Origin of the sequence: Methanothermobacter tenebrarum (genome assembly GCF_023167465.1) — an archaeon.
Lineage (GTDB): Archaea > Methanobacteriota > Methanobacteria > Methanobacteriales > DSM-23052 > Methanothermobacter_A > Methanothermobacter_A tenebrarum.
Map to the genome: position 1 here is coordinate 629,369 of NZ_AP025698.1, position 57,671 is coordinate 687,039.

The window sequence follows — 57,671 nt, forward strand, 5'->3', positions numbered from 1 at the left end:
AAATAAAATGGAAAACCAAGCCCTTGAAAGTTATGAAAACGCCAGGAAACTTTATAATAAATGCAAGAATCCTAGAGGCGATGCCCAAACAATCCTCAATATCGGGAAAATCTATGAAAAGAAGGGAGAACATGGAAAAGCCCAAAGAATGTATAAAAAAGCCGCTGAGAAGTTCAAAAAATTCAATGACACTAAAAACCAAGCCACAAGCCTCTACCATCATGCCAGACTATTAGAAAAAAAAGGCAAATTTGAAGACGCCCTAAAATCATACAAGGAATACCATAGACTCGGCACAATAATGGATGATAAAACAATGCTATTAGCATCCTATGCTAGTATAAAGCGTATAGAAGAATATTTAGCATCCACTAGTCCGGTCAATCATTGGCTCCTACTTTCGGCATACATTATTGGTTTATTCTTTGCGGAAATTTCAACATCATATCTGAATGTGCCCACCGGTCTTGGGATCCATGCCATTATATTGTTCATATTATTTTTACATTCTTCATTAGCCCCCAATGAAAAACTTAAAAGGCTCCTAAACTCCATGATGATACTACCACTACTCAGGATTATAGGACTATCAATGCCAATAGTAAAGATCCCCCAGCTCTATTGGTTCATAATAATAGCAATACCACTCTTCGCAGCCTCATACACACTAATGAAAATCCAAGGACTGGGGATAAAAGATGTTGGCCTAACTCTAAAAAGGCCTATTTCACAATTCTTAATAGCCTTGACAGGAATCCCACTAGGTTATATCGAATTTAAGATACTACACCCAAATGCTCTAATACCCGAAGCAAGCTTACAATATCTTCTATTGGGTTCTATGGTGTTAATAGGCACAGGATTTGCGGAGGAGATATTCTTCAGGGGGTTACTCCAGAGGAATTCGGAGGATCTCCTCGGGGCATTCCCGGGCCTATTATACACGGCTATACTTTTTAGTATATTCCATATCGGGTGGAAGTCAGTCCATGACCTTATATTCGTATTTTTAGTCGCTATTTTCTATGGTTACAGTTACCATAAAACAAGGAGCATAATTGGTGTAACATTGTCCCACGGATTATCCAATTCAATACTATTCCTCTTCATGCCATTCCTCTAATAATCCTTTGATATAATCTATAAGTTCTTCGCGTATACTTTCATCCCATAGGGCGAATTCAATTGAACTTTTAAGCCAGTCGACCTTGTTACCAATATCATAGGTTTTACCATCGAATAGGTAGCCGTAGATTCTATCAAGGCGTCTCATTGCATCTGTCAATTGGATTTCACCACCAACACCAGGGGGGGTATCCTTTATATGATCAAATATTTCACTTTCAAGAAGGTATCTTCCTATTATAGCAAGATTGGATGGGGCCTCATCTGCTGGGGGTTTCTCAACCAGATCCTCTACAAGATAGAGGTTTCTAGTTATGGGTTTGGGGTTGATCACACCATACCTTTCAACTTTTTCCATCGGAACTTCTTCCACTGCAATAACTGATGAACCATACTCATTATAGATGTCTATGAGTTTTCTGATACATGGAATCTTTGATGATGTTATTGTATCACCGAGGAGTACTGTGAAGGCATCCTCACCATCAATGTGCTTCTTGGCGCAGTAGATAGCATCCCCAAGGCCCCTCTGTTCCTTCTGCCTCACATAATAGATATCCGCGAGTTCAGAGATTGCCTCAACCTCCTTGAGGAAATCTCTTTTACCATTCTTTTTTAGGAAATATTCGAGTTCGAATGATCTGTCAAAATGATCTTCAATTGATCTTTTACCCTTACCTGTTACAATGAGTATATCATCTATGCCAGAGGCAACAGCCTCCTCAACCACATATTGGATGGTTGGCTTGTCATATACAGGTAGCATCTCCTTTGGCTGAGCTTTAGTAACGGGTAAGAACCGGGTTCCAAGACCAGCTGCTGGTATCACCGCCTTCATGAAAAGATCCTCCTCCAGGAAAAGAATGTTACTTTCTCATTTGGTTTGATCTAAATATCCGCGTAGAGGTTGGTTATCGTCCCATCCACTTTTGTGACTTTTTCTATTATGACGACGGAATGAGTCCAATGTCGCCTGCGTTATTCTCTAGGGTGAGTACTGTGGGTTGCGCAACCCTTTGTGTTGGTGATTTCCATAAAATAACAGCAACCGCTATTATGATAAGGGATACTATGATCATAATCCATGCTTTTTTTTGTCCATGTTTTTCACCCTAGAGTATTGTGATCACCTTATAGGCTACTATGGTCGCGAATACGATTAACAATGGTATTATGACAATATTAGATTCAGAGACAAATGACCTTATCCTGTGGTTTGTGGTTTCCTCTGAGCCTAAAATTTCCTTTAATGCTAAAAACAATATGAGTGTGCTCACTGCTATTATACTACATGTCTGTACTGTGGTTGTTGTTATGGTCGTTGTTGTCGTCGCAGTTACTGTAGATATCATAATATCCCCCAGTTTTTCTTTTTGAAACAATATAGTATATATTTTTCTATTTTATTTTGAGTTTTTTTATAAATTCAGCCTTCTTGATCCCTTTAATTTTTAGGGTTTTGTTCCGGCTTTTAATACCATTTATAATTTTAACATCCCTGGATAGTATCCTGGAAAATTCTTTTATAAGTTCCTTGTTGGCCCTTCCTTTCGATGGTGGAGACTTTAATTTAACCTCTAATCGTCTTCTCCATGGATTATACCCGCCAATTTCAAACTTTAAAGACCCCGGGGAGACTTCTATATCAACTAGGAGATCTTCACCATCCTCTTTTATCCCATTCATTTCTCATCACTGGACTCACACATCATTATTAGTTTGCAATCCAAAAAATTTATATGACAACTCATTGTATATTAAAAATAACATTGCCCCCACATGATATGCAGGGGTGGTCGAGTGGTCAAAGGCGCTAGGTTGAGGGCCTAGTGGGGGAGTCCCTTCGCGGGTTCGAATCCCGTCCCCTGCATTATAATAGAAAAATTATCCATCTTCTGGGAATAATCCCATCTATGATTCTTTTATTATTTCTCCCTTGAAAATAGGATAAGAGACCATATAATAGAGGGGATATGAGAGGGTGGGAGAGTCCAAGGACGCTTCTTTATCCATGATTATCTGATATCATTCACATTCCATTGCCTTTATAAGTTTAGAGATGATCTTGTTAGACAATATAGGATCGTTTAGAGCTCAAATTTTTAAAATAATCTCCAATAATTTAAAGCAACATCCTAGATGAATGAAAACTTTTAATAACGTTTTTTACTTTTTAAGAAGCTCTAAAATCATCTTTTTCCCAAAATTGGACCAAAATATTTATATATGAGGTCCATGTCACAATGTTATATCATCCCAGCACCCCCATATGAGTGCTGGGATGTAGAGGCGGTAAAATTTCGATCAAAGGGTTAATCTACATTCTAATGGCATGCCTCCTTATACTAAATGTAGGAGCATGTCATGCACAAGATAACATAACAGCCAATAATACCCAAACAGATTATCAATCCGAAAACTTATATGCTGCAGCCGGGGATGCCCAGACACCCGTTACAACAGGAAATGTGATAACCGCGGCTAAAACCGTCAAAGATTATGCAGAGAAAAATAATGCAATTCCATCAACCGTCCAGGTTGGAAGTCAAAATGTGACAAAGGAACAATTCACATACCTTATGGCACAGGCCATACTAAACATCAACAGAGATGGTAAAACAACAACCACAATAAGCCCAGTAACAGTCTCACAAGCGCCTAACTCAACAGGAAAAGCAACAGGCACCCTAAAAAAATCAAATTACATCACATTAGCATCTTCAGTGGCTAATTTCATAAAAACAAACGGCAGATTACCCAATTATGCAACTACCGTTATTGGGAAGATAAACCCAGAGAGCATAGCCTATACTATGAGCAGAATACTCGCATTCTATAATGACAACAAGAGATTACCCAATTATGTTACAGTGAAAAATATCCAACCAACAAACTCAGGAAGTTCATCAACAACCCAAGGAGACACATCAAATTCCGGACTCACCCAGTATCTTGTCGCCACGGCAAACTGCCAGGTAAACGATCCCAGTATCCAAGCATTAGCATCCCAATTAACCAAAGGCCTTGCAAGTACATGGGATAAGGCGAAGGCCATCTTTAACTGGGTCAGGGATAACATAGACTATAACTTCTACTATAATACAAGGTATGGTGCTGTCGGAACCCTAAAATATCGGACTGCCAACTGTTGTGACCATGCACATCTTGTCGTGGCACTTGCCAGGGCGGCCGGTTTACCGGCACGTTATGTGCATGGGATCTGCACATTCTCCAGCGGAACCTACGGGCATGTCTGGGCCGAATTATACGTCGACGGTAAATGGTATAGTGCAGATGCAACAAGCAGCAGAAACAGTCTAGGTGTAATAAACAGTTGGAACACAGCAACAGCAACAATATTAGGAACATATGCAAGCCTACCATTCTAGGCACGCCCCTTATACTTTTTTATTTTATCTTTTTTACAAAAGAGAGGATGACTAGATACTCTTCTATTATGCTATTCCGTGGAGGACAACATCAACTACGATAGAAGAAGCATCAAATTCACGAAACTGTTTGTGGGGAGATGTAAATTAGCATAAGATGTAGTGGAACCAGCATGTGAAAATTGAGACTTTTGCCTTCTCCACGGGAAACTCTTCACGAAGTCCCCTCCAAGGGGGTGGGATAATCCACTATTATCTCAACCTTGAGTTTAGAACCCTGTTTTAGATCATCTATCAGTTCTTTTTTAAGGTCACAGGCGGCCTTATCAGCTTTTATCATAAGGGTTCTGTCGCATATATAATCGCTTTTACGACACACAATATCCCTTGGATGATCCAGGGTCAGACTTGGATGACCCCTACCTGTTATTTCATCCTTTGCATTCTCTGTTTCTAATACAACTTTGATCATGGCATTTTCTTTTGCAATAGCCTTTTTAAGTTTCCTTGGAAAATCCTTCATGGAAACTGATGAGTCAACACCTATAATACAATCAGCTGTTTTCCCAATTTCCTCGTCCATGGTAATCTCAAATGTAGACTTATGCTTGGAAGTCACATTAGGATGGCCCCTAGCATAAAATGTATATTTCATGATATCATCCCCAAAAATAGGTTTTTAACTTTATCGACGGGGAAACCCCCATCTGGGGGATGAAAACCCAAAAACCTTATATACATAAGATAATATATACAAAGGTGCTCAGTTATAAAATCTTCACTTGTCTTGTTCCACAAGGCCTGGGAGAGCTAGCAAGACAATCTGTGAAGATAAATGTGGACACTCAAGACGGGAGCTGGGGACAGACCCCTCTGAGCCCGTGGAGATGAGAAAACTCATTGAAGGGGAAACCCCCAATGGGGATAGTATACATCCTGTAACATATTAGAGTGGTATGAGAGGAACCTATTGCTTGATTATTAGGATAGGGAAAACTTTATCTTTGAATGTTGGGGCCCTTGGTAGGGTTAAAATAGAACGTGGATATTATGTATATGTTGGTTCTGCTTTTAATTCATTAAAGGCGAGGATTAAGAGACATCTTTCAGGTGATAAGAGGATCCATTGGCATGTCGATTATCTTCTAGCCCATGAAGATGCGATGATAGAGGATGTGATATTCACAGCAGATAAAAGGCAGCTTGAATGCCTGATATCCAATGGATTAGAAAATCAGGGGTCCATATGGGGTTTTGGATGTTCTGATTGTAAGTGCAGATCCCATCTACATTATTATAAGGATCTTGGGGTTGCGAAGAATGCGATTTTAAATGTTATGGGAGAATTAGGCGTCAAGGTCATGTTCCTCGAGGATCTAAAACTCTAAAAACTCCCATTTTTGAGTTCTTTGAAGAATTCTTCGAATTCGTCCATGGCGAGTGGCTCTGGTACTGTGAAATCCTTGTTTTCATAGATTCTCCCAGCAAGCTCGTGATAGACCATGGCCTGTTTCGAATTTGGGAATTTTTCTATAACAGTCATTGCCTCGATTTCGCTTTTAGGTACAAGTTCACTCCTTGGTATGACCCCTATAACCTTCGATCCTATCCTTTCTGCGAAAGATCCCACGATCTTGGCCTCATCCCTGATACCCTTACAGTTGCAGATTATCCCCCCGAGTCTGCTTTTGAGTTTCTTTATACCTTTAGCTATATTATTAGCTGCATAGAGTGACATGTATTCTCCTGATGTTACAATGTAAACTTCATCTGCGAATTCTTCCCTTAATGGTACTGCGAAGCCCCCGCATACAACATCGCCGAGCACGTCATATATGATTATGTCAAAGGATTCCTCAAAGACGCCAAGTCTTTCAAGGAGGTTCATGGCAACTATAACCCCACGGCCGGCGCAGCCAACCCCTGGCTCGGGGCCGCCGCTCTCGACACATGATATATTATTATAGCCCCTGTACACTACCTCCTCAGGGTGGGGTTCTTTGTTTTCCCTTAGGATGGATAGTACTGTGGGTATCCTTGAACCGTATAGTGTCCTTGTGGTGTCGGCTTTGGGGTCGCAGCCTATAACGAGCACGTTATATTCTTGGGAGTAGGAGGCTGCTATGTTGGCGACGATGGTTGATTTCCCAATACCGCCTTTTCCATAGATTGCTATTTTTTTTGTCAATTGGGGGACCTCACAGGTTCTTATGTTTTTACCAGCGCTCCTATGATATCGCCCCTTGTGATGATGCCTATGAGGTTGCCTTCATCGTCTACTACTGGCAGTCTCTTTATTTTATGTTTGTCCATGAGTTCGGCGGCGTCTGATACTGATTGTTCTGGTTTTATCGTGATGGGTTTTCGTGTCATTATCTCATCAACTAGTGTTAGTGCAGCCTTTTTTATTCCCTTCACTATTTCATCATATTCATGTTTCATTCTGATGGGTAATTCTATTAGATCCAGGGGGGATGGTAGTATTAGGTTTAATTTGGGGGAGTGGACTTCGAGGAGTCTTATGATGTCCCCTTCACTTAATATGCCAACTAGTCTATTGTTTTTGTCTAGGACTGGGGCGCCGCTTATCCTGTTCTCCCTTAATATTCTAGCGGCTTCTTCTATCCTCATGTCATTTTTGATTGTTATAACATTTTTTTGCATCGCATCTTCTACTTTTATCAAATTTATCACCCATTATTCCCTTTTTCCATTATCTTATATACGAGGTCTCCGGGTCTTACCCTATCTGTTACTTTGACCCCCACCCTACACTTCTCGGCCTTTTTAACGTTTTTTCCATTTATCTGTAATGATTTCACCTTCTCTGTTATTGAGCCTGTGGTTTTCCCCTGGATTATTATATCATCTCCTATTTTGAGTTTGTCCCAGAGTCTGATTTCAGCCGCTCCCGCTTTCCTGTAATAGTTTAAGACTTGGCCTATGTCCTTTTTAATATACTTGGCCCGGTTTTGTGGGGGTCCCTGTTTTGGATTGTTAAAATAAAATCCTTCATCAAATCCTCTGTTGAATACTTTTTCAAGTTCTCTGATCCATTTCCTTTTAAATTCCCATGAACCGTTGAGGTGAGAGTCTATGGCTTCCCTGTAAACACGTGTTACTGTCGCAACATAGTCTGCTGGTCTTGCTCTTCCCTCGATTTTGAGGGCATGTATCCCAGCATCAATAAGGGATGGTATATGTTCTATCATGCAAAGGTCTCTTGGACTTAGAATATAACTTTGGATGTTCCCTTGACCAGCCTCTAATATTAGTGTCTCACCATCTTCTGATATCAGTTTCCAAGCTTTTCTGCATGGTTGGAGGCATTCCCCATGATTTGCGCTTTTACCATAAAGGTGATAGCTTAGGAGGCAGCGCCCCGATATTGCCATGCAAAGGGCTCCGTGGACGAAGACCTCAACCTCTAAGGGAGACTTTCTCACGATTTCTTTTATATCATCAAGTGAAAGCTCTCTTGATAATATAACCCTTTCAGCCCCCATCTTCTTGAGCACATCTAAACTTCTAGTATTGGATATGTTGGCTTGAACGCTTACATGGACGTTGAGTCCATTATCAACGGCTAGGTCGATGGCTCCAAGATCTGATACTATTAGAGCGTCCACTTCAAAACTGTGTAGTGATGGTAGCTTCGATTCTAGCTCCTTAAGATCCTTGTCCTTGAGGATGGTGTTCGTACAAACATATACTCTTTTATTGTTGTCATGGATCATCCTCGTGGCCTCTTTTATATCCTCTAGACTGAAATTAGAGACATTAGCACGTAGGTTACATCCTTCCATGCCAATATAGACTGCATCGGCACCATTTTTAAGGGCTGCAGAAATTGAGGGGAAATCTCTAGCAGGTGCTAAAAGTTCAACCATAGCCTCACCAGCAAGGAATCATATTCCATGTTTTAATGGTAGTGGGGTGGGATATTCCCCATCAAGGCATCCTGTGCAAAGATTCTCTTTGCTGATGCCAATAGCCTCTACTAGGGATTCTATGCTCAGATAACCTAATGAGTCGACGCCTAGTATGTCTCTTATCTCTTCGATTGTTTTGTTAGATGCTAGAAGTTCCTTTTTTGTGGCCATTGCAATACCATAGTAGCATGGTGATGTTATCGGAGGACACCCTATCCTAAGGTGTATTTCCCTTGCTCCAGCCCCTTTTAGGACGTCTATAAGGGCCTTTGATGTTGTGCCCCTAACTATACTATCATCTATGAGCACTATCCGCTTGTTTTCAAGTTCCGATTTTATGGGGTTCATTTTGAGTTTAACCGCGGTTTCTCTTTCTTCCTGGGTTGGCATGATGAAAGTGCGGCCCACATAACGGTTCTTTATAAGGCCTTCACCATAGGGTATGCCTGATTCTCGTGAATATCCTATCGCAGCTGTTATGGCAGAGTCTGGTACTGGCATTACAACGTCCACATCTGCTGGGTGTTCCCTGTAGAGTGCTCTTCCTATCTTTAGTCTTACCTCGTAGACGTTTCTGCCATCGATGATACTGTCTGGTCGTGCGAAGTATACGTATTCGAACATGCAATGGGCCCTTCTCATCTTCTCGGAGCCTTTGATGATATGCGACTCTTCATTGTTTAGGTGGATTATCTCCCCTGGTTGAACGTCCCTTTGGTATTCGGCGCCTATAACATCGAATGCCACGCTCTCGGATGCCACCATCCTAGTCCCGTCCTTTTCTGCTAATGCTAATGGTTTTATCCCCAGGGGGTCCCTAACAGCATATAATCCATGGTTGAAGAGTATTACAAGGGAATATGATCCTATGAGATGCTTCGAAGTCCTTTCAATGGCCTTCATCATATTGTTGTCCTTTTGGTATTCCCTCCTGATCAAATGACTGATAACCTCAGAATCTGTGGTTGATCTGAAGGTGTACCCTTCCCTTTGTAATTTTCTTCGAAGCTCCCATGAGTTTACTATGTCACCATTATGGGCTATGGCAATATCCAGGCCGTCTATTCTACTGTGAAATGGTTGTGAATTCTCTATCCTGGACTGTCCTGTGGTTGAATATCTTACATGGCCGATTCCAATGTTACCCTTGAGTTTTTTCAATTTTTTGCCATTGAAGACCTCATATAGTAGTCCCATCCCCTTGTGTGTGTAGAATTTTTTTCCGTTAGAGGTTGAGATTCCTGCAGATTCTTGTCCGCGGTGTTGGAGGGCGTAGAGTCCATAATAGATGTGGGGGGCTATATCCTTGTTTTTGTCAAGGGAGTATATGCCCACGATACCACACTTGTCCTTCACCTTAGATTCTCCCCCCACCCCTTTTTTACTCTTCTTCTGTTCTGCTCATTAAAAACAGAATCGTCCTTATGGTCCTCAGGCAGGTTCTCGCATCCTCCTTTGAAGGTGCTGCAATATAACCTTGTCCTATGATGAGATTCTCAGTCTTAAGAGTATCTGCCACTTGTACTATCCTCTTTTCATCTTCAAGTTCTTCATCAAAAAGTTCTTTCCATAATTCATGGAGGGGAAACATTTCAAGGAAACTCTTACTTTTAAGTTCCTTGTATTTTTCCTTAATTTCATGGTGTTCTTCTTGGAGGTTGGTGAACTTCTCCTCTAATTCTTCTAATTTGGAGTTTAATTCCTCCTTTTCTCCTTTGATCTTCTCCAATTCATTTGATAATCTATTATTCTCATCTTTTAGTGTGCTGTTTTCATTGACTAGTTCATCTATCTCGGACTTGAATTGGAGCACCCTTTCTTCAAGTTTTCTCAATTTTCTTATGTTTGCGATTGAGGATAAACCGGCCCTTATAATAGCATTTTTTATCTCTTCCATCATGAGTCGGGGGTCAATGTATTCCACATCATGGCTATAGGGTAATTTCACCCTTTCAACGTGCCCCACACTCTCTTTGAGGTTCCTCTGGAACTTCTCTGCAAGTTCTCTGCCAGTTGCGTCAGCATCCGTGGCTATGAGGACTATATCAGCGCCTTCAACAGCCCTTTTAGCTATTTCTAGGCTGGTGGTTGGTATTATGGAAGAGATTGTGATATGATACTCAGAACCCAAGGAAACATCCTGAAGAGCCTTCGAAACACTCTCCACATCAGATGCCCCCTCAACGATTATACGAACATCAATGGGGCCGCGATTATTTAACATTTATTTCAACCTTCGACCATTAACTTTCTTATTCTGCCAACTATAACGTCTTATCCTCTTGGATCTTCCGAAGCCGCAAGCGGCACACACCCTCTTACGTATGTGATAAGCGTTCCTTCCACAACGTCTACATCTTATATGCAGACTCTTATTCCTTTTACCGAATGATGGAGTGCCTTTCATCGTCTAATCCTCCTAAAATAAGCTTTATAACTATTATTCTATGAATACTATGGGGATATATATACTATGTTATCTCCTCTAATTAATACTGTTCCGAGTCTCCTGGTAACTTCACCATTCTCCAGTTCCTCGGCATCATTCAACACAAGGTTCATATGGAGGTCGAAACTCTTCAGAACACCCCTGAATTCCCTGTCACCTTTCAGTTTAATGAGGACTGGAGAATTCAATGAATTACCCAGCGCATCAAGTGGTCTTTGTATATTACCTTTTTGCGGATTCACAATTATCACCCTAATACTTCAATTTAACTAAGAGCATATTTAACCTTATCGGCGGAGAAGTCACTCCATACCCCCCAAAGTGTGGGATGAAAATCCCACATTTATATATGTACAACAGATGAAAAAGTGGCTACCCACAAGATTAAACAGGTAACCCCACCACGTGCAAGTAGGGAAACATCCAAATCCCTTTTTAACTGCGAATAAAAACTATGAGTCTCACAAAATTTTAACCTAAACTCACCTTCTCCGGAGCCTCTGGATATAAAGTCGCGCCCAAATGTATGCGATCATACTACCAACTATATCACCCGCAACTATACCCCACCAAGCCCCGGCCTGTCCAAAATTCAAACAAATAGCCAGCAAGTATGTGAATATGACTATGAAGAGCAATTGTCTTATCACAGTTAATATGAGTGAGGTTATGCCTTTCCCCACCCCCTGGAACACGGAATTTGACATGAGCCCTGGTGGCATGAAAATATAGAATAGGCACATCACCCTAAGAAACTCTGTTATAACCGGGGCTAGATGACTTGTCCGAGGGGAATAGGTGAATATCCTAGAAATATACGGTGCAAAGATGAAAGTCAAGACACTCATGATTGTCGCTATAAGTATGCCTAACTTTATGGAATAACTGTGGGCTATTGATAGATTCTCGTACTCCCTGGCACCATATGCGACACCAGCAACCGTTATGGTGCCAGTGCCGATTGATATAATAGGTACTAAGCCTATCATAACTATCCTCCACCCAGCAGAATAAACTGCCACCGCATCCGTCCCAGCCACAGTGACAAGTATTATATTCAAGATTGCAACACCACCAGAGATCACTAAAAATTCTACACTGGCAGGTAATGCAACCCCTAGGATCGATTTCGCAACCCTAAAATCTGCCCTGTAATATTCTAATGACAGTCTTGTGAATGTGTCCCTCTTTTGGAAGAACCAATATAGTATGACAGCTGATACAATAAACTGTGATGCTAAGGTTGCCCAAGCCGCCCCAGCAATCCCTAATCCTAATAAGTAGATGAGTATCGGATCCAATATCATGTTAATTATGGATGAGATTATCATGGCATACATTGTACGTTTAGTGTCCCCTTCACCCCTTAAGATCCCATAAGCAGACCCATTAAATAACATGAAAAGTGTACCAGCAAAAACTATACGAGCATATACAACAGCAAGACCAATAGCATCCTTAGCCCCTAAGATTAAAAGCAGATCCCCTAAGAAAAATTCTAACATTACTGTTATAATAGCTGAAATGATTATGGTCAGTATTATCACATGTATTGCGCTGTTGTTCATCTTTCTTGTGTCCCCAGCCCCTATACACCTTGAAATAGTGGAGGCCGCGCCAGCCCCGAGACCATTTGATAAGCCGACCAGTATCATATAGAGTGGTGTGACGAAACCTATAGCCGCGAGGGCTTCACCTCCAAGACCGGAGACCCAGATAGCATCCACTAGGTTATAAGTTGACATTAGAAGCATTGCTATGATAAGATGTCCCGAAAGCTTCCAAATGGCCTTCTTAGGATCCCCTGTGATGATCGCAACACCCGTTGTTTCATTCTTACTTTCTTCCGGTTCTTCTTTTTTCATGAAACACCACTGATTTAATATTATACAAGAAGGAGAGGAAACCATTAGGCTTTCTATTTGGGAAATACACCCCTCAGATCACGCTCTTTATAAGATGTTCCACTCCTAAAATTTTTTATGGGGGGGACAATCTCCAATATTGTAACCAGGATATTTCTAAGATCCTCCTGGCCTTGAATGGGAATTTGGAGGGCGGCCAGCATTAAAAGAATTTAAAGGATATGATGAGATAATATATCAAAAATATAAGCCCCCATGATATATAAAGTTACTTTTATAAGAATTTAGAAGCGAAAAACCGCTAGAATGTGTGGGTTGATATTCTATTTTCCGGTTTAACCCCCTACTAATATTATTTACCAATTCTTTGTTGCCCTGACAAATTCTATGTCATCTTCACACTCATCAATTAATCCCGACTAAATAACCTTTTTATCCTCTCTGGATAGCCCCCCAAAATTAGGTGCTCATCTTTGAATGTAGGTTTAACGTTTTCCCATCCTCGTAGGATGAATGCCTATCCTTATATTGTAATATTTTGCTCTGTGATCGCCACCATTAGGTTTTTTTGATCTGTTTTAGGAAATTCTGATTAATGGGATCTTTGTAATGGTAAGTTCATCAGCTTGGAAGGTTAAACTAACATTGAACGATCCGAGATTAATGGGATGTTTGTACTGGTAAGTTGCATTGCGTGATAATCGGTGTAGCTGACTTCATAGGCACTGCCTTCTTCTTCCCACACTTCCTTTAATAGTAATCCCGTTGTCTTGTCATAATATCTTCTGACTGGATTTTAACGCCTCCCTCTTCTATGATGGTAGTGGTTTCCCAACAGTTGACAATTTTATCCATAACATTTATGGGTGCAGAGCCCACTATGGTCTCTGCTCCAGTTTCACCCTCTGATCCTCTGACTGGTATTGAGTCCCCTCCCCGTAACCTCTAGGTAAGAATATCATGGATGAGTATGTTCCATTATTGTCTTCGAGGGTTTCAGGGTCAAATACCATGGATTGGCTGGGAATAGGCTCCTGATATACTGATTCAGTCAGCCATACTGTTTCACCACTCATATTTATGATTTCTTCTATTTGCCCATTTGTTGCATTCCTATAGGTAACATTAACAGCCTGGTGGTAGGATTTGTTGTTAACTTGGCCACTTATTTCATAGTTTGCATATGAATTAGGGTTGGGTATTATATTTACTGGTCCCACGCGGCTGGTTTCCGGCTCTGAAAAAGGATCCCACAAGCTACTATACTCTAAAATCTCAGGTTTGTCTTCAACGTCAAAGACTAACAGGAAGCTTCTACTTTCCCCCGGGGGTATTCTAACACTCTCAGGAACATCTGTATCCTGGCCATAAAAGTTTGAATAACTCATATATTCACCGTCACCGAGTAAATTGAAATCAAGTGCAGAGACGGTTACAGGACCATCACCCTTATTTTCTACCGTGACATTCATTATAATAAACCTACCATGATTTGGAGAATTATCAATGATACTATCCACAATATATGCTGAATTCACCGTCACAGCCACATCCGCGTTAATCAAGAGACAGCCAATAGCATAAATCGCTAAAACAACAATCAAAAAATACCCAAAAGATGCTAAAACCATCTTCCAAAGCGTGCCAGACCTAAAACCTGGTATTCTAATCCTACGCGTAGTTCCACTCTCTATCCTCGGCTTTAAAGGAGATCCGCAACGCTTACAAAACTTTGCGTATGGGTGGATGTTTATCAATAAATAATTTCGGGTTCACATTGAGGAGCTTCTCCACCGATAAAGGATAACCGTCTATCACCCATTTGGGGGAGAATGTATAATATTTTTTTTTGAATTACGAACTACCATCGCCCTTACGCACATGGCCCTGGGAGGAGCTTGGTGGAATTCCACCCCACCTTTTATACTCACCAATAGAGTTCAGCCCGCCAACATCCCCGTGGATTCTGAACCCCCCTCAATGGGCACAAATATCAAGGTTGACACTCTCCACGGTTAAAACCGGGAGATTCTGGGTTTGTCGCTGATGCTAATCCTGCCCAGTTTTTGGGCACGTGTCAAGGCGGCCCCTCCCCTGGACATGTAGCCCAGGGGTTCGTTAGGCATTTAATCCAGTACTTCCTAGGATGTCGAGAGCCTCTCTCATTCACGATAGGAATTTCTACAATTTTTTTATCGGTACAAAGGATTAAGTTTTTTTTCATCTCGTGCATGAGCTTTCTTGTCAATTCTTTTGTAACTATCCCCCTATACTTCACACATATGCAGTTTTTGCAAGCAATAGAAAGTATAAAAAAATATGCTTTTCAGTTACAATATCAATTAGGAGGGTGTATTTGGTGGGAGGTTAAGGTCATGAAGAAGGTGCTTTTTGTCTGTAGGAACAATTCTGGAAGATCTCAGATGGCTGAAGCCCTCCTCAAGAACATTTATGGTGAATATTATGAAGTTTATAGTGGAGGGGTGGAACCAAAGCCCATAAACCCCTCCATAGTGAAGGTTATGGAAGAGATCGGCATTAGCATGAAAGGTCATAGATCAAAGAGTATTAAAGAGTTTCAAGGAAAAAAATTTGATATAATAATAACTCTTTGTGAAGATACATGTCCAATATTACCAGAGGCTGGAAAGTACATCCATGTTAAATTCCCAGACCCTAAAAATGCAGATATTGAAACATTACGCAAAATTAGGGATACTATCAGTAAATGAATCAAAAAGGAACTAAAACCTTGACTAATAAACCTCTAAGATTATTTTAGCGGTATTCTACCATCATAGAACCCTTGGAGGATCCGGGCATAGGGTTGACCAATTTCTATCGAAATTTTAAGATCATTCACATTATAATCTCGCGGAGGGTCTGCGAGGACTATCTGGCCCAGAACTTTATTATCGTATTTCACGGCCACTGATAAAAATCTTCGGATAATTTTATGGTCCTTTGGTATTCCATGGGCTATGGGATGATTTGTAGGATCGTTAGTGAAGAACGATTTTCCAGTGTCCATAGAATAGCCTAGCAAACCCCCATATTTTCCATTTTTTTGGACTTTAAACCTCGCCTCCCCCATACTATTATAATATGCGCATTGACTTGTAACCTGTGAAAACTTTATAGCAACACTATCACCATTTTCCGGGTCTATATATGTCACATAACAGTATCTGCTACCTGTTAATCTTCTCAATTCCTCAAATATTATGTTAGCGGCCTCTTTAACCGTGGATGCTTTTTTTGATCTTTTCAGCTACAATTTTCACCCTGTCCATGGCAGATCCCAGATATTTAAAGTTTTTCGAATCCGACATATGAGAGTACTTTTTCTGTGTCTTCGCCTAGTATATCTCTTGAACGTCTTTGACATTCTCTGATGACTGATTTTAGGTTTTCTTCACCTTTCCAGTACTTTTCAAGGTAATTGTAGCCGAGGTCCTGTGCTATCTTTTCTATTATGAGTGAGCAGAGGAATATGTCATCAATGTAACCGTGTGGTCCATAAATTTCCTCGGGTAGAATGTCATAGGGGGCCACTAAATATCCTAGGGTGGCGCATATCATAAGACGCGTTTTGGCCCCGATCTTATCATCATTTAATAGGTCTGAAAGTAGTTGGAAGATGTCTGGGGCATAATCTACTATCATCTCATAATCTCCCCTGTACTTGTCCAGGTTTTCCCTTAGAAGGTCATAGAATCCTTTAAACTTCATATTTTATCCTCCATGGATCCCGCATATACCCTGGAATATGCAGAATCTGCAAAAGTAAGTTTCCTTTGCCTCGAATTTTCCCATCCTTATAGAATCCACCATGTCCTCGATCTCATACTTTATCTTATATTCTGGGTCTGGTTCAAAACTTGTCCTTTTATTATCTGCTATGGTATATGCGGTTAATTTGTCAAATTTGTATTTGTCTGAGAGGGCATACTCATAGGTTCGAAGTTGGAAATCTACACCCATATATTCAATGCCACTTTTTTCCCTTGCCTTGAAGTCTATAAGTTCTATCTCACCATCCCTGTTTTTTATTATGAGATCTATCCTGCCCTTTATTATTATATCATCTTTGGGGATGGAGAACGGCTCCTCAACAGCTATAACCTCCACTATATAATCCCTGTTTTTCCTGTAATAATCTTCTAGTTGTCTTTCCACTCCTTCGATCTTTTCAGTGCCGCAGGTTTTAACGATCTCCTTAATATCTACCTCTTTTTCTTCTTTCATCTTCCTGTGCAACATCTCTAGGCAATTGTGGAGTATCTTACCATAAAGTTGCATTTGAGTCTCGGGGTAGACGAAACCATAATGGTAGATCATCATATACCTGAATGGACACTCCTTGTAGGTGTAAAGGGATGAGAAGTCAACGGTCATGATCTCATCCTCTCTGAGGCTTCTTTCAACGCACTTTTCAACCCTCCTGCAACCCCATTCAAGTTCACATTCCCTTACAAGCTCTTTTATGAATGGTGAATGGCCAACTTTCCTACTGCGAATCCTTGGGGTCGTTGATATTATTAGGATGTCCTGGGCCCGCGTCATGGCAACATAGAAGAGGCGGCGTTCCTCATCACCATCCCCGTTCTTGGAAAGTTTAAGATTCTCTGGGATCGGGATGAATATCCTCTGATTCCCCTTTCGGTATGGGAATCTCTCATTTGCCACGGAACAGATGATTACAACGGGGAACTCAAGGCCCTTGGCCTGGTGTATTGTCATTATCTTCACAGAGCCTGGAATGTCAAGGGTTTCACTATCATATTGCATATGCCTTGGTAGAAGATAAAAATACCACATGAAGTCCTGGACACTGGGCTTGGTGTGTGTCCTTTCATACTTATCAATTATTGAGCTGAGCTTTGCAAGGTTAAGGAGTTTCACCTTACTCTTATAACTATCATCTTCTATTAGACGCCCCAGGTAACCGGTGATATCAAGTATCCTATAGAACATATCAAGGATCTTCATGGGCTCATGCTTTAACTCATTTCTGAGTTTGTTCAAGGCACAGAGCTTCTCTATGTCGGCAGGGTCTGTTATCCCAACTTTTTTGAACGATTGCTCGTCTAGGAGTGATGATATTTTAAACGTTTTATCGAGTTTGTCAAGGGCCCTCTTTGTTTTTTTGCTGAGGCCTAGGAATTCTCCTTTGAACATTGAAATGTTCCACCAATCCCACCGTTTAAAATTATGGCGTGGGGGACTAAGATAGCCTAGGAAGTATAGTATGCTTTTTATTTCATCCCTCTCGAGGAATGAGCCGTCTCCGCGTACTATATATGGTATGTTTTCCCTTTCAAGTTCGGCTAGGATTTTGCCTGCATGATATTTCACACTCTTAAAAAGTAGTGCGATGTAACCATAATCTGGGATTATACCATCCCTTTTAAGATTTTTTATGAGTTTAACAATCCTCCTGGCTTCGTCTTTAGTATCCTTGCTTTCTATGATGATAACGTCATAGCCGCCTTTTCTTTTGGGTTTTATCCTTTTTTTGTGGTGGCGGTTTTTCTTCATGAACTCGTCTGCTATTTTTATGATACCGGCCCTTGACCTGAAGTTTTCATCGAGGATTATTTTATGGGCGTTAAACTTGTCCTCAAAGGATCTGATATTTTCCACGGTCGACCCCCTGAAAGCGTAGATGCTCTGGTCTTCGTCACCGACTACGCAAATGTTCCTAGAGGCTAGGAGTTCAAATAATCTTTCCTGTATTGGGTTAGTGTCCTGGTATTCGTCAACTAAGATATACTTAAATCTACTTTTTAGATCTTCTCTGATATTCTCATTGGATTCCAGGAGTTTAACTGCGAGCCTTTGAAGGTTTGGAAAATCCACCTTCCCTTCTCTTTTTAGCAAATTCAAGTATTCCTTGTAGCAGTCGCAGAGGCCATGATACCTTTTATTCCTCGGATGTTCCCTTTTTAGGGTTTCTTTGAGTTCATCTGGGTCTACAAGGTTTTCACTGCACTCATTAAAGAAGCTTATAACCTCTGGGACTTCTTTCATTTTAATGTATCTGTTCAGCCCTATCCTGTAGAAGTGGGATCTTATGAAGATGAGCTGGCTGTCCTCGTCTAGGATGTCAAAGTTGGCGCCTAGATCGTGATATTCGCCATATTCGCGCAGGATTCTATTGCAGAATGAATGAATTGTGGAGGTTTGCATCCTTTCAACATCTAAGCCTATACATTTTGTCAGACGATTTTTAAGTTCCTGGGCGGCCTTTTCAGTGAAGGTTATAAGGAGTATGTTCTCTGGATCCGCTTTTTCCCTTTTTATCAAATATGCTACCTTTTCGATGAGTACTCGGGTTTTACCAGTTCCAGGCCCCGCTATTATAAGTAAAGGCCCTCTATTATACTTCACAGCCTCCTCTTGGGTTTTTGTACATTCTTCCCGGCTATCACATAATGACCTGATCATCCTAAGGTTTGGGGATCTTTCATGAGAATATTAGGATGAAGAATAATGATTCTATTGTGAAGTGTAGGGCCCTGTGATAAAGCCACCCATGTTCTAGGCCCGTGATTTGATGATAAACATCCACCAGTAAATGTATGAGGGCTGCTAGTATGCCTATCTCAAATGATAAGAAGACCACCGAAAGTACTATGAAATGGAATAGGGCCTCGAGGCCTTCATGTATGAGCCATAATCTTACGTTGGAGTGGACAATCTCCCTTATAATACCAGCTAATATTATATAGAAGTCCATGAAGGTTGTCCATAGTATCCTTGTGTGTAGTTCGTCGCTTATCGCGAGGAATACCGCTATATAAAACCATACAAGTTCCATTAACATCCACCAATATTATGGCTAAAGGATGTTAACTGGCCCATAGAATCATGGCCGCCATTAACATCCACCAATATTATGGCTAGCTTCTATTATTAGTAAGTGATATATTATTTGGATACCAATTGTCTAATAAAACTTTTCAATAATACCCGGGCTTCAAAGGGGGATATTGCATGGACAGTGAAATCCCAAAGGATTATGATCATAGGAAGGAAACCGAATGGCAGAGTAAGTGGGAAGAACAAGGATTATACAAGTTCGAGGGTGATGAGACAAGGCCACAGTATATAATTGACACACCACCACCCTACCCAACCGGTTCAATACACATGGGACACGTCCTAAATTGGGTTTACATGGACATAATCGCCCGTTTCAAGAGGATGAGGGGATATGATGTTTTATTCCCACAAGGTTGGGATTGTCACGGGCTCCCAACAGAAGTGAAGGTGGAGGAAACCTACAATATAAAGAAGAGCGACATAACAAGGGAAGAGTTCAGGGAACTCTGCATAGAACTCACAACAGAAAACATAAAAAAGATGAAAGAGCAGATGAAAAGATTAGGCTTCAGCCAGGACTGGAGCACAGAATTCGTTACAATGACACCAGAGTATATGAAAAAAACGCAACTCTCATTCCTCAGAATGTATAAGGATGGTCTGATCTACAGGGGTGTGCACCCAGTCAACTGGTGTCCCCGCTGCGAAACAGCCATAGCATTCGCAGAAGTAGAATACATAGAAAACGAAACAAACCTTAATTATTTAAAATTCCCACTAGAGGATTCAGGCCACCTTGAAATCGCCACAACAAGACCTGAACTCTTAGCAGCCTGCGTAGCGGTCGCAGTACACCCTGAAGACGAAAGATACAGGGGACTGAAGGGCAAAACTGTCCGCGTCCCCATATTCAACCACAAAGTCAAGATTATAGAGGACAAGGACGTGGACCCAGAATTCGGGACAGGAGCAGTCATGATATGTACCTTCGGTGACAAAACAGACGTGACATGGGTCAACCGCCACAAACTGGACATAATAGAGGCCATAGACGAAAAAGGACAAATGACAGAAGCAGCAGGCAAATACAAGGGCCTCACCATAAAAGAGTGCAAAGAGAAGATAATAGAAGACCTAGAAGCTGAAGGGCACCTAATAAAAAAAGAAAGGATAAAACAGAACCTCGGCGTCTGCTGGAGGTGTAAAACACCCATCGAAATCCTCATAAAAAAACAATGGTTCGTGGCCGTGAAAAAACTCATAGACGATGTAATAGAAGCCGCGGAAGAAATGAAATGGATCCCCGAGCATATGAAAATGAGACTATTAAACTGGACAGGATCCATGGACTGGGACTGGTGCATATCAAGACAGAGGGTCTTCGCAACACCCATACCAGTATGGTACTGCGAAAACTGTGGCAAGGTTCACTTGCCAACAGAGGAAATGCTACCAGTAGACCCCACCCAGACCAGCCCAGACTTCCAATGCGAATGCGGCAGCAGAGAATTCACCGGCGAAGAAGACGTCCTAGACACATGGATGGACAGTTCAATATCCCCCCTAGCCCTTGCAGGCTGGCCCGACCCAGAATACAAAAAATTATTCCCATCCAACCTAAGACCACAAGGACATGACATAATACGCACATGGGCATTCTACACCATACTAAGGTGTAAAGCCCTCACAGGCCAAAAACCATTCGAGGAGATAATAATAAATGGCATGGTCTTTGGCGAGGATGGGCATAAAATGAGCAAATCAAGGGGCAACGTGATAACACCCGAAGAGGTCCTAAAAGATTATGGTGCTGATGCACTCAGACTATGGGCATCCAACAGCGTCCCAGGATCAGACGTCCCATTCGCCTGGAAGGACGTGAAATACGCTTATAAGTTCCTCAGGAAATTCTGGAACGCATTCAGGTTCATAAGCTTCCACCTCGAGGACGTGAAAGAAAAACCCAAACCCCTAGACTTATGGATACTATCCAAACTCAACAGGCTAATAAAAGAGGTTACAGAAGCCCTTGAAGATTACAACTTCGCAAAGGCAATAAATAGTATACAAATGTTCATCTGGCACCAATTCTGCGACGAATATATAGAGGCGGTCAAATACCGCTTATACTCCGATGATGATCCCAAGTCAAAAAAAGCAGCCCAATGGACCCTTAAAAAGGTCCTGGAAACATCCTTAAGATTATTAGCTCCCATGGCACCACACTTCACAGAAGAAGTCCACCAACACATAGCCCAAGACTCCATACATAAAAAAAGCTGGCCAAGCGTCCAAAGAGAATACATTAATGAGGAAGCCGAAGCCAACGGAGACCTTGTAATAGAGATCATAGGAGCCCTTAGAAGATTCAAATCATCCAATAGGATACCATTAAACGCCCCACTAGAAAAAGTGAACATTTACACAAGAGAAAACCTTCACAGGATAATAAAAGACTACCTAGAGGACATCAAAGGCACAATGAACATACAAAAATTAGAACTCATAACCGGCAAACCAAAGATAAAAGAACGTATCATAGAAGTCAAACCAGTCATGGAGAAGATAGGGCCCAAGTTCAGGGCCGACGCCCCACTGATACTATCATCTATAGAATCCGCAGACCCCGAGGAGATATACGAGAAGCTGGAAACAGAGGGGATGATAGAAGTCGAAGGCCACAAACTAACAAGAGAATATCTTAAGATTAAAAAAGAGGTCCGTGGAGCCACAGGAGAAAAAGTAGAAGTGCTACACCTAGATGATATAATACTAGAGATTATAAAGTGACCCTATATGGAGCTTAAAATCCGGAAATCCCCCATGATCTATGGTACGGTGGATGCACCACCATCCAAAAGTTACACCCACCGTAGCACCATAATAGCATCACTTGCAAAGGGCACATCCACCCTATACAATCCACTAGAAGCCGAAGACACCCTAGCCTCGGTTCATGCCTGCCAGAAATTCGGGGCCCAGATAAAAAAGGAAAAGGGGAAATGGACAATAGAGGGCGTGAATGGACGGCCAAGCACGCCAGATAACGTCCTAGACCTTAAAAATTCGGGTACGAGCCTGCGCATATTAACCTCAGTAGCTGGGTTGGCAGAACATTACACCATCCTCACTGGTGACAAATCCCTTCGTTCACGTCCAATGCAAGACCTCCTGGACGCCCTCAAACCACTAGGTGTTAAAGCAATATCATCCAGGATGAACGGCAAACCACCCATCATAGTAAAGGGGGGACTTGTAGGTGGTAAGACCAGCATAGCCGGTGGTGTGAGCTCACAGTTCATATCCTCCATTCTCATAGCAGGACCATTATCAAAGGATGGTGTCCAACTTAAAATCCAAGGGGATTTCATCTCAAAACCATACGTGGATATGACAGTAGATGTTATGAGAAAATTCAATGCCAGGGTAGAATTTAACCCGGAAGAGAGGACATTCCATGTTGAACCAGGAGAATACACCGGCCGTGATTATCAAGTAGAGGGTGATTATTCATCCGCATCATACCTCCTGGGGGCTGTTGCCGTCGTGGGCGGGAAACTAACAGTCAAAAACCTCCCAGGGGATTCCAGACAAGGTGATAGGATAATATTGGACCTATTAGAGGGTATGGGGGCCACCATCCACAGGGGAGAGGATATGGTTACAATAGAAAGTGATGGTAGACTACATGGGATAGAAGCCGACTTACATGATAGCCCCGATCTACTACCCACAGTGGCCGTCCTCGGAGCCCTCGCAGATGGCACAACCAGGATAAGTGGAGTGAAACATGCCCGTTTCAAGGAGACTGACAGGATAAAAACTTGTACAATGGAACTTTCACGCTTAGGAGTCCCAGTAGAAGAAAAAGAGGATGGTATGATCATAAAAGGTGATAAAATAAAAGGTGATACAGTATATTCCCATGGCGACCATCGTCTTGTAATGGCATTCACACTCATAGGCCTCAAGACAGGGTTAAAGATAAAGGACGCCGAAGCATACAAGGTCTCATTTCCAGGGTTTATCAAAACCCTACTAGGACTGGGTTGTAAGTTAGAGGTAGGTGAAAATGGGTAAAAAGATTGTAATATTTGGGGACTATGATTCTGGGAAGACAACAACACTCGAACAGTTATGCGAAAAGACCGTGAAGGTTGAATATAATGGTATTACGGTGGCCCTTGATTATGGTAACATGATAATAGATGGTGAAAAAATACACCTTTTCGCCACACCAGGCCATGAAAGGTTCAGGTTCATGTTAGAGATAATAGCCAGTGGCTTGGATGGGGCTATAATAGTGGTTGATAATAGTAGGGGTGTTACAGGCGTCGAGGAGCGTATAATGGACTCATTGGAAGAGTCGGGGATACCATATGTTGTATTCGCGAATAAGCAGGATTTGGATGATTCCACCCTTGAAATCGGCAGGGAAGTTGATGTCATCCCCACAATAGCGACCAAGAATGTGGGACTCCTCAAAGGCCTTAAAATACTCCTAGGTAAAATTTTATGAAAATAGTTAAGATAATCAAAACCCTCAAAGGATTTTATAATCCGCGCGTATTCGAGGAGAGGGACCCCTATAGGGTTCTTATAAGGACAATATTGTCCCAGCGGACAAGGGACGAGAATACCGATGAGGCCACTAGCAGATTATTCCAAGAATATCCGACAATCAAGGATGTTTCAGAGGCGCCAACCGAAAGGATAGAAAAGCTTATAAGACCGGCTGGATTTTATAGGGTGAAGGCTAGGAGGATAAAAGAGGTCTCAAGGATCATATTGAAAGAATATAATGGTAGAGTGCCCAGCAGATTGGAGGATCTACTAGAGTTGCCTAGTGTTGGTAGGAAGACCGCCAATTGCGTCCTTGTATACGCTTATGGGGAGGCTGCCATACCAGTTGACACCCACGTCCACCGTATAAGCAATAGACTGGGCCTCGTTGATACAAAAACACCCGAAGAGACCGAGAAAAGGCTGAAGGAGATAATCCCAAGGGAATATTGGATTGAACTTAATGATCTTTTCGTACAATTTGGCCAGGACATTTGCAAGCCTATAAACCCAAAACATGATGAATGTCCGATAAGGGAATATTGCAGATACTATAGGCTATCTTCCTCATAGTTTCGCTATCTTCTCGGCGAATCTTTCAAGAACCTTCTTTGAAAGGCCCTCCACATATTTAAGGGAACCTGCACATTCATGTCCGCCACCATCAATTGCAGCCTCTGGTATTTCATCGGCAAGCTCCCATACTATCTCGTTTAAGTTGAATCCGAAATTTTCATGGACCGCATCCGTGGCCCTTATAACGCTAAAGTCTGGTCCATAGGCTAAGGTTATTATGGGCTTGTCCTCCCCATGCTCCTGCACTATATGATCATGTATGAGGCCACAGGTTTTACCCGGAGCTGGGAATGTGAAACGATGGGAATATTTTTCAACATCCAGTACATTGAGTAGTATGCCATTTGGCAACTTTTTAGATTTTACATGTGGCAGAGCCGCTCTTAACTGTGATTTCACCCTCTTCTCATATTCCATGTAGAGTGTTTCAACGAGCCTTTTGTGTTTCTCGAGGCTCCCAAGGCCTAGTATTGTGTCTATTATCCCCCTACCATTCATGAACCTGAGATAAAATGCTTCAAAATCTATGCAAGCCGCGATCTTCTCCAAGTCTTCTCTTGCGTACCCCTTCTTTTCTGCGAGTTCTATGTATTTTTCCGCTTCTTGAGAATTTGCATGATCTCCTACCACTGCAATCCCTGGGAGGTGTAGTATGCGCTCTTCTATTTCGGGGTTTATCATCTTGGCCACCTCCACTGAGAGGGCGCCTGCTGTAAGCTGCGAGTCCCCACCAACAAGGTATGGGTTCACATGAACATCAACATAATCATCTACCTTTACTCTACCCTCAACTACTTCCCCAGGATAATGATGGTCTATTACCACGATCTCAATATCATATATTTTAGCTTTCAATAGAGCTAATATATCCTCCTCAGTAGAACCATTATCCAATAATACTATCAGGGGCAGTTTTTGCCCAAACCTCTCCATGTCCTCAAGAGCATATGTCAGATCTTTCACAACATCCTCCAATTCATAGAATGGGGCCTTGCTCGGTTTTCTCTTGAAGTAGTGCCATTCTGCTTCTATGTTCGGGTTCAACTCCCTAAGTAATGGTATGACAGCCTTTTCTATCGCCACTCCAGCACATATACCATCAGCATCGGCATGATGCCTTACAAGGATTGACCTACCATCGAATATAGCCCTCCTTATAGCCTTAGCAGCCTCTATCATCCTAGGCCTTAACTTCTCCAAGATTTCGCTTTCAATGAAGAGGTCCGTCTTCTCTGGTTCCGCCCTACGATCTATGGCCTCATCGATCAACCTCCGAGCCTCTGAAGCTTCTTTACCTATAAGACGCTCCATAACCTCTGATTCAATCTGTATCCTCCCACCGTGTTGGTTAACTTCCCCTATAACCTCTACGATGTGTCCTACTTGTATATGGGGGTGGGCTCTTATGCCTGGCTCGTCGAATGCTGCTACCGATGTTGTGCCTGTCTCATCAGAAACCGTGAAGATCGTGGGGCCTGTTGTCTGCTGGATCTGTATGACTTCCCCGACGATACGTATGGTCTTCCCCAGGCTCTTATTGTCTATATTCGCTATCCTAGTCCTTGGGATGTCCTTTTTTAGTTTCACAATCTCGTAGGAGTCGCCTACAGAGCATGGTAGGAGATCCACCTCACCCTTATAGTGGTTTATTTGGGCCACCTTCACGAATACCTCATCCCCTATCTTATAGTCTGGGAAGAGGCCGCGCATAAGCCCCCATACTTTATTGTTTAAACTCACGAAGACCCCATAATCTTCTATCCTCGTTATTTTGCCCTTGTAGATTTTATCCCTTTGCAGGTCTTCTATGGTGCAGGCAGGGTGTAATATGTAGACTTTATCCTTTTTCTGGCATTCTGGACAATATTTGCCCGTCCCCTTTATTATTTTACCACATTTGGGGCATATGTTTATTTCTCCTTTACCATCACATGCCCTGCATGTTTCCCTAACCTCGATTTCCCCTTTACCCTTACAGGTTGGACAGGGCACCTCCTGGGCATCCTCCAGTTGGAATTTTTGTTTCGCCGTCTCGGGGAGTCCTTTAAAATGTTCACTTATATCCTCGGCTGCTTGAAAGCCTGTTCCATGACAGACCTCACAGATTTTATAACTTTTAACCTTGTAGCCCTTACCTTTACATTCACTGCATTTCCTGATCATATAATCATCATCCAATAATAGAATCTCTTATAAGAATGAATATCCATCCTATTTTATATATAAGTTGCATTTTATGGCTCGGAGATCCTGGAGGAATCACAGTGTCCAACTTAGAGGATAAAGTCTTGAATTTTATAAGGAAGAGGAGCCACGAAGATGGAGGATACACATTATATGAGGGACTCCCTGACTCAAAGAACACATATTATGCTATTAAGAGTTTCCAGTTACTTGGCAGGGAACCGGCGAATCTCGCAAAAACCCTCAAATGGCTTGAAGAAGTCCATAGTAGGGGGTCATTCTCAGCCCAGGGACTATTCTACAGGTGCAGTATACTCAAAGAATACAACAGAGATCATAGGATACCCAAGAAGTTTATTAGGAGATTACAGGAAACCTATAAAAGATCCGACCTTGAGATAACCTACTATATAGATTCAGTGCTTAGAATGCACAATATAATATTAGATGAGATCCCAGATTGGATCATATCACAACAAAACCCTGATGGAGGCTTCGGAAAATACGGATCAGATATAATAAACACGCAATACGCCCTCGAAATCCTAAAAGCCCACAAATACAAAATCGATAAAAAGAGTATAAAAGATTATCTTAAAGATTGTGAAAATGAGGGACTATGGTCCTTCACACCAATATCATATCCACCCTATATAGAAACAATATATGCAGGGTTTAGGATAAGCGAAATATTAAACCTTAAGGTTAAAGATAAAAATATCCTAAACTTTATATTATCACTACAAAATAATGATGGCGGATTCAGAAGATCCACCTACCTCGGCATTTCCGAATTAGAATACACCTACAAGAGCCTCTATATTATAAAATCCCTAGAATCTAGGAACCCTCACATAATATACTAGAGGGGGACATTGGAGAATAAAAAAATGAACAAATACCATGGGTTCCATCACAAAATCCCATCACTGTTCTTATTCATACTCCTATTATTGCTCTTACCATTCCTTTTCATAGTTTTCGCCGGGGGCGTGATGCTAGCCTTCACACGCCTTGGAATACCACCAACATTAGCATACACCCTATTCTGGGTGTCACTGATCGGAAGCAGCATAAACATCCCCATAAAAGAATGGACGAGGGAAGTCTACCAGATAAGAGAAATAAACTTCTTCGGGATAAATTACAGGATACCATACCATGGACAGAAAAAGACAGTACTCGCAGTAAACCTGGGAGGCGCAATAATACCCCTCACAATAGTAACATACGAAATCCTACGCTTATCAAATAATCCACAACTCATCCTCAACTCTATAATCGCAATGATAATAGTAGCCACAATATGCAAAATATTCGCAAGACCCATAAAGGGACTTGGGATAGCGATTCCCGCCTTCATCCCACCAATTGTAGCGGCGATAACAGCACTAATCATCGGCGGAGAAAACCCAGTTGTAGTCGCATACATCTCAGGGACCATAGGGACCCTGATAGGAGCCGACATCCTAAACCTCCACAAGATAAAAGATCTAGGCGCTCCAATAGCAAGCATAGGAGGGGCCGGGACATTTGATGGGATATTCCTCACAGGAATAATCGCAGTCCTACTAATATAACAATCTAGCAAATAAAGTTGATGAGCCAGGATCAAATAATATGCCATGCAACCTCCACACCCTTGTGATCCAAACCCCTAGGATATGCACATAAAAGTTCCCACCCTAACCTTGGGCAACTACAATTTGAAAATACAAGTGAAGTGCCCACCCCCCTTGAAAAACCCAAAACCAGGCATGATGAACTACCCCGCCTTCACGGACGGGGACTTCCTAGTGACAATAGTTAAAAAGAGAGTAATGTATATGACCAAGAGACTCCTTCTTTAAGATCAGATCAAAAATCTTTTTAATATGGGATTGACAATCTTACATTCATGGTTGAAATTTCAAGCAGACGTTATTTTATCCTCGCCACTATTATGTTAGCAAGCATAATGGGGCCCATCGATGCTAGTATTGTTAACACCATACTACCGACCATAGCCCAATATTTCAAGGTGGAGGTTGCACTCGTTCAATGGGTGCCTATGATCTACCTCCTTACAATAAGCAGCCTTTTGTTATTTTATGGCCGTTTAGGTGACATATTCGGATATAAAAAGGTATACGTTATGGGACTTGCCGGTTTTATCATATCCTCCCTTCTATGTGGAATCTCCCCAAACATCTATTTTCTTATTGCATTCCGCGCCTTGCAAGGGATATTCGCGGCTATGATGATGGCCGTGCCCTTTGCCATTATAACAGCCTCCTTTCCTCCAATGGAACGTGGAAAAGCCTTGGGTATTAATGCTATAAGTATATCCGCTGGTCTTGCTCTTGGCCCGTCCATCGGCGGTTTTATCACCGCATTGCTAAATTGGCGTTTCACATTCTTCATTAACATACCCATCGGAGTCCTTGGCCTTTTATTAGCCTGGCGCATCATCCCGGAATTTAAGGGACAGAAGGCTAGGGTGGATATACCCGGTGCAATAACAGTTTTCATTTCCCTTTTTCTCTTCCTTCTCTTTGTCAACCGCGCCCAGCTTCACGGTTTAGATTACCAAAACATGATTATACTCCTTGTCTCGACAATCCTGGGGATTATATTCTTCATGTTAGAAGTTGGAAATGAGGAGCCCCTCCTTAACCTAAACCTCTTCAAGAACATGACATTTTCCTTCGCAAACCTTAGTGCCTTATTGAATTTCATGTCCCAGTATGTAATGGTCTTTGTCACCCCATTTTATCTACAGAGGGTTATGGAATGTCCCCCAGATAAGGTGGGTTTACTCATGACCGCTTTCCCACTGGCTACTCTTATAGTTGCGCCAATTAGCGGATGGCTCTCCGATAAGATAGGTACAAGGATCCTCGCATGTGTTGGTGCTGCCATATGCGCACTATCACTTTCTCTTATGGCACAATTACCAATCTCCGCCACCCACTTTGACGTGGCATGGAGACTGGCCCTCTTTGGTATCGGTACCGGTATTTTCCAGTCACCTAACAATAGTGCTGTGATGGGTAGCGTCCCCAAACCCTTTCTAGGAACAGCTTCAGGCATACTAGCAACAATGAGGAATGTTGGCATGGTTTTAGGTATTGCAACCGCCGGGCTTATATTATATAATACCATACCATCCGTTATACTCCAGAAGACGACCCTAGGGGCTTCTGACATTCATGTATTTTTTTCAGGGCTTAAACATGCCTATATTGGTGGTGCATTTTTAACCGGCATAGCATCTATAACATCCTTGATAAGAAGATGAGACCCATCCACACCCTACACTGTTATGATGCCATATTCTTCTGGGCTAATGGCCCATTTAAGGTTGGTAGTTGTGGTGGCCCCTGAAGAATGCCAGTCAAAAGCCAAGTATACAATTGGAACCATGGCTAATTTGGCGGTTGAGGCTGCGATTGACTCTGCCAGTCAAAAGCCAAGTATGCAATTGGAACCAGAATGGGTCGGAAACTTGCAATAAGAACTCCCGAATACCAAATAGAAGTGCTAGATCAGCAACTATAACACCTTAAATAAATTCATCTACACCCCTAGAAGACACAATGCTTTAACCCCCCCATCAATGGGATGAAAACCCGAAAAGTATATTAGAAACGCTAAGACAATATTCACTGCAACGTTTGAGAACAGCTATAAGATGAAAGTCCCGGGCCCCAGGATATTCCCCCCTCTGGGGGGTCAATGAAGCAGAAAACCCCAGTAAGGGGGTGGTTCACTGATAGCTTCTTCCATCCGGGATTAGCCAAAAAGAGAACTTGGAGAATAAGGGCATGAGACGGGCTGCGAAATTTATAATACTCCTAGGGGTTGTTAGTCTTTTTGCTGATATGACATATGAGGGTGCAAGGGGGATAACAGGACCATTCCTTTTCATGTTAGGTGCAAGCGCCACGATGGTAGGTTTTGCCAGTGGCCTGGGAGAACTTTCAGGTTATATTATAAGACTTTTCTCAGGATATATCGCTGATAGAACGCGCCGTTATTGGTTCATGACATTCACAGGTTATATTATAAACTTGGTGGCCGTCCCACTACTCGCATTAGCCTTTAACTGGCAGGTGGCCATCCTTTTAATAATCCTTGAAAGGATAGGGAAGGGTTTCAGGACCCCTGCAAGGGATGTTATGTTGTCACATGCCACAAGCCAAGTAGGTCATGGGTGGGGTTTTGGCATCCACGAAGCCCTCGACCAGGTAGGGGCTATACTGGGGCCCCTAATGGTCTTTTTGGTATTGTATCTTAGGGGAGGCTATAGGACCGGTTTCCTCTTCCTTGGATTGCCTGCGATCTTTGCGATTTTAACGTTAACTGTAGCATACTTCTTATTCCCCCACCCTCAAAGGTTGGAGATTGAAACTCACAGGCTCGTGGAGTCCCCTGGGTTGGTTTTCTGGTTGTATATAGGCGTTGCATGCCTTATAGGTGCGGGTTATGCCGATTTTCCCCTTATTGGATACCATTTCAAGAACGTGACACTATTCGGGGATTCCCTGATACCAGTATTCTATGCCCTTGCAATGCTTGTAGATGCTCTTTCGGCATTATTATTTGGGAGATTTTTTGACCATTATGGTTTCCGGGTTATGATGGTATCTGTTATTCTATCCTCGCTGTTCGCCCCCCTGGTGTTCCTTGGTGGGGTGTTAGCGGCTGTTTTTGGTGTTGTATTATGGGGTGTTGGTATGGGCGCCCAGGAATCTATCATGAGAGCAGCTATAGCTAGGATAATCCCATCTGATAGGAGAGGATCCGCCTATGGCATCTTTAACATGTTTTTTGGTTTTTCATGGTTCATCGGCAGCCTCCTAATGGGCATGCTCTATGAAGTATCATTGGCTGCGTTGGTCATGTTCTCTGTTATAATGCAACTTCTGGCTATTCCCTTACTTGTTAAGGTAGAAAAGAGCGTGTAGAGTGGGCCGGGCGAGATTCGAACTCGCGACCACCTCGTTGTGAGCGAGGTATCCTAACCCCTAGACCACCGGCCCCAAGCTTATATTATGTTTTTCATATTTTTATATTGTTTGGAAGATTAGGTGTTGTATTCCTCCTACAAGGAATGCTAGGACTACCATTAGTATGCCTATCTTTATCATGCCCTTAACCCCTATCTCCTTTGATAGGACTACAAATGTTGCAATACATGGGAAATAGATTGCTAAAACTGTTGTGGCAACTACTAGCTGCTCCGGGCCGAGGTGGAGTGGTGCTAGCAGGCCAGTGGCGATGTCCTTTCTCAGGAATCCTATTATTAGTGTTGCCGCGGCCTCCCGTGGCAGGCCTAGAACTCCAGAGAATATTGGCGCCAAGAGGCCTGTTAGGATTTTCATCATACCCGTGACATATAATAGGTTTACTAGTAGTATCCCAAGGAATACGAAGGGTATCGCCTCCAGTAGGAACCCTCTTATGCGCATCCATGTTTTTTTGAGGAGCGTCCCAGGGTGGGGTATCTTATAGGGTGGTATTTCTAGGAATATCTCTGGACTTTCTCCTTTCATGATCTTGTTTAGGATGTACCCTGCTGTTATATAGATTACTATGAGGGTCCCATATACCATTGCAATATATTTTATACCGTAGGGTCCTAGTAGTCCTATTATGACTGCTGTCTGGGCCATGCATGGTACTGATATAGATAATAGGGTTAGGGCTATGAATCTCTCCCTTTCATCTTCTAGTATTCTTGTGGCTAGGATCCCTGGGACGTTACATCCAAGTCCTAGTATGAGTGAGATTATGGAGGCTCCGTGCAATCCTAGCTTGTGCATTATGTTATCTGTGAGGACCGCCAGCCTTGGAAGATATCCAAGATCCTCCAGGAAGCCTAATACCAGGTAGAAGAGTGATACATATGGTAATACGACCGCAAGTGGCACGTATACTCCTGTTGTTAGGAGTCCGAATGATTCCATGTAATTGTAGCCTGTGCCTATTAGTATGTCATGGATGGGCCCAGTTGGGAAGGCCGATTCTATGATCTTAGTTATGGTTGGACCGTAGTAGTTGTAGAAGAATGGGTCCAGGATTTTACCTGTTAGGAGTTCGCCAACCCCTATTATAGATTGGAGGGTGAGGTATGCTATCAACAGGGCTATTAAAACGCCGAATATGGGGTGTACAGAAGCGTCCTCGAGTTTTTCTAGTAGTGTGGGGTGTCTGTGCTCTATCTTCTGTACTTCTAGTAATAGTTTGCCTATGAACTTCCATTTTTCTTCGTCGCCCATTTTCTGGACACTTGGAAGATGTTCTTCCCTTTCTTCTAGGATTTTTTCTATGGTGTGTACTAGTTGTTTTATCCCTTCACCACTCACTGCAGTCACTGGTATTACAGGGACTCCTAGGCTTTTCTCGAGCTTTTTAACGTTTAAATGGACTCCTTTTCTCTTGGCAAGGTCCCACATGTTGAGGACGACTATCGTGGGTATTTTCTTTTCCAGTATTTGGAGTGTGAGGTATAGGTTACGCTCTAGGTTTGTTGAATCCAGCACATTTAATATTAGGTCTGGGTTTTCCTTAAGGAACATGTCCCTTGCAACTTCCTCGGCCTTGCAAAAGGGTGTTAGGGAATATGTACCCGGAACATCTATCACCTCAATTTTTTTTCCTTTTAATTTCAGGATCCCCCGAGTATATTCTACTGTTGTGCCTGGATAGTTGGATGCTACAACATTTGCACCTGTGAGCCTTGAAAAAACAACACTTTTGCCAACGTTAGGATTCCCCATAAGGAGTATCTTCATCTATTACCTCCACTAGGATTTTACCGGCCATTCCCTGGCCTATGGCAATCTTAGACCTGTCAACTTCAATGATTATGGGTCCACGGAATGGTAAGGATGATACCTTCCGGACTTTCTTCCCAACCCTTATATTAAGGGATTCCAACCGCCTCCGTAGGCCAATTCCCCCTATTATCTCCCGTACTATGGCCCTTTCTCCTGTTTTAAGGTCTTTTAGGGTGATCATCACACAACCTCAATATTAGGTGAACCTAAATCTTATTTAAATGTTCCCCCATAAACCCTACATCCTAACAGAAATGAAGAAAACTGTGATAAGGGCAACAGTTGAAATTGCAAGTGAAAAATTCCTCAAAGCCGAAAAGATAGGATAATAAAAAATTATATAAACCATGAGGAAGTTATTGGTAAATGTTACAAACCACCATACAATATTTCCCTGGATCCCCCGTGGGTGATAACCCGCTAATGGGGAGAGGTTTGAGAATATGAAGATCAAAAATTTCATAGCAATATTCTTAAGGGGTTTCCTCATGGGCGCTGCTGATACGATCCCCGGCGTCTCAGGGGGGACCATGGCACTTATAACAGGAATATATGAAAGACTAGTCCATGCTATAAGCAAAATCAGATTCAACTTTTTAAAGCCCCTCCTCAGAGCCGATCTCAAATCCTCCATAAAAACAGCCAAGGAAGAAATAGACTTCGAATTATTCATACCACTCCTCCTCGGTATAGCCACAGCCATTTTAACAATATCAAGGATAATATCATTCCTGATAACCTATTATATGGCATACACCTACTCATTCTTCCTAGGGCTCATATTAGCCTCAGCCTACCTAGTATTCAATAGGATAGATGGTTTCTCATTAAAAAATCTCATCTCAGCTATCCTAGGATTCATATTCGCCTTCCTCTTCGTGGGCTTAAACCCCATCCAAGCAAACCATAGCCTACCCATAATATTCATCTCAGGAGCCATCGCCATATGCGCCATGATACTCCCAGGGATTTCAGGAGCCTTCATGTTATTACTCCTCAACCAGTATGAGTATATGCTCAAAGCCCTTGCCAGAGTCTCCATCCCAGATATTATAACATTCATCCTAGGCGCGGCCATCGGGATCCTAAGCTTCTCCAAATTCCTCGACTATCTTCTCAAAAACCACGAGGCCGTGACAATGGCATTCCTCGTAGGCCTAATGATAGGAACCCTAAGACTCCCCTATAGTAAAATGGCTGTCATCCAATCAACACCCTCATTGATCATTGCAGTCACAATAGCCATCATCGGATTCTTTATAGTATTCCTAATCGAGAAAAGATTCCACTACATCGAATATTAACAATAGCTTTTTTATCAGAAAACCACATAAATAAAAACATGGAACTTATCAAGGGAATAGGGGCCAGCCCCTATATTAGAAGCGGACGAGTGAAAAAAATAGAATCATACAATGACATGATGGACATCGAAGGCGGGGAGATCATAGTAACGGAAAGGGTATCAAGGGACATGCTACCAAAACTAAAAAGAGTCGGTGCTGTTGTAACAGACTATGGTGGCCTCACAAGTCATGTTGCCATCACACTCCGAGAACTGAAAATACCCTGTGTAGTAGGGACCGAGAATGCCACAAAAATCCTTGAAGATGATATGGTGGTTACAGTTGATGGTAAAACTGGTAACATCTATGAGGGCGTGATGGAATGGGAAGAAATCATAGAAGAACTACCCCTTGAAGAGACCGCAACCACCCTAATGACGAACCTGAACATACCATCAATCGCGGATAGGATAGCAGACTATGCCGATGGCATAGGATCAGTAAGGATAGAGCATATGGTCATAGAAACCGGCAAACACCCTTACAGGCTCCTAGAAGAGGGTAAGTTAACTGATGTTCTTAAAAAGGGTCTTGAGTTCGTCCTTGAATCCTTTTATCCAAAGCCCGTATGGTTTAGAACCTTTGATATTCCAACCGACGAATTGAAGAACCTCCAAGGGGGGGATGTTGAACCAGAAGAACCAAACCCACTATTAGGATTCAGGGGCATCTACAAGGACCTACGGGACATTGAAGTGCTAAAGGCAGAATTCAGGGCGATAAAAGAGCTCATAGATGATGGTTACTCCAACCTTGGCCTCAAGTTCCCCTTTGTAAGGGATGGGAGCGAATACCTCTCCGCTAGGAGGATACTAGAAGAGTGCGGCCTAAAACCCCACCGTGACCTTGAGGTTGGATTATCAATAGAGACGCCATCAGCCGCCCTTCAAATTAGAGAATTTATAGGCTATGGTCTTGATTTTGTATCCATTGGGATGAGTGATCTTGCAATGTGCACCCTAGCAGTGGACAGGAGGGGTGTGAGGGTTGCGAAACTCTTCGATTTAACCCATCCAGCCCTCCTCGGACTCGTAGATAACGTTATCAGAGAATGTTCAAGGGCTGGTATAAAAACCTGTGTCGCCGGGTATGCGGCAACAGAGTATAATATTGTGGAGAAACTTATAAGAATGGGCGTGGATGGGATATCAACAAACCCCGACCAACTATTAAAGATGAGGGTTTTCATCACAAGAATTGAAAAGAGCATACTTCTAGAAACCCTAAGGGGGACTAGAGGGGAAATTCTATACTGAATGACGTCCCATCATCCGATTCTATACCAATTTGGCCATCTAATTGTTTAACCAGGCCCAGGACTAGTTGCAATCCAAGGGATGATAATCTTTCAATATCAAAATCTTCTGGCAAGCCCCTACCATTATCAGAGACTTCAAGATTGCATTTATCCCCCCGGCACTTAAATTCCACGGTTATTATCCCCTCTTCTTCAGGGAATGCATGTTTCAGGGAGTTCATTACAAGTTCGTTTGTTATAATTCCAAGGGGTATGCACTTGTCCATTTCAAGTGGTATATCATCTATATCAGTTTCTAGGCGTATCCTTATCGGCCTAGGGGCTTGGAAGTTTATAATATCCCGGACGAGACCTTTCAGGTACTCTCTGGAGCTTATATGGGCTATGGTTTCCGTCTTGTAGAGTTTCTCATGTACTAGTGCAAGGGATTTTATCCTCCCTTGACTGTCTGCTATAATACTTTTCGCCTCCTCACTTCCACAATATTTGGCTTGTAATGATAGCAAACTTGTGATGATCTGCAGATTATTTTTCACACGATGGTGAACTTCCCTGAGGAGAACCTCCTTTTCCTGGAGCGACTCTTTGAGGCTCTTCTGGGTTATTATCCTCGAAATAGCCTCATCTATCTCATTGGCGAATAACCTGATAAACTCCATTCTAGGCACTTTCTTGCTAGTATGGGCTTCTATCACACCCTCCACATTCTCTTGGAACCTTAGGGGTATCCTGAGGATCCTCTTCTTCCCCCTTCTTTTAAGGGTGACATGTTCTGGAAGCCCACTTTCTGGTATGATGGATCCTCTCTTGTATATGGTTTTTCCATTAACTATTATGCCCCCGGTTTCGAATTTCAGGTCATCTATTATGATATCAAGTATTATTTTAAGGAAAGCTTTTAGGTTATCTGTCCTGGACACCTTCAAGATCTTGTTGAGGATCTCCAACCTCGCCTGGTGCCTTATAAGCTCTTCTTCGTATTCTATGCGGTGGATTGCAAGTCCACAGTATCCAGCGAACCTCTTAATAGTTTCAATATCGAATTCGCTAAGGCCTCCATCCTTTTCCAAGTTGATGTGACCAACTACTTCATTTCCTATAATGATTGGCGTGGATTCGGTGTGTGTGTATTCTCCCTTGGATGCCAGTTTTTCACCATGGAATGTGATGAAACCTCCACTGCTTCCTGTGATCTTCAAAAGTTCTGTGAGGATTCTCTCTGCCACCTTCTCCCTCGTGGCCCTAGGTGACGCTATCATCGGGTATATCTTATTCAGGGTGCTTGTGACCATGAGTTCTGCTCTCAGTTTTTTCTCGGTAATTTTAAGGGGGCTTATATCCCTTATGATCTCGATAGCCCCTATGATCTCGCCTTTCTCATCATATAATGGTGAGACTTTAAGTTGTAGGTGGCCTCCCCGTCCATTGTAGATGCTTGGAAGGTAAACTTCCCCGTAGATGTTATGGTCTTCACGTCTAACATTCTCGTAAAGTTTTTCAATCTCTGGCAGGTCCTGGAATAATAGGTCAAGGAGTACTGGTCTAGGTTTCCCATAGAATGGTATACCATAGGCGTGAGCGCCTCTACCTATCATCTCCTCTGCTGGGGTTCCTGTCATCTTCTCTGTCTCCTTGTTCCATGCTATAATCCGCCCTTTTTTATCCACTGCAAAAACTGCATCGGGTAATGAGTCTATAAGGTCCTTGAATTTCCTGTGCTCTGCCTTTAAAAGTTTTTCCATCTCTACCTGGTCTGTTATATCACGTGTCACGGCTATGAGTTGGCCTGTGCTGGGATGGTAAGTGAGGGATACATGGGCATAAAATTCTTCTCCAGTTCTCTTCTTGTGGATCCACCTAAATCGTCTTTCACCCTCTTTGATCGTCTCTTCTATTAACCTTTTGGCTTTATATTCTGATTCCCATCCATCTTCCTGGTATTCTGGTGATAGTTCCCAGGGGCGTTTGCCTATTATATCCTCGGGTTTTGCCTGGAAAAGTTCAAGGGCTTTCTTGTTACAATCTACTATAGCATGTTTTTTCATGATAAAGAGAGCGTCACCTGCACTTTCGAAGAGTTGCCTATATTTAAATTCACTTTCTCTTAATTTTTCCTCTGATAACATTTTTTCTATTGTAAATGAGAGTGTGGATGCTATCTCCTCGAGGATGGTTAATTCATCAGATTCAAGGTCTCCTCCTATGCAGAGCAGACCCCATATTTTATCCTTTATGCGTAATTCTATAATGTTCTCGAGTTTGGCGGGTCTTTCCCCGATCTCATGGATTGGCCTATAATCTTTGTCTAATACGCCGATATACTCGTATGGTCTGTGTTTGGCGAGTATACTGCATATTCTTGTGATCATCTTTTCTATGTTCTCGGATTTTATGATGGTATTGTTGACCTTATTTAGGAGGGTGAGGAACCGGTTAGTCCTTATAAGTTCTTCCCCGAGTATCCTCTCTCCTGTTATATCCGTGAACATGCAGAATCCGCCCTTGAAGGCGGAATCTTCCATTATTGGGGTTCCTGAAAGTAACAACCAGCATGGTTCTCCGTTGCTTTTGATGAAGCGCATCTCCTGTTTTCCCCGCATCCCCTTGCCACACAGGTTAACTATTCTTTTGGCGATCGCCTTATCATCGGGGTGTGCGATTTCTAGAATATTTTTTCCTATAAGTTCACCTGGCTGATACTCTAGAAATTTTCCCAGTTGCTTGTTGCAATATATTATATCCCAGGATTTGTCGAAGATGCAAACGCCCTCTAGGCTTGTGTTAATTATCTGCTGGTATATCTGCTCATTATCTGAGAATAGTCTTCCCATTTTATACTTGTAGAGACAAGTTTTCACGACATTTTTAAGTTGTTGCGGATCTATTGGTCTTTTGAGGCGTGCTGTCGCCTTTATGCCGTGGTTTATCGTCTCGTCTAAAGTTTCTGTGACTAGTATAATGGGTAGATTAGATCTTTTTTCCAGTTTTTTGATGGCTTTTACCAGGCTGGTGGGCTTTGGCATGTCAACTATAATAAGTTCGGCTTTTGATCCGGCTTCGAGAATATCCTCTTCACTATCTACTAGGATGGGATCATATCCCCAGGATCTTATAGGCTCTGTTAGATTGGGATCTTCACTTAAGAGGAGGATATTTACCATACAATTATTTTATATGTAATTGTTATTAATATTTTTAGCTGGTGTAAGATACCGCACCCCCTATCCTCTATGATTATGTTATTTAACTATTAGGACTGGTATTTTAACGTTTTTCAGGGTGCTCTCCGCCACGCTCCCCATTAGAAACTTTTCAAAGCCGCTTTTACCATGACCTATTACTATGAGGTCGGCTTTGCTCTTGTCCGCGATCTTTTTCATGTCATGGGTTGGGTTCCCGTATATTAGGATCTCATCGACTGTAACGCCCATTCTTTTCCCCTTTTCCCTTACTTTTGCCAGGATGTTTTTTCCTTCTTCTTCTAATACTTCAAAGGGGTAGATGAGTTTTTCGTCCATGACATGCACTGCTATGACCCTAGCATCTAATTCCTTGGCAAGTTCTATGGCGATGTCTTCGGCTTTCTGGGCTTGTTCAGAGCCGTCAGTTGGCACCATTATACGTTTAAACATCATGGCCTCCCTATCTGATGAATTTCACTTTATCGCCTATTACGAATTTTTTACCCCCTACATGGAGTATGGGTTTGACCTCCTCAACATAGAGTAGACCGTCTTTTATTGAACCCTCTTTTATACTTGCATGGACCACGGATCCCGTGTAGAGGTTGTGGTCCCCTATTTCATTCATCCTCAATAATTCGCATTCTAGGTGGGCTGCCACTTCCCTGATGCGTGGAGGCGACACCTTCACCGATGGTATCCAGTCGAGTCCTGCCTTTTCAAGCTCGTTTTCACCATATGGTATGCTTTTTCCCGTTATCCACATCTTCTCCAGTATGTTGAGGCTTGTGAGGTTTATCACGAATTCTCCTGTTTCTTCTACATTCTTTGAAGTGTGATGTTCTGGCATGGAAGCAAATGCTACAATTGGCGGATCCATGGATATTGGCATTACAAAGGAGAATGGTGCCGCGTTTATCTCCCCTTTCTTGTTGACTGTTGTTATTATAACCGTGGGTCGTGGTGCCAGGAGCCTATAAGATTCTCTTATGGGAAAATCGGCAAATTCCAATATAAATCCCCCATTATATGTGTGTTCGCGCCCTTAAAAGGTATTCTGCTTTACTTTTTTCGACGAACTCTTCACATAATCTTTTAGGTTCACCATCCATTATTAGTTTACCCTCTTCAATCATCACCGCCCTTGTACTTATTTCCTTGATGAAGTCGATGTGATGGCTTACCATTATTATTGTCGTGTTGAATTTCCTGTTTATCCTCTTGAGGGAATTCGATACCAATCTTAATGTTATTGGGTCCAGGTCCCCGAATGGCTCGTCTAATATGAGAACTTCTGGTTGTGAGGCCATTACAAGTGCTAGGGCCGCTCTAACCTTTTGACCCCCTGAAAGTTCATATGATTTTCTGTCGAGGATGTCCAATGGAAGATCCAGGGCTTCGAAGACGGGTTTCGCATACCTTTTAACTTCCTTGTCCGGGAATTTTGGGAACAATTTTTCCAGGATCTTTGATGAGAGTCCCAGTTTTTCTAGTCTTTGCTTGGCCTCTTCCTCTGGGAGGTCCGTTAATTGGTAGAGTACATCTAGGACCTTGTCACTTATACCCATATCCTCAGCCCTTTTTCTAGCTTCATCCACAACCTTTTCACCCTTCACACCTAGTCGTGCCGCTATCTGATCCCGGATAGTCGCATGGTGTATTAAGGCGAACTCTTGGTGCATGAAACCCATTTTTCTGCGTATGTGCATCCTTTTTATGCCTGGTTCGTGCATGTTAACCCATTCATCGTCTAATTTGAATTCTACTCTTCCATCTTCTGGGTAGTCCAACCCGCCAACCATCCTCAATAGTACTGTTTTACCAGCGCCACTGGGTCCTATAATGGATACTATTTCGCCCCGATTCACGTTGAAGTTTATGTTCTCCATTTCAAGTACCGTTCCCCCCTTTAAGAGGACGAATTTTTTGCGGAGACCCTTAACCTTTAATATTGGCTCGTTCCATTCCCTAATTTTTATTTCCTCTGGCGGCTCCACATCCTTGAGGAACTCCCTTATTATCCTTTTGGGTTCTCCCTCATCCACTATTCTACCCTCTTCCATGAGTATTAGCCTATCCGCAAGGTACTCGTGGACTTCTGGCAAGTGTGATACAAGGACTACCGTGATCCCAAGTTCCCTGTTAACCTTTTTAATAGCGTCCAATATCTCCTGTTTCGTCCTTGGACATGACATTGTGGCCGGCTCATCCAATAATAGGACCTTAGGTTTCTTGGCGAGTTGTCTGGCGATTATGAGACGTTGCTTCTCCCCGCCACTGAGTACCGGGGCGAAATGATCCGCCTTGTGATCGAGTCCCACAATCTTGAGAAGCTTCATAGCTTCTTCGCCGAACTCGTCATAGGCCCTTTTAAAGTCCGTAAGTGACTCGTCACCATACTTGGCACCATAAAATTTCCTTAGAACATTTTCTATAGCAGTCTCGGCCCATAATCCGAAGGTTCTTTGGAGATGGATCGCAGTAGCCCTTTTAAGTTTGGTGAAATCATATGGATTAGAATCTGCTGTCACTTTTATATCATCGAGTATCACTGTTCCTTCATCGAATGGTTCAACACCCCTCAGTATACGTAACAGAGTGCTTTTACCCGCCCCACTCATACCAATTATCCCAAGTATCTCCCCTCTCTTAACCTCTAGACTAATATTATCCAGTGCCCTTGAAGTCTCCCCAGTCTCTAGCCTGTAAGTTTTTGAAAGATTTTCTATCCTTATCACCATAATCACCCGGTAATTTTTAGTAAGGTTGATGAATCCCCACATATATATTGGGTTATAGATCTTAATAATCTATATGACCATAATTTGGGTGAGTGTTGGGGATGAGAGGATTACTCGTGGGTAGGATGCAACCCTTCCATAAAGGACACCTAGAAGTCATAAAGAGAATCCTAGGAGAGGTTGATGAACTCATCATATGTATAGGCAGCGCACAATTAAGCCACTCCCTCAGAGACCCATTCACAGCAGGTGAAAGGATCATGATGGTGACAAAGGCCCTTAGCGAGAACAACATACCAGCCTCACGCTACTATGTTATACCAGTCCAGGATATTGAATGTAACGCAGTATGGGTTGCCCATATTGAAATGTTAACACCACCCTTTGATAAAATTTATAGTGGAAACCCCCTTGTCCAGAGACTATTCCAAGAGGCCGGCTATAAGGTCACAGCACCCCCACTATATTCCAGGGAGAAATATTCAGGTACAAGTGTCAGGGAGAGGATGCTCACCGACAGCGACTGGGAATCACTCGTACCAAGAGCCGTGGCAAGGGTTATAAAAGAAATAAAGGGTGTTGAAAGGCTAAAACACCTTTCAAGGAGGGAAATAAGTGAGGTGCTAGATGATGCTTGTGAAGATCACAGCAGACAAATATGAATACAAACTACCCCAACTCATAGAACACATAAAAAAAAGCCCCTACATCGAAGAGACGGGGGCCATATTCACATTCGAGGGTATAATGAGGAAAATAGGAAAAGAAAAAGTGGAAAAGCTCAGAATATCACATGAAAACCCCCAAGAAGCCCAGAGGAAACTGGAAAAAATGGTAGAGGAGATAAAAAGGGAACATAAAGTGAAGGATATTGCACTCGTACACTTCCTGGGCGAATTCCACCCCACAGAAACACTATTCATGGTAGTAGTGGCCGGAGCCCATAGACAAGAAACCCTCAAAGCCCTAAGCCAGCTAATCGAAAGAACAAAAAAAGAGATAGGATTCCAGAAAAAAGAATATACAAAAGAAGGTACTAGGGTTATCCTATCAGGAGGATAAACCCCCACACACACTGGGAGGTTGAAATGAAATTTATAAGGGACAGCATACACGGCAACCTCCAAATAAACGACTTCGAGGTCAAACTAATAGACACACCACCCTTCCAGAGACTTAGAAGGATAAAACAACTAGGCTTCACCAACCTCATATACCCAGGTGCAAACCACACCCGCTTTGAACATTCCATCGGAACCATGCACCTAGCCTCACAACTAGCAGACCAACTAGGACTAGACAAACATAAAAAAAGTATACTAAGAGTATCCGCACTATTACATGATCTCGGCCACGGACCATTCTCACACGTATCAGAGGCAGTGATCCCAGACTCCCACGAAGAACTCACAATAAAAGTGATAAGAGAATCCATAATATCAGACATACTCATGGAAAAATTCGACCTAGAAGAGATAGAAGCCACCCTCAAAGGTGAAGGCGTTCTTGGACAGGCAATCTCTGGTGAAATAGACGTTGACAGGATGGACTACCTCCTAAGGGACTCCCACTACACTGGGGTGGCCTATGGTATAATAGACGTTGAAAGGCTAATCCAGAATATCAAAATCGAGGACGATCTCATACTGGATAAAAAGGGCGTTCCAGCTGCGGAGTCAACACTCCTCGCACGCTACTTCATGTACCCCAGCGTCTACCAACATCATACAACAAGGATAGTGAATTCAATGTTCAGAAGATGCCTTAAAATACTCATAGGAGAAGATAAAATAGACCCCAAACGCATCTACCATTACGATGACATGGACATTATAACAATCTGTCGAAGAGAAACCGGACTAGTAAGTGAGATGATAAAAAGATTAGACACGAGAAAACTGCTCAAAAGGGTTGCCACCATCCGATTAAACGAACTAGAAGACCCTGAGAGGATATTCAAGATCACAGAATCCGAGATAATAAAAGCAGAATCAGAGATAGCTGAAGACATGAACATAGACCCAGATTATCTTATAATAGACGTGCCAGAGTATCCAGCATTTGATGAGATGAAAACCCAAGTAGACAGTGGAGACTCAATAGTAAAACTCAGCGACATCTCCAGTCTAGTCAGAGCATTAAGGGATGCTAGATTCAACCACGCAGACCTCTGCATTTACACATTAGCAGAAGAATCAGAGAAATTCAAAAAATTCAACTTCTACGATTACCTCGACCTCCCCCGGAAGATAAAAAGGCATGAAAAACAACTATGCCTAACCACCCCCAAAATAAAGGATTGATAGAAGATGATAATAGTAGCCATCACAGGGGCCAGCGGGACAATCTATGGCGTCAGGATACTAGAAGCCCTATCAGAAAAGAGAGAAACAGCACTACTAGTTACTAGTACAGCAGCCAAGATCCTGGAGTATGAAACCGGCCTAAAACTAGACGAGATAAAAGAACTAGCAGACCACTACTTTGACGTAAATGACATGGAAGCCCCAATAAATAGCGGATCCTCCAATTTCGATGCGATGATAATAGCACCTTGCAGCATGAAAACCCTAGCAGCCATAGCCCAAGGATACGCTGACAATACCATCACAAGGGCGGCTGACGTCTCACTCAAGGAAAAACGCAGACTAATCCTAGTACCCCGTGAAACACCACTCAGGAGCATACACCTCGAGAACATGTTAAAGGTGAGCAGAGAAGGTGGTATAATACTACCCGCAATGCCCGGATTCTACCATAAACCAGAAAATATAGATGACATGATCAACTTCATAGCAGGCAAAGCACTAGACCTTCTAGGAGTTGAAAACAGACTCTTCAGACGGTGGACTGGCCATGATACCCGATGAAGAGTTCATAAAAGATGATAGGGTCCCAGGGCCCACCAAAGAGGAGATAAGGTGCCTAGTCTTGTGCAAGGCCGATCCCATGGGGGATGAGATTGTCGCGGATGTTGGCTGTGGCACGGGAGGTTTCACATTAGAGTTCGCGAAAAAAGTCCATAGGGTATACGCTATAGACAGGGATCCCCAGGCCATAAAAATTACAAGGGAAAACCTCATAAACCATGGGCTTGGAGAAAATGTTAAATTAATTAATGAAGACGCGGAGAAAGCCCTCAAAAGACTAGGAGACCTTGACATAATAATCATAGGGGGGAGTGGTGGTAGACTATCAAAAATAATAGAAGTAGGTGCGAGTAAACTTACCAGTCATGGTAGGATCATAGTAACTTCCATACTACTCGAGACCAAACTAGAGGCTGTTCAAACATTCAAAAGACTCGGGTTTAAACCTGGGATCATAGATGTTAATATCGCAAGGGGACACCCCATCAAAAGGGGTACAATGATGCTGGCAAACAACCCAATATCAATCATATGGGGGGGCTTGAATGAGGATAAACTGGAAGGTTAAACTCGGCATCATACTCATCTTATCCTCGGCACTACTCTACATCCTAGTATATCTCATATTCAAGGATGCTAAACATGAATTATTCTATATTGGGATTGACACCGCATTTCTACCCCTAGAAGTTCTCATAGTTGTCCTACTAATAGAGGCTGCGATAAGTGCAAGGGAGAAATCCATACTCCTAGAAAAGCTCAACATGGTAATAGGGGCGTTCTTCAGTGAAGTGGGGACAGAATTCTTGGAAAAGACTTCAAAGCATGAAATGAACACAGAAAGGATACGTGAAGACCTTAAGATAAGCCAGGATTGGGATAAAAACAAATTCAAGAAGATAACTGAGAAGATAAGAGCTTATAATCCTAGAATACCATTAGATGAAGATAAGAGCTCGTTCTTAGATGAACTTAAGATGTTCCTGGGCGGGCGTCGGGGGTTCATGTTACGTCTACTGGAAAATCCAAACCTTTTAGAGCATGAAAGTTTCACTGACATGCTCTGGGCCATCTTCCACCTTACCGAGGAGCTTGACAAGAGAATGACATTTGATCATCTGCCCGGGACAGACTATGAGCACCTTGAGGGTGACCTAGAACGCGCCTATAGATATGTGCTATCAGAATGGTTAAAGTACATGGAACATTTAATGGAGAATTATCCTTATCTTTTCTCACTTGCCATCAGGACAAACCCATTCGACCCAGAGGCGACGATCCATGTAATATAAATCATCGGATGATTATTAAAACTTATATTATGGGATTAAAATCGTATCATTTATATATGAGGAGATTTGGAATGATTATATCATAAAAAAATGTTTTGATGGTTGATATTGATGGAGCGTTTGACGCTAGAGCAATATCGAGAGATGGTTAATGAGATATTAGAGTTCAAAAACCAGACTGGGATGCTCCCTGAATATGCCATTGTTGATGGTAAAAAGATCAGAAAGGAACACTATATTGACATGATAGAACGGGTGAACAAGTTCATACTCGAAATGGGGCGTAATCCACGGACCGTTGATATTAAATCCTAAGATCCTCTGGCCTATTAACATTCCTGAAACTTTCAAGGGACGGGTCCAATTCCTCCACAGGCACTAACCTAGACCTGATGATCTTGGCTAGAGTATTAACCCTCCTCTCATCCCATAGAAGGAGCTTATGGATTCTTTCAGCCACCCTCTGGTTGTATACCCCATGTAGGGGTTCTAATTTGCCATCCCCCCATACAGGTATTATCGCATCATAATCTCCCATATCCATTTTAAGGCAATTTTCTATAAACTCCCTCGTTATAAATGGTGAATCACAAGGCAAAACAAGGGCATATTCTGATTTTATATTCAAAAGTCCTGTTAGCAAGCCCCCAAGGGGTCCTTTCCCCTTTATTATATCTGTGAGGATTTTCACCTTCTCTTCTTTAAATAATTTTAAGTATTCTTTTTTTTGCTGTTCATCCCTCAATATGATAAATATCTCATCAAAGTAGGGTTTGATTTTATCAAGGATCCTGGCTATGAGGGGTTTACCCTCTAAGATGATTAGGCCTTTGTCTCTTCCCATGCGCCTGCCATGGCCTCCACAGAGTATTATGGCTGATATGGATACTTTTATCCTCCCCCATTACATTGTAGGATAATTTGGACTTTCATTGGTTATCAGGAGGTCGTGGGGGTGGCTTTCCTTTATTCCACTGGATGTTATCTTGACAAGTTTAGCCTTCCTTTGCATATCCTTGATCGTTTTAGCCCCACAGTAGCCCATGGATGCTTTAAGGCCCCCCACCAGTTGGAATATGACCTCGCTTACAGTGCCCCTGTAGGGTACGACGCCTTCAACCCCTTCTGGGACTATCTTGGTATGTTTCATATGACTCTGTGGCTCTTGGAAGTACCGGTCTGTACCAGCGCCTATACCACCTGTCATAGCCCCTAGCGATCCCATCCCACGATATTGTTTATATTTGCGCCCGTTCATGATGACAACATCACCTGGGGACTCGTAAGTGCCCGCTAATAAGTTTCCGAGCATTACAGCATCCGCTCCTACCGCTATGGCCTTCGCAATATCACCTGAATAGCGTATACCCCCATCTGCTATCACTGGAATGTCATATTCCTTTGCAACATCTGCAACTTCTGCTATGGCGGTAAGTTGGGGTACTCCCACACCCGCGATTATCCGGGTGGTGCACATTGAACCCGGGCCGATGCCGACCTTTATACCATCCACATCCTGGGCTATTAGATCCTCTGCAGCCTTTGCCGTTGCAATGTTGCCAACGATTAAGTCCGCGTCAATGTTCTTTTTCATGATCTTTGCATATTTTACAAGGTTGAGGTTATGTGCGTGTGCGCTGTCAATGGCTATTATATCCGCACCTGCGCTGTCAAGGGCTTTGGCCCTTTCAAGGTCGAATGGTCCTGTGGCCGCTCCTACGATGAATCTTCCATTCTCGTCCCTTGAAGCATGGGGGTACCTTTTACGTTCTAGTATATCTCTTATGGTGAGTATTCCCACGAGTTTGCCCTCTTTTACGACTGGTAGTCTTTCTATCTTGTTTTCGTAGGCTATGTCAAGGGCTTCGGCTGGGGTTACTGATTCGTCTACGGTTATAACCTCTTTTGTCATTACTTCTTCCACTTTCTTCTCGGCTTCTGAATTGATTATGGGTTCTATGTCTCTTCTGCTTATGATACCAAGGATGTTCCCATTGTCTACAACTGGGAGTCCGCTTATCTCTTCTCTTTCCATTATTTCATGGGCTTCTCTCAGTGATGCGTCAGGGTTTATTGTTATAACATCTCTTATTGTAAGGTCTCCAGACCTTTTAACCTTCTTCACCTGCTCTACCTGGTCTTTGATGCTCATATTCCTGTGTATTATGCCAAGACCGCCTTCTTGTGCCATTGCTATTGCCATTTCGGATTCTGTGACTGTGTCCATCGCGGAACTTATAATTGGGACGTTTATCTCATGATTCTTTGATACTTTACTTTTTATTATAACATCCTTGGGTTCTACTAGTGATGCTTGGGGTACTAACAAGAAATCGTCGAATGTGTAGGCGGTTTCGGCTTCCTTTAATTTCCTAGAGTACATTAAAAACACCTAAATAACTTCTATTAACCTTTTAAGTTCTGTAACTGCACTCCTGTGTATTGTGCCGGTGTTACGGTCTCCTCCAACGCATGCAGCCCCTCTCACACCGACTATGTCACATCCAATCTCATCTAGGGGCTTTAATTGCTCTTTTTTAATGGAACCCGCCAATGCGGCCTTTAATTTTCTATCATGCGCTTCTTGGACAAATTCTTGGAGCTCATCAACACTCAAGAAATCGAATAAGGTTCTACCATCCTTTACAGCAGTATCTAACATTGCAACATCAGCTCCGGACTCATAGGCCACCTCGGGGATTTCCATCGGATCTAATGAGCCTATCCTGTGAGCGTCGGCATATCCTGCCGCGACCACGAAAGCCTCATTTTTCTCGTCTTTTATAGTCTTTACAACATTTTCCATCACATCAACTGCCTCTTTAAAATTTTTCGTCCCATAAAGGCCAACCTTTATATAATCTGCTCCGGCTGTAAGGGCGCCTAGTGCGGCTAGTGAAACCGTCCCAGGCTTATATGGGACGTCACCTAGTGTGGCGCTTACAAGCATGTTATCAGGTGTTATCCTCCTTATCTCCCTTATAATCCAGGGGAAGCTGGCTCCAAGGGATCCCTCCCTTGGGTTCTTCACGTCTATTATATCTGCACCACCTTTAATGGCCTCTATAGCCTCTTTTGTGTTGATTGGACTTACTAGTAGAAGCAATTCATGAACCTCCCTAATGAGAATGAAATATTATATTTTTTATTTTATCAGAAAAACATCCTTTTTATCTTTTTCGGCGCAACGTCCTTTTGAAGGGGAGGGGATGAAACCCTGGAAAACTTAAATTTTCTGGCATGTTCCCTACAGGGAGAGTTTAAAAGTCGAATCTTGGGGATAAAATCCCACAATAGTGGACTCTAGGGGGTGGTGGAGCCATAAACCCCGCAAAAAAGCAGATGAGGTTGGATGGTGTGAGGTCCTAGCTAGACATTGGAAGTCCATTTGCTATCCTTCAGGTTTCCCCCTTTGAAGGGTGTTCCAGTTTCTTTGATGTTTTTTATTATATTCTTATGGACATCCAACCTGTAACCTGCCCTTTGCACTTGACACCTCACCTCTTCTATTATATCTGCTATGGGGATTTCAAGGGGACATGTTATAGTGCATCGGCTACAGAGTGTGCACATGTATATTCCAGCATCAAAACTTGCCCTTTCACCTTCTATGAAATTTGTGAATGCCACGCCTCTACCACCAAGGTAACCATTGTAGCCGAAATCATATCCCACTACATTATAAATTGGACAGGAGGTTATACAAGTTCCACAGCCTATACACCATAAACATTCAAGTGGGGCTTTGCTCCTGCCATTATCAAGGGCTATCGCCACAACTCTACGTGGACCATACATGTTCTTTAGCAGTATCTTTTGGATGTCAGCTGTCTTAGAAGGACCTGAAACCACACTTATATATGATGGGACCCTTGAACCTGTAGCATAGGCTGTTTCGAGTTTGGCCACTGAGATAGCATCCTCTAATGTACCTACTAGTTTGTCGATGCCGAATACGATAATATGAGTGTCCTTGAGTGAGAGCAATCCTATATTACCCTCATTATGGACCATTACAATTGAACCATCATATGCTGCCACTGCATTAGCCCCTGTAATCCCCACCTTAACATTTTCGAGTTTCCTGAGGACATCCGCTTTTATGGTCTCCATTATATCCTCCGGGTTTGCCTCGACTTTCACTTTAAGTTTCTCAGTTATTATATCAGCTATCTCTTGCATGTTAAAGTGTAAGGCGGGGGCTGTTGGATGTACTGGCCTATCATCTGTTAGTTGGATTATCCTATCACCTAGGTCTGTTTCTATAACTTCTAGGCCCTTTTTTTCGAGGAAGTTTACTAGGTTTATCTCAGTGAGTGTGTTAGATTTGGATTTTGCGATTATCCTCTCATCCTTAACAATATCATAGATGATGTGGTTTGCTTCCTCTCCATTTTCTGCGATATAAAATTCTATATCATTATCCTGAAAGGATTCCTCGGCCTTTTCTAATAGCTTTTCAAGGTTTCTAGTGGAATTTTCCCTTATATTCTTCACAGTTTCTTTCAACCTTCCTATAAGGGGATCTTCTGTTATCTTCGCTCTTCTCTCTGCCAATATTCTGAAGGATTCTTTAAGGTTTTTCAGTTGATTTTCGCGGATTCTGGCACCCCCATGAGGCTAAGTATAATCTCTGAAATGTCCATTACCTTCATCCCATGAGATCTTAGATTGTATTTACAGAATGGGCAAGTGGTACATAATATCTCCGCCCCAGTATCAAGGGCCTGCTCTATCCTATTCTGGGCTATCCTCTCTGCGATTTGTGGATACGCTGACTTCACACCACCACCAGCACCACAACATTGGGCATTCACATGATGATCTTCCATCTCCACGAGGCTTCCAATAGCCTCCAAGACCTCCCGCGGAGCATCATATTCCCCACAATGCCTTGCAAGATGGCAGGGGTCATGATATGTAACCTTTAAATTTCCTCTAATTTGTATTTCACCCGCCTTTAATAATAGATTGAATAACTGGGAAGTATGGATAACATCTACTTTAACATTGAATAGGCGGGGATAATCTATTTTAAACGTCCTGTAACAGCCTGCACATGATACAAGCAACCTAGAACCGGAGAATATGGTTAAATTTTCCCTCATCATCTCCTCGGCATCTTCAAGGAAGCCTGTGCGGAGCAACACCGAACCGCAGCACTTTTCATCCTCAAGGATCCTATAGGAGACCCCCGCATAATCCAGAACCTGCCTTGTGGCCCTGACTATCTCGGGGACTCTTTCCCTACCCATACAACCCCTAAAATATATAAGATCCAATTTATTACCTCCCTATTATCATAGAAAAAAATCGCAACCCGCCACATTGTAGAACTGCGCCTTCTCCTTAGATTACATGTAGTAATCCTTTTCGACCTTTTTAGCCTTCCATGGCTCCCCCTTCGGGTAATATATGTAAATCGCATGTAAAATTATCCTGTTACCTTCAAGGTGGAATGTGAAATTCCCTTTAAAAAATGTTTTCACACCTGTTATCTGGAATGTACCATTAAACCTGTTACCATTGTTTGAGAAATTTCCACCACCACTCCAACCAGCACAGGTTACATTATAATATCCTGAGAATGGGGTTTTAAATATAGCCCCTTTAAAATCTCCCAAGACTAATCTGTAAATCGTATCCCATCTAATATCAATATTCTTGATATGTCCTTTACCAGTAATCCCGGTCTCGTTATAGCATATTTTCGTACCATTTTCTTCATGGGGTTCGAATTCCTCAGCTTCTGGGAATACCATCTTGAAATCAAATTCTTTACCTCGGCCATTAATGGAATAATAACCCCCAAGTGAACCTTCCCCTGGCTTGTTAGATGGTATAGATGTATAGGATGTGTAATTGTATGGTATTATACTAAAGAGGGCTTCATCAAAAACTTCAACCCCTAAAATGAGCATGATCAATATCAGGGGAATGAGTAATACTAGTTTTCTCAGATCATATCCCTCCTATAACCCCCGTATTCAGGGAATATCCAAAAAATTTTCTTTACAAATATCATATATCATATTATTTATATATCCTTTTTTGTGCGTGTTACCCAGAACCCAAAAATAGGCCATAAAGTTTCCTTTTTCATCATCTGGGAGGATTTAACGATTCCCTCGCTCTAAGATTGTGGGATGGACATTTGCATGTTCTAGGATCATCTTTCCAATCAAGTCACTGTTCAGCATCTTCTGGGAGCTTCCTATAAGAGATAGGGGGAAACTTTTCACATCCTACTAAAAAAGAAATAAAGTGGGAGAGTTCTTTTTGTCTCTCCCCTGAAATATGGTGGCCTTTAAAATGGTAGGCTTGCGTAGGTTCCTAGTATTGTCCCGGTTGCTGTGTTCCAATTGTTTATTACACCTAGACTGTTTCTGATGCTTGTTGCATCTGCATCGTACCATGTACCCCCAATGTAGATTTGCGCCCAGACATGCCCGTAGGTTCCGCTGGAGAATGTGCAGATCCCATGCTTGTATCGTGCCGGTAACCCGGCCGCCCTGGCAAGTGCCACGACAAGATGTGCATGGTCACAACAGTTGGCAGTCCGATAGTTTAGGGTTCCGACAGCACCATACCTTGTATTATAGTAGAAGTTATAGTCTATGTTATCCCTGACCCAGTTAAAGATGGCCTTCGCCTTATCCCATTCGCTTGTAAGGCCTCTGGTTAATTGGGATGCTAATGCCTGGATACTGGGATCGTTTACCTGGCAGTTTGCCGTGGCGACAAGATACTGGCTGAGTTCATTGTTTGTATTCTGATTTTGGTTGTATACCATTTTTATTGTTACTGTTTTAGGTAACCTGTAATTTTCCTTGTAGAATGTAAGTATCCTACTCATAGCATAGACCATGTTAGGATATGATATGCTGCCAATACTTGTCGTGGCATAATTTGGTGATCTTCCATTGGCTTCGATGAAACCTGTGATAGTCTCCGCGACTTGAAGATATTCTGTGAGTTTAAGTTCGCCTATAGCGGCCCCGGTAGGGTTCGGCGCCTCATTAGCTCCTATTAGGCTGATGGGTGTGTTTTTCCCGTTATTTATTTGGGTTATGCTTTTAGCCATGAGATATAGGAATTGGCTTGGGTTTATTTTTTGATTTGCCACCTGCACATATGTGGGTAGGCGCTGATTTTGTTCTATGAAATTTTTAAGTGAAACCGCGGCGTTTAGGATATCGTTGAGGGTTATTGAATTGTTATTGGCAGCACTTCCTGAGGTGCTGCCAGGATTGTTATTGTCTATAGTGTATGTGGCTATGTTATCAAGTTTTTCAAGGCTTATGTAATTGGGTAGGCGTTGATTTGCTACTTTAAAGTCGATGGCTTTTGTGAATAGCCATACTAGGGATTCGAATCTGATTTTAAGCCCCTGGTAGGTTGCATAGGAGGGTGCTCTATTTTCCGATTCTATGAAATTGTACACCCTACCTGCAAGTTCAAGATAGTCATTTAATTTTATTGAACCAGCCAATGTGGTCCCAGTAGAGTTTTTGGGTAGTCCCACGTTCTTTATGATGGTATCCCCACCTGTTAGGGATGCTGTGAGGAGGTGCAAGTATTCTGGCATGCTAACCTGTGAATTTTTGATACTCACATATCTTGGGAGTCTTCCGTTCTCTTGGATGAACCTGTTAACACGAACCGCTGCATCCTCGACATCTGAGGGTTTCACGGTCTTTACATCCCCCTCATCATTATATGCTGCCTGTTGGACTGTTTCATTGACTTGGGGGGTCTTTCCCATGATGGTGGGGGTTTCATTGATGTTCTCTTCGCTTAATAGTGTACTGTTATCTTGTAGTTCAAAGTTTGTGGTTGTGTTTTCTTGGGCGTAACTGGTACCTACTGTAGCCAGTACCATGCATAGCATGCATAGTACTGTTATACCAGTCGAAATATTATCGCCTCCCACATCACAGGCAATTTAACCTGTGACAGATAAAAATATGAGTTAAAACTTTTATATAAATATTTTTTATTTGGTTTTCCGGGAAGAGAGGATAATTTGACCATATTTCGTTAACTGGAGACCCACTCCATCCTTTAACCCTTCATTGGAGAAGGCCACACTCTGAAGTGGGGTTAAAAGCCAAGATATTAGGATCCAAGCGTGAAACACAGACCCAAGGGAAATCATTGAAAAGAGTATAAGATTGTAGAGGACAACCTGCTGAGTTGATGGAAAAAACCTCCACTACTACTAACTCCTTCTGGGGTGGGTTTCGCCCCTAACAAGAAGTAGCTCACAAGGTCATTAACTTGGGGTTTCCCCACATTAAACTAAACGTTAGACACCTTAAAATTTTAGTGTTACTGCTGAACACCACCGCGAAAAGATACAGCAAGACCTTTATATGATCGGTAACAAAGGAAATATGATTACAAAGCTAGGTTATGGGTGCTCGCAGAAGCTCCATAGGGAGTGAAACCCTATAAGAAGGTCATCAAATGGGGGCGGATCCCCATAGGTGACGGGTACTTTCTCATGGATTCAGGGAGGCCCCCATGTACTTGGGATAAAAGGCCATCTTTGCAGTGGTGGGGGTAACTTCCCCCCAACACAAAATTCCATTATCGTGGATAGCATGAAGATAGTGACAATAATACCAGCATATAACGAAGAGGCAAAAATAGAAGAAGTTGTGAAGGAAGCCCTTAAACACGGGGACGTTATAGTTGTAGATGACGGGTCTACAGATAATACAAGCATACTAGCCAAAAAAGCCGGGGCAACAGTTATAAAGCATGAAAGGAATAAAGGTAAGGGCGCGGCTATCAAAACAGGGGTTAAGAGGATAATCGACAAAGGATATGATGTTATAGTTTTAATGGACGGTGACGGACAACACGACCCCCAGTATATAGAATCCTTAGCATCCCGGATTAACGGAGCCCAGATGGTTATAGGCTCCCGTTTCATGGATGATATCAGTAAAATGCCTTTGCATAGACGATTTTCTAATAGGATAACAACTTATCTTTTAGATCATCTAACAGGCTATCAGTTAACTGACAGCCAAAGCGGCTTCAAAGCCATTAACGCAGACCATGCACTATTATTACTCAAGATACCATATAATGATTATATTTACGAATCAGAGCTTATACGCATGGCCGCTGCACATAATCTTATAATAGATGAAGTCCCAATAGGCTGTCATTATGCCAAGGAAAAATCATACATAGGAGTAGCAGACCTCCTAAAATATATAATATTCATAATGAGAGTATTATCCCATAAGATTATAAAAAGAATAGGAAATTATCTGGACCTATAAGAGTAATTATTCCCTTTTTTGGAGAGGTTAAAATCATGAGAAAATTCTATGTCTTCATTCTCAGCCTAATACTCCTCCTAATCCTTATAGCATGGATAGGCCCTTCTAATATAATATACGCTTTCTTGGGGGTGCGATGGCATCTCATTATCTTGGCTATGATGGTCCATCTTATCATAATATTCGTAAGATCCCTCAGGTGGGGGTTTATAATTGATAAAAAGAGATCCTATGTTGATAACTTTATCGTGAAAACTATAGGACTCTTCGCGGGTAATCTCAGTCCAATGAGAAGCGCTGGGGAGATCATAAATGCCATCGCTGGTAAGAAGATAAATAGGATACCTATTTCACGTGGATTATCAGCTGGACTTACTGAAAGATTCTTCGACCTTGGGATAGCAGGGAGTCTTCTTATAATCTCGGCCTTATTCATCCCCATGATAAGATGGATAGCATTAATTGGGGGTTTGATTTCCATCCTCCTAACAGTCCTAATATACCTAGTTAATTGGAGGGAAGGCATAGGTATAAGATTATATGAAAAGATCCATAGGATCTTGGAAAAATTCCCAATAGCAGATAAGACCCTTGATAACATCTATGATAAGATAACAAAGACTATAATTGATATTATAAGGCATACCAGATCCTACTCAGGGAAGAGTGATATCCTCATAATATTCTTGCTATCATTAATCTCATGGTTAATGGAATGCATCAGATTATATCTGGTTTTTTTGGCCTTTAGGGTTCATACAAGCTTTTTTGCGATTGTTATAATATTTCTCCTCGCAAATTTTATAGGGGTGATTACAATGCTCCCCGGGGGTCTCGGTTCAATCGAGATCTCATTAACAACACTCTTCATCCTATTCCAGATACCAGCCTATTTAGCGGGGAGTATAGCCCTCATGGATCGTATCATATCATTTTGGATGATTAACTTCCTCGGCCTAATATTCACAGCATACTATGCGGGGGAAATATTAGATGATATCAGATCAACCCTCGATATCCAAGGTTAGGAGAATTCAACCTGCTGGGGGAAACCCCGCAGGGGAGATGAAAGCCACCTATATTGTAACTGGGGTGTTCGATTATAATCTTCACTTGTCTTGTCCCCCCAGGGCCTGGGAAAACTGGCAGATAATCCAGGTTCATAACTGGCCATTCAAAACCGGGGCTGGGGACGCGCTCCAGGCCATGAGGAAAACCCTCTAGGGGGAACTAGCCCCATGTTCACACAAGCTCTCATCATTTGAAGCAGGAAAACCCCCTCCACCCTAGCGGGTGGGGTAGTCTACAAGTCTAGGTTTATATTCTTTGTACCATTCTATTGTCTTTTCAAGTCCATTTTTGAGTTTTGTAATCTTTTTGAATCCTAGGGACTCTAGAAGGCTTATATCCGCTATGGACTCCTTTATGTCACCTGGTCTCGGGTCGTGGTAGATGGGTTTGATGTCAACGTCAAGGATATCCTCTATTAGTCCCAGTAGTTTGTTTATTGTGATGCTTTCACCCGTGGCTATGTTGATCGGGCCTGTGAATTCTGATTCTGCAAGTAGTAGGTTGGCTTCCACTATATCCTCTACATAGATGAAGTCCCGGCTTTGGTTGCCGTCTCCATAGATTATTGGCTTCTCTCCTGAAAGTATGGCGTTTATGAATCGTGGTATTACAGCAGCATATTCTGATCTTGGATTTTGGAGGGGTCCGAACACGTTAAAGTATCTTAATGATACTGTTTTAAGCCCATAGCATCGGGTGTAAACATGACAATATGATTCTGCTGAAACCTTTGAGGCGGCGTATGGTGAAAGCGGCTTTGGGGTTTCGTTTTCATTTAATGGTATGTTTGGATTGTCTCCATAGACCGCGGAGGTGGATGCGTTTAATACTTTTGTAACTTTACACTTTTTCGCGGCTTGGAGGACTTTGAGGGTGC

Annotated in this window: 57 protein-coding genes and 2 tRNA genes (2 of these 59 running past the window's edge); 25 read left to right on the forward strand and 34 right to left on the reverse strand. The window is 42.4% G+C overall.

Annotation, left to right across the window (positions count from 1 at the left end):
- Window positions 1-1,123 carry the 3' portion of a tetratricopeptide repeat protein gene (locus MTTB_RS03510; protein WP_248565125.1) on the forward strand. The gene continues 110 nt to the left of window position 1, outside the view, so the window shows 1,123 of its 1,233 coding nt (coding positions 111-1,233); its start codon lies off the left edge, out of view; it ends in the stop codon at window positions 1,121-1,123.
- On the opposite strand, the gene galU is transcribed toward MTTB_RS03510, so the two are convergent.
- The 4 genes from galU to MTTB_RS03525 all read right to left on the reverse strand — a co-directional run bounded on the left by galU (window position 1,097) and on the right by MTTB_RS03525 (window position 2,811).
- Window positions 1,097-1,963, reverse strand: coding sequence for a UTP--glucose-1-phosphate uridylyltransferase GalU (galU, locus tag MTTB_RS03515; RefSeq protein ID WP_248565126.1), 867 nt, complete (start codon window positions 1,961-1,963; stop codon window positions 1,097-1,099). The two genes, MTTB_RS03510 and galU, sit on opposite strands and share 27 nt — an antisense overlap.
- A 106-nt stretch (window positions 1,964-2,069) precedes the next feature.
- Complete coding sequence (locus MTTB_RS08360; protein ID WP_282570383.1) at window positions 2,070-2,204, reverse strand: hypothetical protein; 135 nt, start codon at window positions 2,202-2,204, stop codon at window positions 2,070-2,072.
- A gap of 33 nt (window positions 2,205-2,237) precedes the next feature.
- Complete coding sequence (locus tag MTTB_RS03520; RefSeq protein WP_248565127.1) at window positions 2,238-2,477, reverse strand: hypothetical protein; 240 nt, start codon at window positions 2,475-2,477, stop codon at window positions 2,238-2,240.
- 46 nt (window positions 2,478-2,523) lie between these two features.
- On the reverse strand, window positions 2,524-2,811 hold the full coding sequence (locus MTTB_RS03525) for an ACR/YggU family protein (protein WP_248565128.1): 288 nt from the start codon (window positions 2,809-2,811) through the stop codon (window positions 2,524-2,526).
- A gap of 100 nt (window positions 2,812-2,911) precedes the next feature.
- On the opposite strand from MTTB_RS03525, the gene MTTB_RS03530 reads away from it, so the two are divergent.
- A tRNA-Leu gene (locus MTTB_RS03530) sits at window positions 2,912-2,995 on the forward strand.
- Window positions 2,996-3,452: 457 nt separating this feature from the next.
- Entirely contained in the window at window positions 3,453-4,514 is a 1,062-nt protein-coding gene (locus tag MTTB_RS03535) for a transglutaminase domain-containing protein (protein WP_248565129.1), read from the forward strand.
- A gap of 214 nt (window positions 4,515-4,728) precedes the next feature.
- On the opposite strand, the gene MTTB_RS03540 is transcribed toward MTTB_RS03535, so the two are convergent.
- Entirely contained in the window at window positions 4,729-5,169 is a 441-nt protein-coding gene (locus MTTB_RS03540; protein ID WP_248565130.1) for a DUF371 domain-containing protein, read from the reverse strand.
- A 319-nt stretch (window positions 5,170-5,488) separates the two neighbouring features.
- Between MTTB_RS03540 and MTTB_RS03545 the strand changes: the two genes are divergently transcribed.
- Window positions 5,489-5,902: a GIY-YIG nuclease family protein gene (locus MTTB_RS03545; RefSeq protein WP_248565131.1), complete on the forward strand. Its 414-nt coding sequence runs from the start codon at window positions 5,489-5,491 to the stop codon at window positions 5,900-5,902.
- Here MTTB_RS03545 and cfbC read toward each other — a convergent pair.
- The 9 genes from cfbC to MTTB_RS03590 all read right to left on the reverse strand — a co-directional run bounded on the left by cfbC (window position 5,899) and on the right by MTTB_RS03590 (window position 14,364).
- Window positions 5,899-6,702, reverse strand: coding sequence for a Ni-sirohydrochlorin a,c-diamide reductive cyclase ATP-dependent reductase subunit (cfbC, locus tag MTTB_RS03550; RefSeq protein WP_248565132.1), 804 nt, complete (start codon window positions 6,700-6,702; stop codon window positions 5,899-5,901). The genes MTTB_RS03545 and cfbC overlap by 4 nt on opposite strands.
- 20 nt (window positions 6,703-6,722) lie before the next feature.
- On the reverse strand, window positions 6,723-7,199 hold the full coding sequence (locus MTTB_RS03555; RefSeq protein ID WP_248565133.1) for a CBS domain-containing protein: 477 nt from the start codon (window positions 7,197-7,199) through the stop codon (window positions 6,723-6,725).
- 5 nt (window positions 7,200-7,204) lie between these two features.
- Window positions 7,205-8,404, reverse strand: a complete 1,200-nt coding sequence (locus tag MTTB_RS03560; RefSeq protein WP_248565134.1) for a U32 family peptidase — start codon at window positions 8,402-8,404, stop codon at window positions 7,205-7,207.
- Between the two features lie 18 nt (window positions 8,405-8,422).
- Window positions 8,423-9,802, reverse strand: a complete 1,380-nt coding sequence (purF, locus tag MTTB_RS03565) for an amidophosphoribosyltransferase (protein ID WP_248565135.1) — start codon at window positions 9,800-9,802, stop codon at window positions 8,423-8,425.
- Window positions 9,803-9,827: 25 nt separating this feature from the next.
- Window positions 9,828-10,670 (reverse strand): toprim domain-containing protein, encoded by an 843-nt coding sequence (locus MTTB_RS03570; RefSeq protein ID WP_248565136.1) that lies wholly within the window; start codon window positions 10,668-10,670, stop codon window positions 9,828-9,830.
- Window positions 10,671-10,853, reverse strand: a complete 183-nt coding sequence (locus MTTB_RS03575; protein WP_248565137.1) for a 50S ribosomal protein L37e — start codon at window positions 10,851-10,853, stop codon at window positions 10,671-10,673.
- A 47-nt stretch (window positions 10,854-10,900) separates the two neighbouring features.
- Window positions 10,901-11,137, reverse strand: coding sequence for an LSm family protein (locus tag MTTB_RS03580; protein WP_248565138.1), 237 nt, complete (start codon window positions 11,135-11,137; stop codon window positions 10,901-10,903).
- 240 nt (window positions 11,138-11,377) lie between these two features.
- Window positions 11,378-12,760: an MATE family efflux transporter gene (locus MTTB_RS03585; RefSeq protein WP_248565139.1), complete on the reverse strand. Its 1,383-nt coding sequence runs from the start codon at window positions 12,758-12,760 to the stop codon at window positions 11,378-11,380.
- An 878-nt stretch (window positions 12,761-13,638) separates the two neighbouring features.
- Window positions 13,639-14,364, reverse strand: a complete 726-nt coding sequence (locus MTTB_RS03590) for a DUF4352 domain-containing protein (protein WP_248565140.1) — start codon at window positions 14,362-14,364, stop codon at window positions 13,639-13,641.
- A 771-nt stretch (window positions 14,365-15,135) separates the two neighbouring features.
- Between MTTB_RS03590 and MTTB_RS03595 the strand changes: the two genes are divergently transcribed.
- Window positions 15,136-15,492 carry an arsenate reductase ArsC gene (locus MTTB_RS03595; RefSeq protein WP_248565141.1) on the forward strand — a complete coding sequence of 119 codons (357 nt, stop codon included), beginning with the start codon at window positions 15,136-15,138 and terminating at the stop codon, window positions 15,490-15,492.
- Window positions 15,493-15,533: 41 nt separating this feature from the next.
- Here the strand turns inward: MTTB_RS03595 and MTTB_RS03600 are convergent, their stop codons facing one another.
- The 4 genes from MTTB_RS03600 to MTTB_RS03615 are packed head-to-tail and all read right to left on the reverse strand — an operon-like array spanning window position 15,534 to window position 19,583.
- Window positions 15,534-16,031: a GAF domain-containing protein gene (locus tag MTTB_RS03600; RefSeq protein ID WP_282570392.1), complete on the reverse strand. Its 498-nt coding sequence runs from the start codon at window positions 16,029-16,031 to the stop codon at window positions 15,534-15,536.
- A gap of 38 nt (window positions 16,032-16,069) precedes the next feature.
- The gene (locus MTTB_RS03605) at window positions 16,070-16,492 is read right to left on the reverse strand and encodes a YkvA family protein (RefSeq protein WP_248565143.1); all 423 of its coding nucleotides are present in this window, start codon (window positions 16,490-16,492) and stop codon (window positions 16,070-16,072) included.
- Window positions 16,493-16,495: 3 nt separating this feature from the next.
- Entirely contained in the window at window positions 16,496-19,210 is a 2,715-nt protein-coding gene (locus tag MTTB_RS03610; RefSeq protein ID WP_248565144.1) for an ATP-dependent helicase, read from the reverse strand.
- 19 nt (window positions 19,211-19,229) lie between these two features.
- Window positions 19,230-19,583 (reverse strand): hypothetical protein, encoded by a 354-nt coding sequence (locus tag MTTB_RS03615; protein WP_248565145.1) that lies wholly within the window; start codon window positions 19,581-19,583, stop codon window positions 19,230-19,232.
- 176 nt (window positions 19,584-19,759) lie between these two features.
- On the opposite strand from MTTB_RS03615, the gene MTTB_RS03620 reads away from it, so the two are divergent.
- Genes MTTB_RS03620 through MTTB_RS03635 form a run of 4 tightly spaced genes read left to right on the forward strand, consistent with a single transcriptional unit; the run spans window position 19,760 to window position 24,724 of the window.
- Window positions 19,760-22,378, forward strand: coding sequence for a valine--tRNA ligase (locus MTTB_RS03620; RefSeq protein ID WP_248565146.1), 2,619 nt, complete (start codon window positions 19,760-19,762; stop codon window positions 22,376-22,378).
- 6 nt (window positions 22,379-22,384) lie between these two features.
- Complete coding sequence (gene aroA, locus MTTB_RS03625) at window positions 22,385-23,668, forward strand: 3-phosphoshikimate 1-carboxyvinyltransferase (protein ID WP_248565147.1); 1,284 nt, start codon at window positions 22,385-22,387, stop codon at window positions 23,666-23,668.
- Window positions 23,661-24,107, forward strand: coding sequence for a GTP-binding protein (locus MTTB_RS03630; protein WP_248565148.1), 447 nt, complete (start codon window positions 23,661-23,663; stop codon window positions 24,105-24,107). Before aroA ends, MTTB_RS03630 begins: the two co-directional genes overlap by 8 nt.
- The gene (locus MTTB_RS03635) at window positions 24,104-24,724 is read left to right on the forward strand and encodes an endonuclease III domain-containing protein (protein ID WP_248565149.1); all 621 of its coding nucleotides are present in this window, start codon (window positions 24,104-24,106) and stop codon (window positions 24,722-24,724) included. The genes MTTB_RS03630 and MTTB_RS03635 overlap by 4 nt, the downstream gene beginning before the upstream one ends.
- On the opposite strand, the gene MTTB_RS03640 is transcribed toward MTTB_RS03635, so the two are convergent.
- Window positions 24,719-26,890, reverse strand: a complete 2,172-nt coding sequence (locus MTTB_RS03640) for a DHH family phosphoesterase (RefSeq protein WP_248565150.1) — start codon at window positions 26,888-26,890, stop codon at window positions 24,719-24,721. The two genes, MTTB_RS03635 and MTTB_RS03640, sit on opposite strands and share 6 nt — an antisense overlap.
- Before the next feature lie 101 nt (window positions 26,891-26,991).
- On the opposite strand from MTTB_RS03640, the gene MTTB_RS03645 reads away from it, so the two are divergent.
- From MTTB_RS03645 to MTTB_RS03665, 4 genes are all read left to right on the forward strand, one after another.
- The gene (locus MTTB_RS03645; protein ID WP_248565151.1) at window positions 26,992-27,777 is read left to right on the forward strand and encodes a prenyltransferase/squalene oxidase repeat-containing protein; all 786 of its coding nucleotides are present in this window, start codon (window positions 26,992-26,994) and stop codon (window positions 27,775-27,777) included.
- Between the two features lie 9 nt (window positions 27,778-27,786).
- A complete protein-coding gene (locus MTTB_RS03650) occupies window positions 27,787-28,491 on the forward strand; it encodes a DUF1614 domain-containing protein (protein ID WP_248565152.1) in 705 nt (234 codons plus the stop codon).
- A gap of 317 nt (window positions 28,492-28,808) precedes the next feature.
- Window positions 28,809-30,191, forward strand: coding sequence for an MFS transporter (locus tag MTTB_RS03655; protein WP_248565153.1), 1,383 nt, complete (start codon window positions 28,809-28,811; stop codon window positions 30,189-30,191).
- A gap of 526 nt (window positions 30,192-30,717) precedes the next feature.
- On the forward strand, window positions 30,718-31,860 hold the full coding sequence (locus MTTB_RS03665; RefSeq protein WP_248565154.1) for an MFS transporter: 1,143 nt from the start codon (window positions 30,718-30,720) through the stop codon (window positions 31,858-31,860).
- A 2-nt stretch (window positions 31,861-31,862) separates the two neighbouring features.
- On the opposite strand, the gene MTTB_RS03670 is transcribed toward MTTB_RS03665, so the two are convergent.
- The 3 genes from MTTB_RS03670 to MTTB_RS03680 all read right to left on the reverse strand — a co-directional run bounded on the left by MTTB_RS03670 (window position 31,863) and on the right by MTTB_RS03680 (window position 33,916).
- Window positions 31,863-31,935 (reverse strand) — tRNA-Val (locus tag MTTB_RS03670).
- A gap of 27 nt (window positions 31,936-31,962) precedes the next feature.
- The gene (locus MTTB_RS03675) at window positions 31,963-33,690 is read right to left on the reverse strand and encodes a ferrous iron transporter B (protein WP_248565155.1); all 1,728 of its coding nucleotides are present in this window, start codon (window positions 33,688-33,690) and stop codon (window positions 31,963-31,965) included.
- A complete protein-coding gene (locus MTTB_RS03680; protein ID WP_248565156.1) occupies window positions 33,662-33,916 on the reverse strand; it encodes a FeoA family protein in 255 nt (84 codons plus the stop codon). The genes MTTB_RS03675 and MTTB_RS03680 overlap by 29 nt, the downstream gene beginning before the upstream one ends.
- Before the next feature lie 262 nt (window positions 33,917-34,178).
- On the opposite strand from MTTB_RS03680, the gene MTTB_RS03685 reads away from it, so the two are divergent.
- Together MTTB_RS03685 and MTTB_RS03690 are read left to right on the forward strand one after the other, a co-directional pair.
- Window positions 34,179-35,039: a DUF368 domain-containing protein gene (locus tag MTTB_RS03685; RefSeq protein ID WP_248565157.1), complete on the forward strand. Its 861-nt coding sequence runs from the start codon at window positions 34,179-34,181 to the stop codon at window positions 35,037-35,039.
- A 38-nt stretch (window positions 35,040-35,077) separates the two neighbouring features.
- On the forward strand, window positions 35,078-36,337 hold the full coding sequence (locus MTTB_RS03690) for a putative PEP-binding protein (protein ID WP_248565158.1): 1,260 nt from the start codon (window positions 35,078-35,080) through the stop codon (window positions 36,335-36,337).
- Here MTTB_RS03690 and MTTB_RS03695 read toward each other — a convergent pair.
- The 4 genes from MTTB_RS03695 to MTTB_RS03710 form a co-directional block, all read right to left on the reverse strand.
- Window positions 36,315-39,500 (reverse strand): PAS domain S-box protein, encoded by a 3,186-nt coding sequence (locus MTTB_RS03695; RefSeq protein WP_248565159.1) that lies wholly within the window; start codon window positions 39,498-39,500, stop codon window positions 36,315-36,317. The genes MTTB_RS03690 and MTTB_RS03695 overlap by 23 nt on opposite strands.
- A 78-nt stretch (window positions 39,501-39,578) precedes the next feature.
- On the reverse strand, window positions 39,579-39,974 hold the full coding sequence (locus tag MTTB_RS03700) for a universal stress protein (protein WP_248565160.1): 396 nt from the start codon (window positions 39,972-39,974) through the stop codon (window positions 39,579-39,581).
- A 7-nt stretch (window positions 39,975-39,981) separates the two neighbouring features.
- Window positions 39,982-40,533, reverse strand: a complete 552-nt coding sequence (locus MTTB_RS03705) for a flavin reductase family protein (protein ID WP_248565161.1) — start codon at window positions 40,531-40,533, stop codon at window positions 39,982-39,984.
- A gap of 13 nt (window positions 40,534-40,546) precedes the next feature.
- Entirely contained in the window at window positions 40,547-42,259 is a 1,713-nt protein-coding gene (locus MTTB_RS03710; RefSeq protein WP_248565266.1) for an ABC transporter ATP-binding protein, read from the reverse strand.
- A gap of 104 nt (window positions 42,260-42,363) precedes the next feature.
- Here MTTB_RS03710 and MTTB_RS03715 point away from each other — a divergent pair, with 104 nt between their 5' ends.
- The 7 genes from MTTB_RS03715 (at window position 42,364) to MTTB_RS03745 (ending at window position 46,739) form a co-directional block, all read left to right on the forward strand.
- Window positions 42,364-42,924 (forward strand): nicotinamide-nucleotide adenylyltransferase, encoded by a 561-nt coding sequence (locus MTTB_RS03715; RefSeq protein WP_248565162.1) that lies wholly within the window; start codon window positions 42,364-42,366, stop codon window positions 42,922-42,924.
- Window positions 42,890-43,324: a molybdenum cofactor biosynthesis protein MoaE gene (locus MTTB_RS03720; protein ID WP_248565163.1), complete on the forward strand. Its 435-nt coding sequence runs from the start codon at window positions 42,890-42,892 to the stop codon at window positions 43,322-43,324. Before MTTB_RS03715 ends, MTTB_RS03720 begins: the two co-directional genes overlap by 35 nt.
- A gap of 26 nt (window positions 43,325-43,350) precedes the next feature.
- Entirely contained in the window at window positions 43,351-44,565 is a 1,215-nt protein-coding gene (locus tag MTTB_RS03725; RefSeq protein ID WP_248565164.1) for an HD domain-containing protein, read from the forward strand.
- 6 nt (window positions 44,566-44,571) lie between these two features.
- The gene (locus MTTB_RS03730) at window positions 44,572-45,132 is read left to right on the forward strand and encodes a UbiX family flavin prenyltransferase (protein WP_248565165.1); all 561 of its coding nucleotides are present in this window, start codon (window positions 44,572-44,574) and stop codon (window positions 45,130-45,132) included.
- On the forward strand, window positions 45,119-45,700 hold the full coding sequence (cbiT, locus tag MTTB_RS03735) for a precorrin-6Y C5,15-methyltransferase (decarboxylating) subunit CbiT (protein ID WP_248565166.1): 582 nt from the start codon (window positions 45,119-45,121) through the stop codon (window positions 45,698-45,700). Before MTTB_RS03730 ends, cbiT begins: the two co-directional genes overlap by 14 nt.
- The gene (locus tag MTTB_RS03740; RefSeq protein WP_248565167.1) at window positions 45,678-46,424 is read left to right on the forward strand and encodes a hypothetical protein; all 747 of its coding nucleotides are present in this window, start codon (window positions 45,678-45,680) and stop codon (window positions 46,422-46,424) included. The genes cbiT and MTTB_RS03740 overlap by 23 nt, the downstream gene beginning before the upstream one ends.
- A 111-nt stretch (window positions 46,425-46,535) precedes the next feature.
- Window positions 46,536-46,739 carry a pseudomurein-binding repeat-containing protein gene (locus MTTB_RS03745; RefSeq protein WP_112094012.1) on the forward strand — a complete coding sequence of 68 codons (204 nt, stop codon included), beginning with the start codon at window positions 46,536-46,538 and terminating at the stop codon, window positions 46,737-46,739.
- Here the strand turns inward: MTTB_RS03745 and mobA are convergent.
- The 7 genes from mobA to MTTB_RS03780 all read right to left on the reverse strand — a co-directional run bounded on the left by mobA (window position 46,729) and on the right by MTTB_RS03780 (window position 54,357).
- Window positions 46,729-47,319: a molybdenum cofactor guanylyltransferase gene (mobA, locus tag MTTB_RS03750; protein ID WP_345894022.1), complete on the reverse strand. Its 591-nt coding sequence runs from the start codon at window positions 47,317-47,319 to the stop codon at window positions 46,729-46,731. The two genes, MTTB_RS03745 and mobA, sit on opposite strands and share 11 nt — an antisense overlap.
- 9 nt (window positions 47,320-47,328) lie before the next feature.
- A complete protein-coding gene (gene guaB, locus MTTB_RS03755; protein ID WP_248565169.1) occupies window positions 47,329-48,807 on the reverse strand; it encodes an IMP dehydrogenase in 1,479 nt (492 codons plus the stop codon).
- 9 nt (window positions 48,808-48,816) lie between these two features.
- Window positions 48,817-49,530: a (5-formylfuran-3-yl)methyl phosphate synthase gene (locus tag MTTB_RS03760; protein ID WP_248565170.1), complete on the reverse strand. Its 714-nt coding sequence runs from the start codon at window positions 49,528-49,530 to the stop codon at window positions 48,817-48,819.
- 263 nt (window positions 49,531-49,793) lie between these two features.
- On the reverse strand, window positions 49,794-51,026 hold the full coding sequence (locus MTTB_RS03765) for an LUD domain-containing protein (RefSeq protein WP_248565267.1): 1,233 nt from the start codon (window positions 51,024-51,026) through the stop codon (window positions 49,794-49,796).
- A complete protein-coding gene (locus MTTB_RS03770) occupies window positions 51,008-51,706 on the reverse strand; it encodes a (Fe-S)-binding protein (RefSeq protein WP_282570384.1) in 699 nt (232 codons plus the stop codon). The genes MTTB_RS03765 and MTTB_RS03770 overlap by 19 nt, the downstream gene beginning before the upstream one ends.
- Window positions 51,707-51,778: 72 nt before the next feature.
- Window positions 51,779-52,345 (reverse strand): hypothetical protein, encoded by a 567-nt coding sequence (locus tag MTTB_RS03775; RefSeq protein WP_248565172.1) that lies wholly within the window; start codon window positions 52,343-52,345, stop codon window positions 51,779-51,781.
- A gap of 386 nt (window positions 52,346-52,731) precedes the next feature.
- On the reverse strand, window positions 52,732-54,357 hold the full coding sequence (locus tag MTTB_RS03780; protein WP_248565173.1) for a pseudomurein-binding repeat-containing protein: 1,626 nt from the start codon (window positions 54,355-54,357) through the stop codon (window positions 52,732-52,734).
- A gap of 673 nt (window positions 54,358-55,030) precedes the next feature.
- On the opposite strand from MTTB_RS03780, the gene MTTB_RS03785 reads away from it, so the two are divergent.
- From MTTB_RS03785 to MTTB_RS03795, 3 genes are read left to right on the forward strand one after another with little or no spacing between them, the layout of a single operon-like run.
- Entirely contained in the window at window positions 55,031-55,723 is a 693-nt protein-coding gene (locus MTTB_RS03785) for a glycosyltransferase family 2 protein (RefSeq protein WP_248565174.1), read from the forward strand.
- Window positions 55,724-55,758: 35 nt separating this feature from the next.
- Entirely contained in the window at window positions 55,759-56,751 is a 993-nt protein-coding gene (locus MTTB_RS03790; protein WP_248565175.1) for a UPF0104 family protein, read from the forward strand.
- Window positions 56,717-56,947 carry a hypothetical protein gene (locus MTTB_RS03795; protein ID WP_248565176.1) on the forward strand — a complete coding sequence of 77 codons (231 nt, stop codon included), beginning with the start codon at window positions 56,717-56,719 and terminating at the stop codon, window positions 56,945-56,947. The genes MTTB_RS03790 and MTTB_RS03795 overlap by 35 nt, the downstream gene beginning before the upstream one ends.
- A 62-nt stretch (window positions 56,948-57,009) precedes the next feature.
- Here the strand turns inward: MTTB_RS03795 and MTTB_RS03800 are convergent, their stop codons facing one another.
- Window positions 57,010-57,671 carry the 3' portion of an SDR family oxidoreductase gene (locus MTTB_RS03800; protein WP_248565177.1) on the reverse strand. It continues 298 nt past the right edge of the window, so the window shows 662 of its 960 coding nt (coding positions 299-960); the start codon falls outside the window, past its right edge; it ends in the stop codon at window positions 57,010-57,012.

Coding starts and splice junctions, on each gene's coding strand:
- MTTB_RS03690 (WP_248565158.1), top strand. CDS start 35,078: ATGGAACTTATCAAGGGAATAGGGGCCAGCCCCTATATTAGAAGCGGA.
- MTTB_RS03795 (WP_248565176.1), top strand. CDS start 56,717: ATGATATCAGATCAACCCTCGATATCCAAGGTTAGGAGAATTCAACCT.
- cbiT (WP_248565166.1), top strand. CDS start 45,119: ATGATACCCGATGAAGAGTTCATAAAAGATGATAGGGTCCCAGGGCCC.
- MTTB_RS03620 (WP_248565146.1), top strand. CDS start 19,760: ATGGACAGTGAAATCCCAAAGGATTATGATCATAGGAAGGAAACCGAA.
- MTTB_RS03745 (WP_112094012.1), top strand. CDS start 46,536: ATGGAGCGTTTGACGCTAGAGCAATATCGAGAGATGGTTAATGAGATA.
- MTTB_RS03720 (WP_248565163.1), top strand. CDS start 42,890: ATGATGCTTGTGAAGATCACAGCAGACAAATATGAATACAAACTACCC.
- MTTB_RS03785 (WP_248565174.1), top strand. CDS start 55,031: ATGAAGATAGTGACAATAATACCAGCATATAACGAAGAGGCAAAAATA.
- MTTB_RS03560 (WP_248565134.1), bottom strand. CDS start 8,404: ATGGTTGAACTTTTAGCACCTGCTAGAGATTTCCCCTCAATTTCTGCA.
- MTTB_RS03525 (WP_248565128.1), bottom strand. CDS start 2,811: ATGAATGGGATAAAAGAGGATGGTGAAGATCTCCTAGTTGATATAGAA.
- MTTB_RS08360 (WP_282570383.1), bottom strand. CDS start 2,204: ATGATCATAGTATCCCTTATCATAATAGCGGTTGCTGTTATTTTATGG.
- MTTB_RS03775 (WP_248565172.1), bottom strand. CDS start 52,345: ATGCTCATTTTAGGGGTTGAAGTTTTTGATGAAGCCCTCTTTAGTATA.
- MTTB_RS03730 (WP_248565165.1), top strand. CDS start 44,572: ATGATAATAGTAGCCATCACAGGGGCCAGCGGGACAATCTATGGCGTC.
- MTTB_RS03520 (WP_248565127.1), bottom strand. CDS start 2,477: ATGATATCTACAGTAACTGCGACGACAACAACGACCATAACAACAACC.
- MTTB_RS03685 (WP_248565157.1), top strand. CDS start 34,179: ATGAAGATCAAAAATTTCATAGCAATATTCTTAAGGGGTTTCCTCATG.
- galU (WP_248565126.1), bottom strand. CDS start 1,963: ATGAAGGCGGTGATACCAGCAGCTGGTCTTGGAACCCGGTTCTTACCC.
- MTTB_RS03635 (WP_248565149.1), top strand. CDS start 24,104: ATGAAAATAGTTAAGATAATCAAAACCCTCAAAGGATTTTATAATCCG.
- MTTB_RS03695 (WP_248565159.1), bottom strand. CDS start 39,500: ATGGTAAATATCCTCCTCTTAAGTGAAGATCCCAATCTAACAGAGCCT.
- MTTB_RS03630 (WP_248565148.1), top strand. CDS start 23,661: ATGGGTAAAAAGATTGTAATATTTGGGGACTATGATTCTGGGAAGACA.
- MTTB_RS03725 (WP_248565164.1), top strand. CDS start 43,351: ATGAAATTTATAAGGGACAGCATACACGGCAACCTCCAAATAAACGAC.
- MTTB_RS03575 (WP_248565137.1), bottom strand. CDS start 10,853: ATGAAAGGCACTCCATCATTCGGTAAAAGGAATAAGAGTCTGCATATA.
- MTTB_RS03640 (WP_248565150.1), bottom strand. CDS start 26,890: ATGATCAGGAAATGCAGTGAATGTAAAGGTAAGGGCTACAAGGTTAAA.
- MTTB_RS03570 (WP_248565136.1), bottom strand. CDS start 10,670: ATGTTAAATAATCGCGGCCCCATTGATGTTCGTATAATCGTTGAGGGG.
- MTTB_RS03605 (WP_248565143.1), bottom strand. CDS start 16,492: ATGAAGTTTAAAGGATTCTATGACCTTCTAAGGGAAAACCTGGACAAG.
- MTTB_RS03675 (WP_248565155.1), bottom strand. CDS start 33,690: ATGAAGATACTCCTTATGGGGAATCCTAACGTTGGCAAAAGTGTTGTT.
- MTTB_RS03665 (WP_248565154.1), top strand. CDS start 30,718: ATGAGACGGGCTGCGAAATTTATAATACTCCTAGGGGTTGTTAGTCTT.
- MTTB_RS03715 (WP_248565162.1), top strand. CDS start 42,364: ATGAGAGGATTACTCGTGGGTAGGATGCAACCCTTCCATAAAGGACAC.
- aroA (WP_248565147.1), top strand. CDS start 22,385: ATGGAGCTTAAAATCCGGAAATCCCCCATGATCTATGGTACGGTGGAT.
- MTTB_RS03740 (WP_248565167.1), top strand. CDS start 45,678: ATGAGGATAAACTGGAAGGTTAAACTCGGCATCATACTCATCTTATCC.
- MTTB_RS03585 (WP_248565139.1), bottom strand. CDS start 12,760: ATGAAAAAAGAAGAACCGGAAGAAAGTAAGAATGAAACAACGGGTGTT.
- guaB (WP_248565169.1), bottom strand. CDS start 48,807: ATGTACTCTAGGAAATTAAAGGAAGCCGAAACCGCCTACACATTCGAC.
- MTTB_RS03680 (WP_248565156.1), bottom strand. CDS start 33,916: ATGATCACCCTAAAAGACCTTAAAACAGGAGAAAGGGCCATAGTACGG.
- MTTB_RS03610 (WP_248565144.1), bottom strand. CDS start 19,210: ATGATCAGGTCATTATGTGATAGCCGGGAAGAATGTACAAAAACCCAA.
- MTTB_RS03615 (WP_248565145.1), bottom strand. CDS start 19,583: ATGGAACTTGTATGGTTTTATATAGCGGTATTCCTCGCGATAAGCGAC.
- MTTB_RS03655 (WP_248565153.1), top strand. CDS start 28,809: ATGGTTGAAATTTCAAGCAGACGTTATTTTATCCTCGCCACTATTATG.
- MTTB_RS03535 (WP_248565129.1), top strand. CDS start 3,453: ATGGCATGCCTCCTTATACTAAATGTAGGAGCATGTCATGCACAAGAT.
- MTTB_RS03790 (WP_248565175.1), top strand. CDS start 55,759: ATGAGAAAATTCTATGTCTTCATTCTCAGCCTAATACTCCTCCTAATC.
- MTTB_RS03595 (WP_248565141.1), top strand. CDS start 15,136: ATGAAGAAGGTGCTTTTTGTCTGTAGGAACAATTCTGGAAGATCTCAG.
- MTTB_RS03540 (WP_248565130.1), bottom strand. CDS start 5,169: ATGAAATATACATTTTATGCTAGGGGCCATCCTAATGTGACTTCCAAG.
- MTTB_RS03700 (WP_248565160.1), bottom strand. CDS start 39,974: ATGATGTTTAAACGTATAATGGTGCCAACTGACGGCTCTGAACAAGCC.